The sequence below is a fragment of the Rhodococcus sp. NPDC057529 genome (assembly GCF_042802055.1).
Lineage (GTDB): Bacteria > Actinomycetota > Actinomycetes > Mycobacteriales > Mycobacteriaceae > Rhodococcus_F.
Genome location: NZ_JBHVEY010000012.1, coordinates 1 through 57,671, shown reverse-complemented (window position 1 = coordinate 57,671; position 57,671 = coordinate 1). Strand labels below are relative to the sequence as shown.

Below are 57,671 nucleotides of genomic sequence, written 5' to 3'. Positions count from 1 at the left end.
AGCACCTTCACCGTGGCCTCGCCGTCGATCATCGCGGCGACGATCTCACCGGAATGGGCCTCGTCCTGGCGGCGCACCACGACGACGTCGCCGTCGCAGATCGCGGCGTCGATCATCGACTCGCCGCGCACCCGTAGCCCGAACACCGTGCCGGAGCCGACGAGTTCACGAGGGAGCGTCAGCATCTCGTCGGCGTGCTCCTCCGCGAGGATCGGCGCGCCGGCGGCGATATCGCCGACCACCGGCACCGTCACGTTGTTGTCGGACGAGCGTCCCTGCTTCGAATCGGACAGGAACGGGCGCACGTCCAATTGCCGAGCCATGGCCGCGCCCCGCTGGAGAAAACCCTTCTCCTCGAGACTCTTCAGGTGCTTGGACACCGACGACGTCGACCGCAGGCCCACCGCATCCCCGATCTGCCGGGTGCTCGGCGAGCAGCCGTGTGCCGCCACCCAGTCCCGGATCGTGGCCAGAATCAGCTGCTGGCGCGATGGCAGGGTGGAGGCGTCGAGGCCACCGAACATGTCGAGATCGTCGTAATCGGTCACCCGGAGAATCGTAGGGGGTGCCGACAGACCCTTCGGCAGGGTGTAGGCGTGCGACCAGCGTTACTCGCCGCGCTTCTGCTCGATGCTCCACGCCGCGATCTGCGCACGGGAGTTGAAGCCCAGTTTGGACAGGATGTGTTCCACATGCCCCTGCGCGGTGCGTTGCGAGATGACCAGCCTGGCCGCGATCGCCTTGTTCGTCAGGCCTTCGGCGACGAGTTCGGCGACCTCGTGCTCGCGGCGGGTGAGACTGGTGGACCCCGGCGCGGCCGAGCTGTCGGAAGGTCCCGCCTCCTCGAGCGCATACGCCGCGGCATCGTCGAACCGCGTTCCGAGGCCCTGGCGGAACTCCGCCTCGAACCCGCGGTCACCGATCGCTTTCCTCGCCTCCTGCTCGAACCGGACGTGCTCGAGGTGTGCGTTCGGGAAAATCGTGCTCTGACTCCCCACCGTGCGGGCAAGGGCCTCGGTGGCTCCCATCAACCTGGCCGCGCGTCGCGGCGCCCCGTCGTCCACCGCGATCCACGACAGAAGTTCCAGGCACCCCATCGCACTGATGCGGTCGTCCACCAGCCGCGCGAGCTGCAACCCCCGCGTCACCAGATCCTTCGCACGGGGCCCCTCGCCCCGCCGCCACGCCCCCATCGCCGCACCCCACAGCGACCACCCCCGGTACACGGATTCGCCCCGCGACTCGGTGACCGCCAGGATCTCCCGCTGACACTCCTCACTCCGAGCACGGTCTCCGGCGGCGTCACCGGCCAGCGCGAGCCCGAGCAGCGACCACATCAGATACAGCGGGTTGCCGTCCTCCCGGAACACCGGGAGCGAGGATTCGAAATACTCGCACGCTGCCGCGGACTGGCCGGTGAACAGGGCATGCCAACCCGCGGCATCGGCCATCAGCGCCCCGCCGAGACGATCACCGAGCTCCTCCGCCATCGCGGCCCCACGCTCGGCATACAGCGCCGACGCGTCCGGATCGCCGTTGAGCCCGGACAGCGCGCTGAGCACGTACAACGCCTTGATCCGCTCCACATCGGCCGTGCCGCCCCGAACCGCCAGAAGCTGCGCGAGCCACCGCATGCCTTCCCGCAGCCGGCCCCGCACCCGCCAATACGGGTACAACGCCGTCGCCATCCGCAGCCCCGCACCCGCCTCGGTCGGTCCGGTCAGGCAGAACTGCAGCGCCGCACGGACATTCGGCAGTTCCGCGTCCAGACGCACCAGCCAGCCCACCTGCCGCGAGCTGATCCATTCGGCCTCCGCCCGCAGCACCAGGTGTTCGTACCAGTCCCGGTGCCGTCGCAGCAGCGATGCGAACTCCCCGGTCTCCTGCAACCGTTCCGTACCGTAATCACGCAACGTCTCGAGCAGCCGGTACCGCACCGCTCCACCGGCCTCTTCCCGAATAAGAATCGATTTGTCGATCAACGACCCCACCACATCGACCACCTGGTCCGCCGCCGAGGTGTGGGCGCAGATGCCTTCGACGGCGTCGAGCGCGAAACTGCCGAAGAAGACCGCCAGCCGGCCCCACAACTCCCGCTCGGCGGGCGAGCACAACTCGTGACTCCAGTCGATACACCAGGCCAGGGTCTGCTGCCGGACCGGCGCGCCACGACTGCCCGTGGTCAGCAGACCGTACCGGTCCGTCAGCCGGCGCAGGATCTGATCCTCCGACATCGCTCGCAGCCGGACCGCCGCCAGTTCGATCGCGAGGGGCAGACCGTCCAGGCGACGGCAGATCCTCGCCACCACATCCTCGTTGCTCTCGGTGATGGCGAAGCCCGGGACCGCCATCGCCGCGCGTTCGGCGAACAGGTTCATCGACTCGTAGTGGTCGAAATCGCCACCGGCCCGGGCCTCGCGGTGGGGGTCCGGCATGGTCAGGGGTGGCACCCGAAACACCGCTTCTCCCCCGATGCCGAGAGGTTCCCGGCTGGTCGCGAGCACCCGAAGTTCCGGGCACGCGCGGAGGAGTGGGCGGGCCAGGTCGGCGGCCGGTTCGACGAGATGCTCACAGTTGTCCAGCACGAGCAGCAGCTTCCGCGGTTCGAGATACTCGGCGAGCAGTGCCTCGGGTGCGGCGCTCGCCCCCTCGCGCAGCCCCAACGCCGACAGCGCCGCGTCGACGACCGCACCCGGTTCGTACACCTCGCCCAACTCGACCAGCCACACACCGTCCTCGAACGCGCGCGAAGAATCGGCGGCGACGCGGAGCGCGAGCCTGGTCTTCCCGACACCCCCGATGCCGGTCAACGTCACGAGCCTCGACACCGACAGCAGACGGCGAACCTCGCCGACCTCACGGCGACGGCCGACGAAACTCGTCAGCTCGTGCGGAAGGTTTCCCGCATTCGTCCTGTCACCGGGAGCCATGAAGCCGTCACTTTCATCTCACGCGCGCCTCCGACCAAGGTACCTCCACAAAATCCGGTTTCGCAGCGGCGCGATGGGTCGCGGCCCGCCGACATCACTGAAAGTAGGACGCATAGTCGCTGAACGGAACCTGACCGGTGGGGCTCGCCCGGACGGCGTCGGCAACCGCCGCAGGAATGGGAGCCCAGTAGGCGGGCATCGCGGCCGCCAGAGAAGGCTGCAAGATGTAGAGCAGCGCGAAGTTCACTATCCACAGCGGCGGCGCCATCGACATGCCGACCTCCGCGCTCACACCGCCCTTGGTGTTGGTCACCAGTTGAGCCGCACCTGAAATCTGTTGCGCTGCAAAGCCATAGGCCGCTTGCACGGTGTACGCCGACTCGTACAGCGCTATCAGGGTGTGTGTCGCACCGTTGTTCCTCAGCCAGGTGCCGACGAAACCGCCGGGAGCGATCAACGAGTTCACCTGCCGCGTCGGCGCGTCCGCGTTGGCCGGACTTTCCAGCAGTCCACCGGGGTTCACGTAGAGCCCGTAGCTGGCCAGAACCGACGGCGTGGTGCGGCCGTCGACGTCGGAATAGAGGGGGCGGTCGTTCGTGTTGGTGAGGATCCGGGCGCACGCATCGATCACCTCGGCGGCGTCGCTGCTGCCGCCGACTCCGCCGCCGGTGATGAGGTCGCGATACTGCTGCTCGGACAGCGCGTCGGACCGGTCGAGCCCGATCCGACCGGCGATCTCGTCCGCCACCTGCTGACCGAGCGGCGCGTTGAGCTGACCCGCGCCGGTCACCTGCGTCGGCGCCAGGTGCTCGTAGCCGGGTGCCCCGGAAAAGGGAACCGCGAACCCGGTGTCCACGGCCGGGTCACCGCCTGCCGTCCGGGCCGTTGCCAGGGAGAGAAGGCACACCCCCACCAGTGCCAGTACCGAGAACATCCGGCGGTGGGGGGTTGCTCCGCGTCGATGTTCCGCCGAACCTGTGCCGCGCATACGTCAACCTCCCAGAACTCCATCCGGCGAGATAACTCATGATCAGTCAAACGTCGCGGCTGACGCCGTGTCAAGACGCGAGTCACCCGCCGCGGTGCCGGGCGGCTCAGTCCGGGATCAGGACCGCGGGTCCCAGCCATTGGCACACGAGCAGTGCGAGTTCGACGTCCAGGCGATCTCCGGAGAAGTCCTTGCCCCGAACTTCGGCTGCCCGCTTCACGCGGTACTTCACCGAGTTGTGGTGCAGATCAAGCTCTTTCCCTGCAGCGACGTTGCTCAGGTTGTGGGCGAGATAGACCCGCAGGGTCTCGCGCAACCTGGCCGAGTTCTCGTTGTCGGCGGCGAGTCCGTGCAGAACACCGCGCACCCAGGCGCGGGCGGCCCCCAGATCCTCGATCAGCAGGGCAACCGTCGGTACTCCGGGTTCGTCGTATGCGGTCACGAGCGGTGCGCTCTGCCCCGCCGCAATGGCCACGGCTCGCGCACGTTGTGCTTGACCGTGGGACTGCCGGAAACCGTCGATTCCTCCGGCCGCGGCACCGAGCGCCACGACCAGCCCGGGATGCCGCCGCTCGAGGAAGTCGCACATGTCCTCCCGCGCCCGCTCGACGCGGGATCGTGAGCCGAGTGGAATCCACACCCAGCCGGTCACTCGGTCAGCGGCCACGAACAGCGGGTCGGCTACCGCGCCCACTTGGCTCGCGAAATCGTGTGCAGCAGATTCGATTCGGGACAGCATGTCGCCCGAGTCGGAGTCCGAGCTCCAGAAGATCGCGGCCAGGTGACTCTGCTGCAGCACATAACCCAGGGCGGCGCCTGCATCGGGAGGTGCGTTGCCCGCCAGAATCTCCTGAACACGCACGGCCCGGACGCTGCTCCGATGAGCGAGCCACCGTTCCCTTTCGCGCTCGTATACGGCCACGACCTGCTGTGACACTCTGTCGATGTAGACCGACATCACCGTGATGATGCGTTCGAGCACCGGCATGCTGAGTTCCGGCTGCACCGACGCTGCACGCAACTCTTCGAAGACCAGTCCGAGCAGATTGGTTTGCCCCAGCCGGTATGCGCGAACCAGCGCGTTGACGGGGACACCGTGCTGGGCGAGCCTTCTCGCGTACTCCACGGCCGCGGCCGGCGCGTCCAGATCCTGGGGAGCGATGTTGTGCTGCAGGGTGTGGAAGATGGTGTCGAGGTTGCCCTCCACGCTCGCTCCCAGCAGATCGAACAACTGTCGATCTGCCCGCAGATCCGGGATCTCCGCGTAGAGCACGCCGGTGATGTCGGCGGTCAGAGACACCAGCCGCTGGTTGAGCGAACGCGCGATCCCGGCAACGAGCAGTGACACTTGTTCCTCGTTCGATGCCATAGAAAGACAATAACTATCTTCGGCACCGATGGACGACGAATCCCCCAACGCTCATCTCAGGCGTTTCCTACCTGGATATTTGCGAATCGGGGACCCTTTTTCCCCGACGCCCGCCTTCGCCACGATTTGTCTCCTCCGGACAAATAGGCGAGCATTCTTGATTCCTCCGGGACGTCGTCACAGGTGCAGGAGTTCCCTATCGTGGAGTCGTTCGGTCACCCCCACTCCTCACAGGCCGTCACAGACGAAGGAATTCAACCTTGAACGACCCCAACAGCTTCCGAGGAACAACCACGGTCATGTCCGGAGGGAGCCGCGGCATCGGCCTCGCGATCGCGCGCGCACTCGCCGAACGGGGCGGGAACCTCGTCCTGCTGGCGAAGACCGACACCCCCGATCCCCGACTGCCGGGAACCATCCACACCGCGGTCGCCGAGTTGACCGAACTCGGCGGACACGCCCTGCCCGCGGTGGGAGACGTCCGCAATGACGACGACATCGCGCGGGCCGTCGATCTCGCCGTCGACCGCTTCGGCGGCATCGACATCGTGATCAACAACGCGAGCGTGCTCGACCTGTCACCGACCGAAGACCTCACACTCAAACGTTTCGATCTGATGCAGCAGGTCAACGTTCGGGGGACCTTCGCGTTGACTCGCGCCTGCCTGCCGTATCTTCAGAAGTCCGCCAACCCGCACGTGATGACGTTGTCACCGCCCCTGAACCTGTCACAGCAGTGGCTGGGCGCGCACCCGGGCTACATGCTGGCCAAGTACGGAATGACGTTGGCAGCGTTGGGCATCGCAGCCGAATACCGGAACACGAACCTGTCCAGTAACTGCCTGTGGCCGCAGACCACGATCGCCACCGCGGCAGTCGGCAATCTGCTCGGCGGCCGGCAGAGCCTGCACCACTCGCGGTCACCCGAGATCATGGCCGACGCGGCCATCGAACTCCTCAGCCGCCCGGCCGGCACCGACAACGGCAGGACCCTCCTCGACGTCGAGGTCCTCGCCGAGGCCGGGGTATCCGACTTCGCGAACTACGGCGGTGAGCACCCACTGACCGTCGACATCTTCGTCGATGGACCGGATCTCGCACACCACTTGTGAGACCGACACACAGCCGAGGCATGTTACTTAGCAAAAAGAGCTAGCACTCACGCGGCATGAGTGCTAATTTCTTGGTGGGGTCTACGTCACAGACCGAGCCCGCAGACCCGATGCGCCAACCGTACGAAGGAGGATCATGACCGCCGCCGTCCCTCACTGCCCCCGTGCCGACAACTGCATGTCTTCCTCCCTCGACACCAACGAGACAGGGCAACAACACGGTTCACGGTTGGCCGCCGTCTCGATCGCATTGGGGGCCGTCTCCGTTGCGTCCTTCTGGGTGGTCGGACTCGGCTTCGTCCTGGGAATAGCCGCGGTCGTCTGCGGCGCTTTCGCAACGTCGCGGTCCGCGGATGCCGACGACGAGGCAGCATCGTTGCGGGCGCTGTTGGGCGTCGTCGCCGGGGCAGCGGGCATCACCGTCTCCGCGATCGCCCTCTTCCCCATGCTGGCGCAATCGTGAACACGATCGCCAGGATCGGTGGGCGCTACCGCAGTTGGTCGCGGCGCCGGGTCAGGTAGGCAGTCTCCGCGGTGTTGCCCGCCAGAACGATGGCTTTGTCGTAGGCGGCGCGTGACTGCTCACCACGACCCAGCCGGCGGAGCAGGTCGGCGCGGGTGGCGTGGTAGGCGTGATAGCCGGCCAACGTGTCCTCGAGACGGTCGACGGTTGCCAATGCCACCTCCGGGCCGTCGAGTTCGGCGACCGCGACGGCCCGGTTGAGGGCGATGATCGGCGAGGGGTCGATGCGGACCAGTTGGTCGTAGAGGGCGAGGATCTGCGACCAGTCGGTGTCGCGCATGTCGCGGGCCGAGGTGTGGACGGCGTTGATCGCGGCGAGGATCTGGTAGCGGCCCGGAGCCACCCCGGCGGCGGCAGCGGCCAGGCGCTCGCGCACCAGCCGGTGCCCCTCGGCGATCAGTGCCGCGTCCCAGGCCCCGCGGTCCTGCTCGTCGAGAGCGACCAGTTCGCCGCTCGCCGACACCCGGGCGGTGCGACGGCCCTCGGTGAGGAGCATCAGCGCCAGCAACCCGGCCACCTCCCCATCGTCGGGGAGCAGGTCCCGGATCAGGCGGGTGAGCCGGATCGCCTCGGCGGTCAGGTCGTCACGGATCGGATCGGTGTCGGGGCCGGTGGTCAGGTAGCCCTCGTTGAACACGAGGAACAGCACAGCGAGGACACCGGACACCCGTGCGGGGAGATCGTCGGCGGACGGCACTCGATAGGGGATGCGCGCCGCCTTGATCTTGTCCTTCGCTCGGGTGATCCGCCGCCCCATCGCACTCTCGGTCACCAGGAACGCGCGGGCGATTTCGGGCACGGTCAGACCGCCGACCAGGCGCAACGTCAGCGCCGCGCGGGTTTCCATCGCCAGCGCCGGGTGACAGCAGGTGAAGATCAGCCGGAGCCGGTCGTCGTCGATGGCGCCGAGCGGCTCCGGCGGGTCGTCGTCGTGCACCACCTGAGCCTCCCTGTGCTTGTCGTCGCGCTTGTTCTCGCGTCGGATCCGGTCGATGGCCTTGTGGTTGGCGGTGGTGGTGAGCCAGGCGCCGGGGTTGGGGGGTACACCGTCGGCCGGCCACCGCTCGACGGCGATCGCGAACGCCTCGGCGGCCGCGTCCTCGGCGATGTCGAGGTCGCCGAACCGCCTGGTCAGGGCGGCGACTACCCGGGCCCACTCCTCGTGGTGAGCCCGGGTGATCGCCTCGCGGGCGTCGCTCAGTGAAACGGCCGCACCTCGATCTTGCGATCGCAGATCTTCGACGCCTCGGTGGCGAGCGCGAGCGCCACATCCAGATCGGGGGCCTCCCACACCCAGACGCCGGCAAGGTACTCCTTCGACTCCACGAACGGCCCGTCGCTGAATACCGGTCGCTCACCCCGGTTGTCGATGACCGTGGCCGTGGCGGTGTCTGCGAGCCCGGGACGTCACGCCGTCGCGTACCGGGGGCGGCCGGCCGGCCGGAAGACCTGGATCGTCACGCCCTTCGAGTCGACTCGCGACTCCACCAGCTCGAGTGCAAGGTCCGGTCCGGCCTGCGGGAACAACCGCGCGCCCTGGCCGAGGACCACGGGCACGACGATCAGCGTCATCTCGTCGACCAGATCGTTCTGCAGCAACCACCGGGTCAGGGCGCCGCTGCCGTGCACCTGCAGCTCACCGCCCGGTGTGGCCTTCAGGTCCGCGATGGTGGTGGCGAGGTCGTCGGACAGGACGGTGGTACCCGACCACTCGGGATCGGCGAGCGTGGTCGAAGCCACGTACTTGGGCTGTGCGTTCAATGCCCGCATGACGGGCTCCCAGCCGGGGACGTCCTGCTCCGTCAAGGACCCCCAGGAGCCGGCGAACAGCTCGTAGGTCCGGCGACCGAGCAGGAACGCGTCGGCGCGCTGGTAGGTCTGGTTGATGAACGCGTGGGTCTCGTTGTCGCCCTTGCCCCTGGCCCATCCGCCGCGCTCGAATCCGTTTCTGCGGTCCTCGTCCGACGCGCCGCCGTTGCCCTGCATCACTCCGTCGAGGGTGACCTGGGTCATGGTGGTGAGCTTCATGGTCGCGGTTCCTTTACCTCGGCGCCGCCCCTCGTGGGCGGCCTCACCTCGTCCACGAACGCCACCACCCCGATCGGACACCGCGGCCCCGGAATTTTTCGAAGAATTCTTCCGACACCGGCGCTTCGGGCGCAGGCGTCATCAGCGACCGGGCATTCCGGCGGGACGGCTCAGCGGCGTGGTCTCCGGACGACTTCGGCGTTGCGCTGGGGGAAGGGTTCGCAGTTGTTGTACCTGCGTTCGAGAACGGCGAGGTAGTGGGCGACGGCTTCGTCGACGAGGGCGGACCAACTGTGGGGGGCGCCGGCGATGTGGCCGAGGGCGGCGACGGCGTCCTTACCGTGCTCGACCCTGGCGGTCTCGATGGAGACGGATACCTGCTTCTTGCCTGCGGGGGCCCGTTTCGCGGTCATCTTGTCTTCGCCGAGGGCTCCTACCTGTGCAACGTCCACGCACTGTTCGACGAGGTTCGGCAGCCGCCGCTTACGGCGTTCGAGGGGGTTGCTCGCGGGTGCGGGCTCACGTGTCACGCCAACCAGAAGCTCCTTTCGACGTGTACGCGAGTACGTCCCGTCCGGGTGGGCGCCTGCGCGGGCCTGTTCGCGGCGTTCGAGGGGGTTGCTCGCGAGTCCGGGCTTGCGTGTCGCGGTCATCAGGGCATCCTTTCGACGAGTTCTCGGGCGGCGTCGCGATAGGCGCGTGATGCGGAGGAGGACGGTGCCCACCTGACGACGGGTTCTTCGGCGCTGTAGCTCTCACTGACACGGACGGACTTCGGGATGATGGTGCGCATCGTCTGATCGGGGTAGGTCTCACGGAGCGCGGCGAGGACCTGCTGGTCGATGACCTGGCCGAGTTCGACGCGGCCACACAGAATGTGATTGAGCCGCGCGGTGGGATTGAGTAGCTCGACCTGCTGGGTGATGTAGTTCTCGATGCGCATGAGCGCTTCGAGTTCCATCGCTCCGGTCATGACAGCGGCGAGCACCTCGGTGCAGGCGACGAGTGCGCTGATGGTCAGGTGGTCGAAGTCTCCAGGGCAGTCGAGGAGATTGAAGTCGACATCGGGGGCGTTCGCGAGGGCCTTGCGGAGGATGCCGTGCGCACCGGGCTTCTTGAGGAAGTAGGGTCCGACGGAATCGAGTTCCTTGGTGGCAGGAATGAGGTGAATACCGGACGCGGTGATGGTGGTCGCTTCCTCGATGCTCGCCACCAGCATGAGTACCGACAGGACATCGTTGTCGACCGCTTCCGGCGTGGCACCGAGCCAGGTGGTGGCGTTGCACTGCGGGTCGAGGTCGACGACACGGACGGTGTAGCCGGCTTCGACGAGGGCCTGGGCGAGGTTGACCGCGCTCGTGGTCTTGGTCGAGCCGCCCTTGTGGTTGACCACTGCGATGGTGCGGGTCATGGTGTCCCTTCGGTTAAACATACTGAGGTATCTCAAGATACTTAACTTCGGCGCGACACGCGGACGAGCCGCCGATCTCAGCCGTGTTGCCGGGGACCCGGTCTACGCACCGAATGGTTCGGGCCGGGTGCCGCGGCTGATCATCGCCGGCGCCGCCGGTCCGGCGACGTCCTCAACGACCTCGGGTGAGGGATTCGGATGCGTCGAGCAGTGTGTCGAAGACGAGCATGTGACCGGCGAAATGGGTGATCGCGTAGTCGAGGTGCGCCTCGGGTATGGCGAGTTGCGGTGTCACTCCGCAGGCCCAGAACACCGAGACCGTGTGCTCGCCGACGCCGGGGTAGACCCCGAAGTCGGGTCGAGAGACGTCGGCGATTCCCAGTGCCGAGGGATCGCCGACGTGCACGGGGACGCCGTGGCCGGTCGGATACCGTCCGGTGACCTCGGTTGCCGTGTCGACCAGCGACGTGGGCACGGGGCGCATGCTGACGGCGAGGGGTCCGGCGAAGATCCCGGCAGGCACGGTCCCGCGATCGGTGACGTACACCGGGGGTGCGGCATGGCTGACGGGGATCCCGGCTCGGCGGAGCGGGGCGTCGAAGGTGTGGCTGCATCCGAGAGCGAAGGCGACCGCGTCGTCGCGCCAGTGTTCGGTGAGGTCGGTGGGTTCGGCCACCAGGGTGTTGCGTTCCCAGACCCGGTAGCGCGGGAGCATCGTGCGCACGTCGACCGTGCAGTGGTCGTAGGTCATCCGCGGGTCGCCGGGATTCGTCCTGGCGAGCAGCGGACACACCTCGGGGTTGCGGCGGCAGTACTCCGCGAAGTCGTCGGCGGCGGCGGACGGCACGACGACGAGGTTGGCCTGCTGGTAGTCGTCGAGGATCCCGGCGGTCGGTGCGGTCCACTGCCCCGCCGCGACCAATCGGCGCAGATCCTCCGGGTGCGTCGGCGACGGCCGCGTCATTGCAGTGTCTCCTTGGCTGATTCGCGCACGGTGTGCAGGGTGATCAGGGCGAGCACCACCGCGCCCATCAGCAGGAACCCGGGGGCCAGGAGGTTGTCGGTGCGGGAGATGAGATAGGTGGCCAGGTATGGCGTGAGCCCACCGCCGATGATGGTGCCGATGTTGAAGGCGATCGACAGGCCGGTGTACCGCACGCGGGTGGGGAACTGTTCGGCATACGTCGGGTAGGTCACCGATTGCACGATCGGCATCGGCAGCGCGAGCACCACCATGGCACCCACGGCGAGGGCGAAGCTGCCCTGATCCATCACGACCATGGCCGGCAGGACCAGGATCGCGTAGCCGAGGAAACCGATCGTGATGACCTTCTTGCGGCCGACCCGGTCGGACAGTCCCCCGAAGAACGGCATCAGGATCGCGACGAAGAAACTGATGGCGCCCATGATCCAGAAGGTGTTCGACTTCGGGTACCCGAGGTAGGTGGTCAGGTAGATGTTCATGAAGATCAGGCCGACCCAGTATCCGGTGTTGGATCCGATCGACAGGAAGATGACCTTGAAGACCGCCGCGGTGTGCTCGGTGAGCACCTCCATGAGCGGAGACTTCGCGGGCGCGTGCTGCTGGGTTTCGGCGACGAACGCGTGCGAGTCCTCGAGTTTGCTGCGAGCGATCAACGTGATCGCGATCAGCGGCAGGGCCAGCAGAAATGGTATACGCCAACCGAAGTCGCGGAGTTGATCGTCGGTCAGTGCCGTGGTGGTGATGCCGGCCACGACGGCGGCCGTACCACCGCCGAGGGCGACACCGACCGGGGTGAAGGCGCCGAAGAATCCGCGGCGGCCGGCGGGTGCGGATTCGGACAGATACGTCGCCGACCCGGTGACCTCGCCGCCGGCGAAGAAGCCTTGGGCCAACCGCACGAGCAGCAGCGCGATGGGGGCGGCGATACCGATCGATCCGGCGGTGGGAAGCAGCCCGACGGCGGCGGTCGCCGTTCCCATGCCCACGATGGTCGCGATGAGCACCGGCTTGCGTCCGATCCGGTCGCCGAGGCGGCCCAGGACGATTCCGCCCAGGGGGCGCATGACGAAGGCGCTGCCGAAGACCGCCAACGTGGCCAGGAGCGACGCGGTCGGGTTGTCGTTGGGGAAGAAGAGGGGGCCGATGATGACGGCGAGGTAGCCGTACACGCCGAACTCGTAATACTCGACGGCGGTACCGGCCGCGGCCGCAACGGCGGCGCGGCGGGGTTGCATGGGAGGCGGGGCGGGCAGGTGATCGCCCGTGTGGGGCACGGAGGCAGGTACGGTGGTCATGGCGAACTCCAACGAAGAAGTGGCGGAGGTGCTGCGAGGAGATCCCGATCTCGGGGTCGGAAAACGTGGCACCGCGGCGCTGGGGTGCCCGAGTGGTCATCGGCAGGATGGCAGTCCTGCCGATGACCTGTGTCCGCGGACTAGACGGCGAACAGTTGGTTCAGGTCGGCGAAAGCCTTGAATTCCATTGCGTTTCCGGCGGGGTCGAGGAAGAACATCGTCCACTGTTCGCCCGGCTCGCCCTCGAATCGCACGTAGGGTTCGATCACGAACTCCGTCCCGATGGACGTGAGTTTCTCTGCGAGAACTTTGAACTCGTCGACCGGCAGAACCAGCCCGAAGTGAGGAACGGGAACATTGTGTCCGTCGACCGGGTTCGTCCCGGCCACCCCGTCGCGGGGCGTCGCGCTGGGACCGTCGCCGACCTGATGGGTGACAACCTGGTGTCCGCCGAAATTCCAGTCGATCCACTTGGTGTCGGACCGTCCTTCGGTGAATCCGAGTACACCGCCGTAGAAGTTGCGGGCGGCGTCGATGTCGTCGACGGGAATGGCGAGGTGGAAAGGAACAAGGTTCGTCAGTTGGGCGGTCATGCTTTTCCTCTTCTGTGATTCGTGCAATCGGAGATGGACGGGACGTGCGGGGTTCGGGTCAGTCGTCTCCCCTCGGGAGCGCTGCGAGTCGGATCCGGGTGCCCGGTGCTGCCTGCGCCACGAGGTCGACGTCCCGTTCGATCACCACCCCGATCACCGGGTAGCCCCCGGTCACCGGATGGTCGGCGAGGAACACGATCGGTTCCCCGGACGGTGGGATCTGGATCGCCCCGAGAGCCATGCCTTCGCTCGGCAGATCCACCGAACCGACGGTCAGCGGCGGTCCGGTCAGGCGGGCGCCGACGCGGTCGCAGTCCGCACTCACCGTCCACGTCGTGGCGGTCAGCGCGGCCCGATCCTGTGGCGCGAACAGGCCGTCCCGGGGACCCCACCGGAATCGCACCTCTGCCGACCCGGCCGGAAGCCGGGGCGCAGTCAGCTCGAGCGGAATGTCGTGGGGTACCGGATGACCCGCCCCGAGCGCAAAGGTCGTGCCGGACCGGACCTGCGCCGGACCGACCCCGGACAGGCAATCGGTGGCGGCGGAACCGAAGACCCGATCGGTGTCGATTCCCCCTTCGACCGCGACGTAAGTGCGCAGACCCGTGACGGGACGGCCCAGTGCGAGAATCTGACCGGCCCGCAGCAGGATTCGCCGTCCCTCCGCCGGCGCCCGGCCGTCGACACGGATCTCGACGGTGGCACCGGTGATCGCCACGTACCGGTCGGCGGAGACGGCGATCGCGAGCCCGCCAAAGGTGTTCTCGAGCGCGGCGGCGCCGTCCGCGTTGCCGACGAGGCGGTTCGCCAACGTCAGGCCGGCTCGGTCGGCGGCGCCGGACGCGGTGACCCCGAGGTGCGCGAAGCCGGGCCTGCCCAGATCCTGGAGCGTCGTGCTCAGCCCGGCGTCGATCACCGACACCTGCGCGCGCACCGTGGTGCCGGACGGTAGCCGGACGGGCCGGGTCAGGGTCGAGGTCATCTACTCCACCGCCTCGAAGACAACCCGGTCACCCACGGACAGCCGGCTGGGATTCGCCGCGTCGATGTCCCACAGGACCTCCGACGTCGAGCCGATCAGGTGCCAGCCACCCGGTGTGCCGCCGGGATAGACGACGGTCTGCGTCCCGGCGATGGCGACGAGTCCGGCACCGACGCGTCGGCGCGGCGACGTGCGGCGAGGCAACTCGAGCGCGTCGGGCAGGCCGTCGATGTAGGCGAAACCGGGGGCGAAACCGAAGAATCCCACGCGATGCTCGGCGGAGGTGTGTGCAGCGACAACCGCCGCCGTGGTCAGGTCCAGTCTCCGTGCCACCTCCTCGAGGTCCTCGCCGTCGTAGCGCACCGGGATGACCACCGGTTCGCGTTCGAGGAATGCCGCCGACGCGTCTGCGCCTGCAGTGTCCACGAGGTGACGAACACGGTCGGCGAGCAGCCGCATGTCGGATGAGGTGTTGGCGCGGAACATGATCGAACGCGCGGCAGGGACGACGTCTTCCAGCAGAGCCGACCAGCTCTGGGCACGCGCCGCGGCCACGACACCGGCGATCCGATCGGGTGCGACGTCGAGGATCCAGGCACGATCGCCCGCGCGGAGGAGGTTGCCGGATTCAGTCATGCCGTCCACCCCCGATCCCGGCCAGGTCTACGTCGTTGCGCCCGAGCAGTTCCCGGGTCTGCCGGGCGATGTCGACCGCACCGGGGGTGTCGCTGTGCACGCACATCGCGATCGCCGCCGCGCCGTCCGGCAGCACCGTGGCCGTCCCGCCGTCCACCGCGTCGACCGACCCGGTCACGACCATGTGGACGGCCCGCTTCGCGGCCGCGGACGGGTCGACGACCAGTGCGTCCGGGTGCGAACGCGGCACCAGCAGCCCCTCGTCCGTGTACGACCGATCGATGAACACCTCCGCCTGAGGGGTCAGTCCGGCGGCGAGGGCCGTGTGCCACAGCACCGTGTCGTACTGGCAGAGCACGGGCAGGTCCGGGTCGACCAGCCCGATCGCTTCGGCGATGGCGTGCGCCTGGCCCGGATGCCGTGCGGCCGTGTTGTACAACGCCCCGTGCGCCTTGACGTAGGACACGACCGTCCCGGCGATCCGCGCGAAGGCCTGCAGGGCGCCGATCTGATACACGATGTCGTTGACGAGCGTCGGGGTGGGCACGTCGATGAATCGGCGACCGAAGCCGGCCAAGTCGCGGTACGACACCTGCGCGCCCACCGAAACCCCACGGGCGGCGGCCATCTCACAGGTGCGGCGCAGGATGTCGGGATCACCGGCGTGGAAGCCGCAGGCGATGTTCGCGGCGGTGACCTGATCCATCAGTGGCGCCTCGTCACCGACACCCCAGACGCCGAACCCCTCACCGATGTCGGTGTTGATCGAGACCGTTCGAGTGCCCATCAGCTGCGCTCGGCCCAGTACGTGCGCATGTCCTCGGCCGAGTTCTCCCAGGCGCGGTGCAGACCGGTCTGCCCACCGTCGATGTGCAGGATGATCTGCCGGGCCAACTCCTCGGAATTGCCGTCGGCGAGCGCCTGAACCATCGCCTTGTGCTCGTCCTGGACCCGGTCGTACGCACATGTCCCGTGCACGTAGAACCGGGAGTAGGGCTCGAGCCGGTGATACATCTGGGCGATGATTTCGTAGCGCATCGGCAGGCGCGAGAGCCGGTACATGTCGAGATGGAACGCCAGGTTGGTCCGCGACCACGCGCCGGCGCCGGTGTCGGCCACCTGATCCATCTGCTCGGCCATCGCCTCGAAGCGGCTGATGTCGCGCCGCGAGACTCGCTCGGTGACGTGCTCGGCGAAACTCGGCTCGACCAGGCGGCGCAGGTCGTAGATCTCGTCGATCTCGTCGAGGTCGAGCGCGGTGACGAACGTGCCGCGGCCGGGGACCGTGCGCAGCAGGCCCTCCCCCGCGAGGGTCCGCATGGCTTCGCGCAGCGGAATCCGCGACACCCCGAACCGGTCGGCGAGTTCCTCCTGCACCAAGCGGTGGCCAGGGGGATAGATGCCCTCGACGATGGAGGTTCGGAGCCGGGACGTCAGGTCCCCTTCCGGAGACCCGAACTCGTGTGACGTAGGCGACATATTCACTGTATACAGTGGATCCGGTAGTCCTGTCCAGCCCAATCCGCCCTGGGAGTGGATGTTTTACAGGACCGAAGCACCACGAAACACAGTGATAACCGGATTTGATCCGCGCACTGACGAGGGTCTGCCGGTACACGGGGCTCGTCGGATCAGCGGTCGAACTCTGTCAGGGGGCGCTGGCGCAGCTTGCCCATCAGGTCGTCGATCGAGTCACTGCCCGTCAGGATGCCCAGCAATTCGTGTTCGATCCGATCTGCCTCCACGCAGATCTTCACCACATCGAGAAACGCGCCGGACGGCACGATGCAGATCCCGTCGTCGTCGGCGACGACGACGTCACCGGGGTGCACCAGATTCCCCGCGAGCCGAACCGGTTCGCCGATCGATTCGGTGACGAACCGGAAGCGTGCCGCCCGGGGTACCCGGGCGCTCGACCAGACGGGCAGTCCGCTGTCGGCGATGGACACCGAATCTCGCACCGCCCCTCCCACGATGCATCCGGCGAGGCCCGCGAGTTGCGCCCACCGGGCGGAGATGGCGCCCATCACGGCGGCGTCGGCGGGATCTGGGCAGTCGAACACCGCCACATCTCCCTCCTGCGCGGTCGCGTACAGGTCACGGTCCCCCAGGCGGGCGCCGACGTTCGCGTCTCGGTTTCCGGCCACGTCGCCGGGCAGGCGCCGGTAGCGCAGGGTCACGGCCGGTCCGCAGATCCGCTGCCCGCGTCGCAGCGGGGGCAGAATGTCGGCGCCGATGACCGCACCGCCGCCGAGGTGGTCGAGGGCGTCGGCGACCGCCGAGGACACGTCCGCGACCGCGGACAGGGCGCCGAGCAGGGCTCGACGATCGGCGTCGACGGATGGGCCGGGTAGTGCCGCATGGTGCATGTGATGTCCGTTCGTTCGGTGAGGTGGATGCATTTCTCGTCCGTGTCGAGGGTCTTTGGTATTGGTTTTTGCGAGGATGTTTCTGTTGTGGTCAGCGATCGCTAGCATCTGGTGGCCACACCCGAGCGCTGGAGAGGGTCACCGATGTCGGCGAATTTGGACAAGCTGGATCTCGATTTGTTGAAGCTGATCGTCGAGGAACCCAAGGCCGGGGTCCGGGAGTACGCCCGGCGCCTCAACGTTGCCCGGGGCACCGTGCAGTCGCGGCTCGACAAGTTCTCCCGAGACGGAGTCATCACCAGCTACCGCCCGCAGATGCAACCGACCGCCCTGGGATACTCGATCCTGGCGTTCGTGCATCTCGACATCGCCCAGGCGATGATGAACGCCACCTGTGAGCATCTCGCCACCATCCCCGAGGTCCTCGAGGTCAATTCCGTTGCCGGTCAAGGCGACCTGCTGTGCCGGGTGGTGGCCATCGATCACGAGGACTTCGAGCGCGTGTTGCAGGAGATGATCGCGACCGAAGGGGTGCTGCGCACGAAGTCCGAACTGGTGCTCAGTCGCCGCATCGCCCCGCGCATCGTGCCGTTGCTGGAAAAGAAGCGGGCCGAGACACCCTGAGGCGGTCTCGGCCCGCGGCGTGATCGTCAGAGTACGAGTTGCGTGGTGGCCGGCAGCGCGGCGCGCCGCCGATGTTCGTAGCCGGCGATCGTCTCCGCGTGGGTCAAGGTCAGGTCGATGTGATCGAGTCCTTCGAGCAGCCGCCAGCGGGTGTTGTCGTCGAGTTCGAACGGCGCGATGATCGCGCCGGCGCGCACCTGCCGTTCGACCAGGTCGATGGTGATCTGCCGCCCGGGCTCGGCTTCGAGCACCGACCAGATCTGTTCGACGGTCTCGGTGGGCAGGGTCACGGTGAGCAGACCATTGGTGAGGGCGTTGCCGCGGAAGATGTCCCCGAACCGGGGTGCGATCACCGCCCGGAAGCCGTAGTTCTGCAGCGCCCAAACCGCGTACTCCCTGGACGAGCCTGTACCGAAATCCCGGCCGGCGACCAGGATCGTCGATCCGGCGTAGGCGGGGTCGTTGAGGACGAAGTCGGGTTCTTCACGCCAGTCGTGAAAGAGTTTGTCGGAGAACCCGGTCCGGGAACTGTGTGTGAGGAAGCGGACGGGGATGATCTGGTCGGTGTCGACGTCGGTGCGGCGCAGCGGGGCGGCGACGCCGGTGTGCACTGTGAACGGTTGCACGAGGTCCTCGATTCGCGATCGGTGGGGGAGTCAGTTCAGGTCGGCGGGCGCGGCGAGGTGGCCGGCCACCGCGGTCGCGGCTGCCACGGCGGGGGAGACGATGTGGGTGCGCGAGCCCTTGCCCTGGCGGCCCTCGAAGTTGCGGTTGTTCGTCGACGCGGCACGTTGGCCGGGTGTGAGGCGGTCCTCGTTCAGCGCGGCGCACATCGAGCACCCGGCGAACCGCAGTCCCGCGCCTGCGGCCTCGAACACCTCGTTCAGCCCTTCGTCTATCGCCTGCTGACGCACCTTCATCGACCCGGGCACGATCATCAACTCGACACCGGGGGCGACCGTGCGGCCGTCGAGGACACGCGCCACTTCCCGCAGATCCTCGATTCGGCTGTTGGTGCACGATCCAATGAAGACGACATCGACCGGGAGGCCGCGGACCGGGCGTCCGGGCGTGATGTCCATGTACGCCTGGGCGCGCTCGACGGCGGCCCGCTCGACCGGGTCGGTGAACTGGTCCGGGTGCGGAACCGGATCCCCCAACGGCGCACTCTGCGCGGGTGTGGTGCCCCAGGACACGAACGGGGTCAGCGTGGAGGCGTCGATGACGACTTCCTTGTCGAAGACGGCGTCGTCATCGGTGAACAGGGTGCGCCAGTACGCCACCTCCGCATCCCACGCGTCCCCGGTGGGGGCGGCCGGGCGGCCGCGCAGATACTCGAATGTCTTCTCGTCCGGGGCGATCATTCCGGCGCGCGAGCCGGCTTCGACGGACATGTTGCACACCGTCATCCGGCCCTCCATGGACAACTCTTCGATTGCCCGGCCCCGGTATTCGATGACGTGCCCCTGCCCACCTGCGGTCCCGACGCGGGCGATGATCGCCAGGATCAGATCCTTCGCCGTCACCCCGGGTGGCAGGGATCCGTTCACGGTGACGGCCATGTTCTTCAGCCGCCCCATCGGCAGCGTCTGCGTCGCCAGTACGTGCTCGACCTGACTGGTGCCGATCCCGAACGCCAATGCCCCGAATGCCCCCTGGGTGGCGGTATGCGAGTCGCAGCACACGATGGTCGAACCCGGGTGCGACAGGCCCAGCTCCGGGCCGATGACGTGCACGATGCCCTGATGTTCCTCGCCGAGGCGGAACAGCTCGATTCCGAACTCGGCGCAGTTCTTGCGCATCAGCGAGACCTGCTCGCGGGCCGCCGGATCGGTGATCTCCTTGTCCACCGCCACCGTGGGGGTGTTGTGGTCCTCGGTGCCCAGCGTCAGGTCGGGTCGGCGCACGGTGCGACCGCTGGCCCGGAGACCGTCGAATGCCTGCGGGGTGTTCACCTCGTGCAGCAGATGCATGTCGATGTAGAGCAGGTCCGGTTCACCTTCCTCTCGGCGAACTATGTGTGCGTCCCAAACCTTTTCGGCCAGTGTCTTACCCATGTGTTTCTTTCTCCTCGTCGAATACGTGTGTGCCGAGTGGCGGCCGACCGTCGAAATCAGCCGTAGAAGTAGGCCAGGAAACCGGATGCCGACAGCAGCACCAGGCCGCCACCGAGCCGCGAGGTGATCTGCGCGAACGGCAGCAGGTGCATGCGCCGGGTGGTGCCGAGGGTGGCGATGTCACCCGATCCGCCGAGGTCGGTCATACACAACCCGGCCGTGATCGAGGACTCGACGAAGTACAGCTTCAGCAGCCACCCGACGAATCCGGCGGTCAGTGCGGTGATCAGCACCGTGGCCACCGTGAATGCCAGATACGCAGGCCGGGAGGCAAGTTCGGCGATCTGTTCGATGTCGATGAGGGACACGCCGATACCGACCAGCGCGGCCGGCACCCACAGCTTGACCACGAACTGGTACCACTCGGTGGTCGACTCCTCGACCTCCTGCGGCAGCACACCCGACAACTTGATCGCGGCCGTGAGCAGGATGACCCAGGCGTACAGGTGCACCGCGGGCACAGCAGCCTGCAGCATCGCCCCGACGAGGTAGATCGCCCCGGTCATCAGCAGACCGGTACCGAGGCCGCTGATCGTCAGCGGCCGCTTCTCGGTCACCGCGGCGACCTGATCGGCGGTGGCCTTGATCCGGAGCATCTCACCGTGCCCGTTGAACCCGACGAACAACTTGGTGCGGCGGCGTGTGAGGTTCGCGTACACCGATGCCAGCACGATGCACAGTAGGTTCGCGCAGATGATCGGCGGCACGATTCCGGACATGTACTGCTGGGCGTCGCCGCCGATGGTGTCGGCGTACATCTGCGACAGCGGGATCGCGCCGCCGGAGATGCCACCGGCCATGATCGGGATGGTGACATCGAGGACGGCGTTCCTGAATCCGAAACCGGTGACCGCCGCGAGAGCGCCGATGATGCTGACCACCACGGCGAACGCGACCACGATCACCACACAGAATCGGCCACCGGCCTTGATCAGGAACCGGCGATCCATGCCGAGGATGCTGCCGGCGATGATCGACGCCACGAGGATCTCGACGAAACCGTATCCGGTGAACCAATCCTTGACGATCGCGGTGAAACTGTCCGGGACCAGACCGAAGTACACCGACAGAGCCGGCACGAACACGCACAGCAGCGGGCCGCCGCCGATCGCGGACAGCGCCGGTGTGCGGTCTCCGATCCAGAACAGGCCGCAGCCGATGATCATGGCGATGGCCAGACCACCGAAGATGTTCTCCGGGAGTGTTCCGGTGTAGACGGCACCCAGACCTACCGTGACCAGAACGAGGTACCAAGGCCAGGGAATGGACAGTATCTTCGCTCGTTCCGAGGGCACCGGGCGCGCATCTGCCGACTGCGCGCCGTGCACCGCGTCTTTGATCTTCACGTTCGCCTCCTGCGCGTCGGCTGGGCTGTGCGCCGACCACGATAAGTTCAATGGGAGTGACTCACGTCACTGGCCACAAACCGTAGCCAAACGATTACCGGGATAGCGAACGCCAGCAGAAAATACGTGCCAATGGTCCTGTCATGAGTGGATTACTTCGGCCAGTCTGGACACTTGGCCCGGTTTCGGGCCTGTGGAACGGCACCCTGGTGCCGACCTTGTCGCACAACTACGCCGTCAACGACCAGGTTGTCGGCGCCGAGCACGGGGCAGGTGAACACCTCCTGGGTACCTGCGCTGACGATGTCCACGACCCTGTCCCAGAACACGTCGCTTGTGGCGAGGCCCCTGAGGCCGTCGTCGTCGAGAAACTCGGCGACCTTGGCGAGTCGCGATCGACTTACGGAGTGCTTCCACAGGGTCGATCCGCAGAATTTGATATTCATCGCTGCCGCGAATGCACGAAGTGAGATGCCGTTCGACGCTAAGATCTCGCGAACTCTGAACCAGATCTCTAACGGAATAGTATCGACGTTCACGTTGGGAGCCAACGACAGAAGCTCAGCCAGCACCCTTCGCGCAGCTTCCCCCCTCGCGCCATGCACACCCGCCACGGAGAGAAACTGCGTCTGATTCTGGGAGCCGGCGATGGTCAGATGCCAGCAATCCCGGTAGCCCTTCTTACGGACCCGTTTGATCCGGCCGTGAACGCCGATCCGCAGCAAGAGTATCGCAACATCGTCGACCAGGCGACGGCTCGTCGAGCCGTAATACACGCGGCCCTGATTTCCCTTCTCGTCCCACCGAACTGAGCCGTCCGTAGCCCACAGGTGTCTCAGAAATAGAGCAACCTGATCGTTCCCAGCATCGAATATCACTTTGGGAACGAACTTCTCATAGCTGCGCAACCCGAACAGTCCAAGTTCATCAAGCCAGGCCGCAATGGGATTGCGCTCGCCGTGCCCGAGCCTGTAGGGCGCCGGCAATCGGAGCGTGATGCAGCGCGCAGCAGCGTACTCGTCACGAATCGCGGTGACACCGAAATGGGTGGCCGCCGTTGCCACAGCCGCGAGATTCTCTTCATCGATCGACGCGTAGCGGATCGGCTGGCGCTTAACGCAGGATCCGTCCCCGATCATGTGCGCCAGCAGAATGATTTCAGCATCGGCAAGTCGTGTCCCATGAATCGACTCGGGGATGTATCGCGGAATGGCAAGTCGTTGACCGATCTCCAATTCTCTCAGCGGAATCCAGCCTGTCACAGTTCTGAACTCCTGATCGCGCGACAATTCGATCTGACGACCCGACGCGAGATACACCCGGAAAACGTCGACCATTCCAACAGGAACAACCTTGCCCAGGGGACTGGCGATCATTCGTAGATCTTCACCCAGTGACCACACGCATCGCGGTTCAGCCGAACACGCGATTTCACCCATTTCGGCAGGCGCTCCAGTGTCTGCGCGCAATACGCGTGCTGACGAAGGTATGCCTGAAGCCAACCTCGAAGAGGTTAGACAATCCAGATTGGCTTCGGATGCGCCGCCTGCAGTCGATCCCGTTTCCCCACCCATGACCACTCCCCCTGTTGCCGGTTCCTCCCCCCGAGCAAGTGTATCTATAATTGTTGTGGCGCAACGTGTTTTGGTAGATCGAGCGGTAGATCGACATCGATAATCATCTATTACCCATGGCTACAATATCTTTCGTGAGTCACCGGCCACGTGCCAAAGTGCTCACCCTCAGCCACAATCACCGCGGCGGCACCACCTCCAGAGGAATGGTGCCGCCGCTCGAACTACCGCTTCCGCTATGAGCTTTCAGCGGCGAGATCCACCGAATACACGACGACGCCCGGGGGAGCAGCCACTGCTCTCCCGGGCGTCGCGAACCTACGGTGTCGCCGGTCAGCCCACGGGCATCGCATCAGCGGCGTCGACCGCGGGGTAGATCGGGTACTCCACACCGGACAGGTACTGGACAGTGCGCACCACCTGGCACGAGTATCCGAACTCGTTGTCATACCAGACGTAGAGGATGGCGGTGTCGCCGTCGACGATCGTCGCATTCGCGTCGACGATGCACGCGGCCCGCGAACCGATGAAGTCACTGGACACTGCATCGGTTGCAGCGGTGTAGTCGAGGTTCCGGCTCAGCGCTCCGGTCAGCGACTCCTGGCTGAGGTGCTCGAGCACCTCCTCCCGAGTGGTCTCACGACCCAACTGAAGGTGGAGGATGGCGACGGACACGTCCGGAGTGGGAACGCGGATCGAGTTACCGGTGATCTTGGCCTTCAGCCCGGGGAGCGCCTTGGCCACCGCCGACGCGGCGCCGGTCTCGGTGAGCACGAGGTTGAACGGCGCCGAACGACCACGACGGTCGGCCTTGTGGTAGTTGTCCAAGAGGTTCTGGTCGTTGGTGAACGAGTGCACGGTCTCGACGTGGCCACGCGACACACCGAACTCGTCGTCCATGGTCTTCAGCGGCGGGACGATGGCATTGGTGGTGCAGGACGCGCACGACACGATCTGCTCGTTCGGATCGAGGTCGCGGTGATTGACGCCGTGCACGATGTTCGGGACGTCGCCCTTGCCGGGCGCGGTGAGCACCACCTTCGCGACACCGGGGCGGAGGTGCTTCGACAGTCCGTCGCGGTCGCGCCAGATCCCGGTGTTGTCGATCAGGATGGCGTTGTCGATGCCGTGCTCGGTGTAGTCGAGGCTCTCCGGGTCGTTGCTGTAAATGAACTTGATGACGTTGCCGTTGGCGATCAGCGTGTTGTTGTCGGTGTCGACCTTGATCGTGCCGTTGAACTGCCCGTGGACGGAGTCACGGCGCAGCAACGATGCACGCTTGGTCAGATCGTCGCTGCCACCCTTGCGGACCACCACGGCACGCAGGTTCAGCCCGTTGCCCGAGCCGGCCTTCTCGATGAGCAGTCGAGCGACGAGGCGACCGATACGCCCGAATCCGTACAGGACCACGTCCTGCGGCTGCGCGGGGCTCGTCTCGGCGCCGCCGACCAGGTCGGCGAGGCTCCGCGCAACGAACTCCGGGACGGATGCTCCGTCACCGTTGGCGCGATAGGCCATCACCAGCAAGCCGAGGTCGATCTTCGAGGGCCGCAGATCGAGGTGGGTGAGCGCTTCGAGGAAGGGGAACGTCTCCTCGACCGACAGCTCGTCGCCGCTGATCTGCCGGGCGAAACGATGGGTTCGCAGAATACTGATGACCGACTTGTTCACCAGGGAGCGACTGTGAAGCAAAATGGTCACCGCGTGTCTGCGGTGCAGGCCGCCGATGATCGGGATCATTGCCTCCGCGAGAGCTTCCTCGGAGTTCCACTGGGCCAGTTCCACTGTGCTCACTGCGCTTGTCTGCCTTCCCGGCTCATGTGGTGTGTCCTTGCGTCGGATGCCGGCAAGCGCAACCGCCCCACCAGCGGTGACCTGGATCACTCGATCCGGTTTCGCGACTCGCGGACACCGGCGCGCCCGACGCACACATCATATGGAAGCGTGTCGTCGGGCCGACAGGCCGGTCGCCGAAACGTCCGGTGGGACGAGAAGCCGGCCATCTCGCAGGTCCGACAACCGACGCTGCTGCTGCCTAACCTCTCGCCATGTCCACGAACTTGGACAGGTGAAGCTGATGCGCCACGGTAATTGTCGCTGTCGGACCGTTACGGTGCTTGCCGAGGATGAGGTCGGCCTCGCCGCCGCGGGGGTCGTCGCGTTCGGTCGCATCGGGGCGGTAAAGCAGGATCACCATGTCGGCATCCTGTTCCAGCGATCCCGATTCGCGCAGGTCAGCGACCTGCGGGCGCTTATCTTGCCGCTGTTCTGGACCACGGTTCAGCTGGCAGATCGCGACCACGGGAACTTCGAGTTCCTTCGCCAAGAGCTTGAGGCTACGGGAGAATTCGGAGACTTCCTGCTGACGCGACTCGACCTTCTTACCCGAGCTCATCAGCTGCAGGTAGTCGATGACGATCAGTTTGATGTCGTGCTTCTGCTTGAGCCGCCGCGCTTTGGCGCGGATCTCCATCATGGTCAGGTTGGGGGAGTCGTCGATGAACAGCGGCGCCTCACTGATCTCACTCATACGGCGAGCGAGTTTCGTCCAGTCGTCGTCGGTCATCTTGCCGGAGCGCATGTCGCCGAGTTTGATCTTCGCCTCCGCCGACAGCAGACGCATGACGATCTCGGTCTTGCTCATCTCGAGCGAGAACATGACGCTGGCCATGCCGTGCTTCACCGAGCAGGAACGCAGGAAGTCCATGCCGAGGGTGGAGTTGTGGGTGGGCACCATCGAGCGACCTGCAAGGTACAGGTGGTCGGCGTTGTCGACCTCGACGCACCGCACCGGGACACTGTCGATCGGACGTACCGCGACGATGCGGCGCGAGCCACTCACCTCGCCGCGAAGTTCCTTGTGCCGGATGGCCTTCCGATGAAGCTGGAACACCTCGTCGTCGGCGTGGAACGTGACCCCGCCGTCGACCGGACGGCAGTCGTATCCGAGACTGACGACGAGTTCGGCGAGATCCTCCGACAGCGGGGGATTCCCGGTCTGGAACCGCACCGCGCCGTCCTCGGCGACCGATCCTGCCGCATCGAGCAGGCCGGCCAGCAACTCGCGACGCTCCGATTCCGCACCACGCAGTAGCTCAACCGGGATTCGCTTGCCCCCGGCAGTGAGCGAAGCCCCCAGAGCGTACGGGTCGACGTGCACGGTCGACGTCGGCAACTGCAGTGCGCGGGTATGCGCGACCTCGTGCCCGAGCTCGATCGATCCGGCGATCTGAGCCGTGGTGCGCACGGCGTCTCGTCCGTCGACGCCCGTCAACCACTGATGCTGCTCGTCGGCGACGAGTACGGTGCCGTCGGAGAATTCCACCTCGTAGCAGGGCCGGCCGACCATGACGTCGGTGGCGGCGACGACGCGGGTGGGTTTGCCGTCGGCGTCGATGAGGTGGTCGCCGACCTGGACGTCGCCCATGGTGGTCCAGCCGGTGGGCGTGGCGAGGGGAGTGTCGAGGGCGAGCGCCTTACCCACACCGGGTCGTGCCGCAACGATGATCATCTGCCCGGGGTGGAGGCCGTTGGTGATCTCGTCGAGTTCGACGAAGCCGGTGGGCACGCCGAGGGAGATGCCGCCGCGGCTGGCGATGGAGTCGATCTCGTCCATCGTGGGCTGCAGGAGCTCTTCGAGGGGGACGAAGTCTTCGGTGGTGCGGCGTTCGGTGACCTCGAAGATCTCGGCCTGCGCGCGGTCGACGACCTCGGCGACGTCCTGGCCGTCGGCGCCGGTGTAGCCGTACTGCACGATGCGGGTGCCTGCGTCGACGAGGCGGCGCAGGATGGCCTTCTCCGCCACGATCTCGGCGTAGTAGCCGGCGTTGGCGGCGGTGGGCACCGTCTGGGTGAGCGTCACCAGGTAGGGCGCACCACCGATGCGGCGGAGTTCGCCGCGACGATCGAGTTCCGCGGACACCGTCACCGGGTCGGCCGGCTCACCGCGGCTGTAGAGGTCCAGGATCACGTCGTACACCGACTGATGCGCGGGACGGTAGAAGTCGCCGGGTCGGAGCACCTCGAGCACGTCCGCGATGGCGTCCTTGCTGAGGAGCATGCCGCCGAGCACCGACTGCTCCGCCGCCATGTCCTGAGGGGGCTGCCGACCGAACTCCTCACCGGGCTCCGCGTCGGGCGGACCCGGGTATTCGGAATGGCCCCGATCGTCTACTACAGCCACTCGACCGACCTTCCCCATCACTGTTGCGCCGCCCCGGGAAAAGCTTCCCGGAGTTGGTGCTACGAACTCTTTGTACTCGCCCCCACCGACAACCTTCGCAGGCTCTTCGCGGCGGCCGGTGTCGTGATCGCGAGACACGCCGGGACGACGTTAGGGATTAGCTACCCGGTGTTCAAACCAGCCTGTGTACACAGTTGGGGACAAATTGTGTAAACCGCTGGGTACGTTTGTTAACCCCATGGGGATAACCTGAGGATAAGTGCATCTCACAATCCCAAGCACCCAGTTCAGAGCCGTTTTTTGGATTCTCACAACTGTGGATGAAAACCCGTTCGGCGTGTCTTTCGCGTTGACGACTCGGGCGTGTTGAGTTGATCGCCCCTGCGTGGCAATATGATTCACCTCACAGATCTCCGGCGCGGGCGGCTAACTTCCAGGCACACCTGGAAGCCGCCCCTCTGCATGCTTCACACCCGCGAAAACGGTCCGGAGAAGGCGGCGGAGAGCCGGAATCGACAAGCGCAGGCCCCCCGCACGCCGAGGCGTCCGGGGGGCCTGTGTGTGAACGGGGTCGACTAGGCGCCGACGACGTTCAGGTGGAACTTCGCAACCACGTCGGGGTGCAGGTTCACGACGATGGCGTGCTTGCCGGTCGCCTTGATGTGAGCCTTCGGCAGCTCCAGGCTGCGCTTGTCGACGACGGGTCCGCCGGCAGCCTTGATGGCAGCGGCGACGTCGGCGGCGGTAACCGAACCGAAGAGCTTGCCCGAGTCACCGGCGGTCTTGACCGTCAGCGAGATGTTCTCGAGGCCCTCGATGGCGTCCTTGAGCTCCTTGGCGTGGTCGAGTCCGCGCACGGCGCGAGCTTCCTGCGCACGACGGATGCCCTCGACCTGCTTCTCGGCGCCACGGGTGGCGACGATGGCCAGGCCGCGGGGCAGCAGGTAGTTGCGGCCGTAGCCGTCCTTGACCTCGACGGTGTCGCCAGGCGCACCGAGGTTGTCCACGTCAGCGGTGAGGATGAGCTTCATGTCTTTCCTCCCTTTCCTTAGCGAGCCACGGTGGCGTAAGGCAGCAACGCCACCTCACGTGAGTTCTTGACGGCAATGGCAACGTCGCGCTGGTGCTGGACGCAGTTGCCGGTGACACGGCGCGCACGGATCTTGCCGCGGTCGCTGACGTACTTACGCAGCAGCGTCGTGTCCTTGTAGTTGATCTGCGTGTTCTTCTCTTTGCAGAAGATGCAGATCTTCTTCTTCATTACCTTGTCGCGCAAGGGCGGCTTCGGCATTTGTTTGCTCTTTTCTGGATGTTCCGATCAGGTACGGATCAGAACGGGGGTTCGTCGCTCCCACCACCAGAGCCTCCGAAGGAGCCGGACGCCTGCGGCGCGCTGCCCCACGGATCATCTCCGCCGGTGTTGGATTGCGGACGTCCGCCGCCCGATCCGCCGGAGGAACCGAAGCCTCCACCGCCGCCGCCACCACGGTTGGCCTTGTTGACCTTGGCCGTGGCGTACCTCAGCGAGGGGCCGATCTCGTCGACCTCGAGCTCGACGACAGTGCGCTTTTCACCTTCACGAGTTTCGTAGGAGCGCTGCTTGAGCCGGCCGCTCACGATCACTCGCGAGCCACGGGTCAAACTCTCCGCGACGTTCTCGGCTGCCTCGCGCCAGATGTTGCAACGCAGAAACAGTGCTTCGCCGTCTTTCCATTCATTGGTCTGACGGTCGAAGGTGCGGGGCGTGGACGCGACCGTGAAGTTCGCGACCGCGGCACCCGCGGGGGTGAATCGAAGCTCCGGATCAGCCGTCAAGTTTCCGATGACGGTGATGACGGTGTCGCCTGCCATATGGTTCCTCCTGCAGAATGTGGAGTTCGGTTGGGCACGAGCCTAGGGCTGGTGACCGACAGAAATCACTTGTTGTGGCGCAGAACCTTCGTACGCAGCACCGACTCGTTCAGACCGAGCTGACGATCGAGCTCCGCGACGGTGGCGGGCGTAGCGCTGATGTCGATCACCGCGTAGATGCCTTCGCTGTGCTTCAGGATCTCGTAGGCGAGACGACGCTTACCCCAGACATCGACCTTGTCGATCTTGCCGCCGTCCTGGCGAACAACATTGAGGAACGTATCCAGCGAAGGAGCAACAGTGCGCTCGTCCAGGCTGGGGTCAAGGATGACCATCAATTCGTAATGACGCATAAGACCTCATCACCTCCTATGGACTAGTGAAAACGGCCACGGACTGTCCGTGGCAGGAGGGTCGTTGCGTCAGCAACCTTTGCAGGGTACACGACGAGCCCCTGACCAGCGAAATCAGCCCTGCCGGTGTGATCGGGGGTACGGATGGGTACGCCGACACGATGGCAGCAGACGAGAAGTTCCACCGCGGCGACAAGGTGGAGTGGAAGACCCACGGCACCACCACGTCCGGTGAGGTGGAGGAGAAGATCACCGAGGACACCGAGGCGGCGGGCCGCACCGTGCGGGCCTCCGAGGACGACCCGCAGTACCGCGTCGTCAGCGACAAGAGCGGGAAGGACGCCGTCCACAAACCCGACGTCCTGCGACGCACGAGCGACTGACCGCCCCGGTGCGCGGCGTTTCCGCTTCACACGCCGGGGCCCGCGCACCCTAGTGTGGATTCATGCATATCGGAGCTCGGCAGCGGTCGCCGATCACGGCGGTCGTCGTCGGGTTGGCGGGCCTCGCCATGCTCGCCGGCTACCTGCAGAAGGCGCGGTGCGCCGGGGCGCCGTTCGACGGCGTCGGCCGCAGCCTGATCTTCGACCGCCTCAAGGACACGCAGGTCTGCTACTCCGACATCCAGTTCCTGTGGCTCGGCCGCGACGTCAACCTGCACGTCTTCCCGTACGTCACCGGGGGGATCAACGCCGACGGAGTCCTCACCGGTGGCACCGTCGAATACCCGGTGCTGAGTGGTGTGCTGATGTGGCTCGGCGGCATCGGTTCGCGCACCGACGCCGACTTCCTGCTGCACTCGGCGCTGATCCTCGCCCCGTTCGGCCTGCTCACGGCCTGGATGCTGGGGCGGCTGGCGGGCTGGTGGGCGCTGCTGTGGTCGGCGACGCCGCCGCTGGTGCTGTACGCGTTCCACAACTGGGAACTGCCGGTCGTCGCGACGTCGGTGGCCGCGATCTTCGTGATGACACTCGAACGCATCCCGCTCCGCACCCGCGCTGTCCTCGCGGCGGTGCTCCTCGCCGTCGGGTTCTGCCTGAAGCTGTATCCGGGTGCGTTCGTGCTGCCGCTGATCGCGTACGTCCTCACGAACGGCACCCCGGAACGCCGCTACGACGTGCGCGGCGCGGTGCTGGTCGCGGTCGCCGCGATCACCACCGTGGTGGCGGTGAACCTGCCGTTCGCCCTCATCTCCTACCGCGGATGGCGGGCGTCGTTCACGTTCCAGGAGAACCGTCAGGCCGATCTCACCACCAACTCCATCTGGTACTGGGGGCTGCGCCCGCTGTTCGGACCGGTCGCCGACGACGTCCCGCTGCCCGCGTACGACCAGACGGTCAGCCTGCTGTCCCCGCTCCTCGTGTGCACCGCGTTCGCGATCGCCCTGCGGCTCGGCTGGTCGCGGTTCCACCGCGACGGCGTGTACCCGTGGATCGCCGTCAGCGCCGCCATGCTGTGCGGATTCCTGCTGCTGCACAAGGTGCATTCGCCGCAGTACACGCTGTGGCTGATCCCGTTCTTCGTGCTGCTGCGCGTCCCGTGGGGGCTCGTCGCCGCGTACCTCGTGGCCGACCTGTCGATGGGGATCGGCGTCTTCAAGTACTTCGGCGCCCTCGCCGCCCAGACGGACGCGTCGACGTTCGAGGTGCTGGTGAAGTTCGGGGTGTGGGGTCGGGCGGGACTGCTGGTGGTGCTGTTCTTCGTGTTCCTGCGCGCGACTCTCCGGCATCCGCCCGTCCGCGGGCGCACCGGTCCGGGGTCCGGCCGGCGGCCGATGCTGAAATCTCCCGAGCCGGCGCGATGAGCGAATCCTGGTACGCGCATCCCACTCTCACCGGACGGCACGTACGCCTCGAACCGCTGGGCGAGCACCACGTCGACGGACTGCTGGACGCGGTCGACGACCCCCGCATCTTCCACTGGACGTCCGTCGCCATCGCCGACCGGGACGACGCCGCGGCGTTCGTCCGCGGCGCCGACGAGGATCCGACCCGGTTGGCGTACGCGCAGATCGACGTTCACACCGAGCGGGTCGTCGGTTCGACGTCGCTGTATCTGATCGACCCGAAGAACCGCAGTCTCGCGATCGGGCACACCTGGTTGTCGCGTTCCGCACAAGGAACGCTGATCAATCCGGACTCGAAACTGCTGTTGCTGCGCCGGGCGTTCGAGGACCTCGGCGCCGTCCGCGTCGAATGGCACACCGACGAGCGCAACGCCCACTCCCGCGGCGCCATCGCCAAGCTGGGGGCCGAGTTCGAGGGCATCCTGCGCAAGCACCGGCGCCGCCGCGACGGATCGTGGCGCAACACCGCCCTGTTCTCGATGGTCGACGAGGAATGGCCGCGCGTCTGCCCCCGACTCGAGGCGCGAGTCGAGGGCTGACGCGACCGGGTCACGTCACAGGACGGGCGCGGTGGCCGTCACCCGCTTCACGAACTCGACGACGGCCGAACGCATTTCGCTGCTGCGCGGAATGGCACCGGACATCCAGAACGCGCCGTGGAGGAGTCCGTCGAAGCGGATCGCCTCCGTGTCGACGCCCGCCTGCCGCAGCGCCTCGGCGTACGCCTCGGCCTCGTCGCGGGCCACCTCGTTCTCGGTGGTGAGCACGAGCGCGGGCGGAAGCCCTTCGAGGCTCGCGGCGTGGCTCGGGACGGCGTACGGATGGGTCGCGTCCTCGGGCGAGCGCAGGTAGTTGCTCCAGAACCAGTCGAGGTCGCCGGCGCCGATCACGTATCCCTGAGCGAACTCCCGCCGGGAGGGGAACTCCGCGTTCGGGTCGATCACCGGATAGATCAGCACCTGACCCCGCAGCCGCGGTCCGCCCTCGTCGCGGGCCCGCAGGGCGGTGACCGCGGCCAGGTTGCCGCCGGCGCTGTCACCCATGACGACGACGTTGCCGGGGTCTCCGCCGTAGGTCCCGACGTTGGCCGTCACCCACTGCAGGGCGGCCGCCGCGTCGTCGGCGGCGGCCGGGAACCGGTGTTCCGGTGCGCGGCGGTACGTCGCGGCGACGACGATCGCGCCTGTGCCGTTCGCGACCGCGCGTGCGGGTTCGTCGACGACGTCGAGGTCGCCGGCGACGAATCCGCCGCCGTGGAAGTACAGGACCACCGGGTGCGGCGCCGGCCCCTCGGGCACGTAGACCCGCAGTGGGATCTGCACTCCGCCGCTCTCGTAGTTCGCGTCCACCGCGCGGGCGACGGGTTCGGGCGGCGCCTGCAGTCCGGTGAACGTCGCCACCACCGCCCGCACCTCGTCCACGGTGCTGTGCTCGAAAGCCTTCAGCCCCTGCGCCTGTAGTCCGGCGATCAGGTCGGCTGCGTGTGAATCGAGTGCCATGTCGGTCTCCTCTGTCGTCGGGATGGTTGTCAGGACACTGTGGAAGCCCGGCGGACACGCTGCCCGGCAGCGGAGGCGGTACGGGCCCCCGCCCGGGTGAGCGCGAAGCCGGAGTAACCGCCCGCGACGACGTCCTCGCAGGTGGCCCGGTAGGTGGGGGCGCCGCCGAGATAGACCATGCAGGCGCGGGGCTTGCCGGGGATGTTCGCGCCCATGTACCAGGAGTTCGTCCCCGGCAGCAGGGTCTGGTTCGCGATGTCGTTGGTCAGTGCGCCCCAATCGCGTTCGGCCTGCGCCGTGGGCTCGATGACGTCGAGGCCGCGGCGGTCCAGGTAGTCGATCGCATCGGTGGCGAAGTCGACGTGGTCCTCGATGGCGAGTGGCATGTTGTAGAGCACCGACGGCGACTGCGGTCCGGTGATGACGAACAGGTTCGGGAATTCGTTGACCATGATGCCGAGGTACGTCCTGGGTCCGTGCTCCCACTTCTCGGCCAGCGGCAGACCGCCCCGACCGCGGATGTCCATCGCCATCAGCGGGCCGGTCATGGCGTCGAATCCGGTTGCGAGCACGATGGTGTCGACGTCGTACACGCGGTCGCCGACCCGGACTCCCGTCGACGTGATCTCGTCGATCGGGGTGGATTTCACGTCGACGACGCTCACCGAGTCGCGGTTGAACGCCTCGTAGTAGTTGGTCTCGAGCGGTGGCCGCTTGGTGCCGTACGCGTAACCCGTCGGGGCCAGCGTCGCCGCTTTCGCCGGGTCCTGGACCCGCTCGTGGATCCGCTCCCGGATGTAGTCGGCGATGGTGTCGTTGGCCGCCTTGTCGAACAGGATGTCCTGATAGGAGTCGATGAACAACCGGAACCCGCCGGCGTTCCAGCGTTCGTCGAACGTGCGGCGACGCTCGTCGGCGTCGACGGCGAGCGCGGACGGCTGCACCTGATCGAACGGGACGCCGAGGAAGTGGTTGCGGGCCGCGGTCCGCACCGCGGCGTAGTTGCCCTTGATGCCCGCCACCTCGTCCGGGTCGATCGGACCGTTGCCGAGGGGGGTCGCGAAGTTGGGGGTGCGCTGGAAGACGACCAGTTCGGCGGCGTCCTCGGCGATGAACGGGATGGCCTGGATCGCGCTGGCCCCGGTCCCGATCACGGCGACCCGCCTGCCGGTGAAGTCGGCGCCTTCGCGCGGCCAGTTGCCGGTGAGCAGCACCTCCCCGCGGAAGTTCTCGATGCCGCCGAACTCCGGCGTCTTCGGCACCGACAGGTTGCCCGCCCCGGAGATGAAGTACCGGCTGCGGACGACGGCGCCGTCGTCGGTGCGGACCGTCCACACCGAGTCCTCGTCGTCCCAGTGCACGCCGATCACCCGGGTGCCGAACGTGATGTCCTTGCGCAGGTCGAAGCGGTCGGCGACGTGTTCGAGGTAGCGGAGGATCTCCGGTTGCCCGGCGAACTTCTCACTCCACTGCCAGTCCTGCTGCAGGTCCTCGTCGAACGAGTACGAGTAGTGGACGCTCTCGATGTCGCAGCGGGCGCCGGGGTACCGATTCCAGAACCAGGTGCCGCCCACGTCCGAGCCTGCCTCGAACACCCGCGTCGACAGCTTCATCGTGTCGCGCAGCTTGCGGAGCGCGTAGAGGCCGGCGAACCCGGCACCCACGACGACGACATCGACGTCGGCGGAAGAATTGGTCTTTGACATGGCGGTGAGCTCCTCGTGAACGGTGGGTTCCGGCTGGAGTCGAGCAGGCAACCGGGGTATGCCAACGACGATGACCCACGTCACATCACCCCCACACGGGGTGAAACACCCCCTTGATTACCTGTGTTGTCCGTCACAGCAGGTGGAGGTAGGTTCGTGCCACACCTGGCCGACCGGACACGGGAGACATCCACTGACTCGCTCGAGAGAACTCACCAGGTCGATGACCAGCTTCATCGGCCGGCGCCGCGAGATCGAGGAAGCCCGCGCCCGCCTGCAGCAGTCCCGCCTCGTGTCGCTGCTCGGTGCGGGCGGTGTGGGCAAGACACGACTGGCCGAGGAACTCGCGGTCCGCTCCGCGCGTGCCTTCCGCGACTCCGTCCGGTGGATCGACCTCGCCCCGGTCCGCGACCCCGGCGCGCTGCCTTCCGCCGCCGCGGCCGCTCTCGGCGTCACCGATCAGTCCAGCCGCGCGGTGATGGACAAGGTGACCGACCACCTGCAGTCGCGGCACCTGCTGATCGTCCTCGACAACTGCGAGCATCTGCTGTCCGCCGCCGGCGAATTCGCCGGCACCGTCCTGGCCGCCGCGCCGGAGGTCCGGGTGCTCACCACGAGTCGCGAACCGCTCGGGATCGCCGGTGAATTCACGTACGTGCTTCCGCCGCTGAGCACCCCGGGTGACGTCGAGGACTACCGCGCCGCGGACATCGCCCCGTTCGAATCGGTGTCGCTGCTCGTCGAGCGGGCGCAGGGCGTCGTCGCCGACTTCCGCCTCACCGATGCGAACGCGCCCGCCGTCGCCCAGTTGTGCAACCAGCTCGACGGGATTCCGCTCGCCATCGAACTCGCCGCCGCCCGGCTGCGGTCGCTGTCCGCGTCGCAACTCGTCGAACGTCTCGACCAGCGATTCGCACTCCTCACCGGCGGCGACCGTGCGGCGATGCCCCGCCAGCAGACGCTGCGCGCCCTCATCGACTGGAGTTACGAACTGTGCTCCGACACCGAGCGGCGACTGTGGTCGCGCCTCGCCGTGTTCCCCGGCAGCTTCGATCTCGAAGCCGCGGAAGCGATCACCGGGTTCGGTGAGCTGTCGGACTGGCCGGTCATCGACGTCCTCGACCGGCTGGTCGGAAAATGCCTTGTCACCGTGGACCGTTCGACCGAGAGGCTCCGCTATTCGCAGCTGATGACGGTCCGCGAGTACGGGCACGAGCTTCTCGACCTCGGCGGGGAACGCGACGAGCTGTACCGGCGACATCTCGAGCACTATTCGGAACGCGCCCGCCGGTCGTCGCTCGACTGGTGCGGGCCAGGACAATCCGAGACACTCGCGGAACTGCGGATCGACCACCCCAACCTCGTCGCCGCCCTGGATTGGGCCCTGCAGGACGACTCGCAGCGAGCCGCGGCCGCCGAACTGGCCGTCGCCCTGCGGTATCACTGGATCGCCGGCGGCAACCTGTCCGACGGGCGGATCCGGCTCGAACGGATCCTGCAGCGGCTCACCGAACCGACCCGGGAGCGGGGCGACGTGCTGTGGGTGACCGCGTGGACCGCGCTGATCCAGGGCGACCGCGACGCCGCGCGGGAACACCTCGACGAATGCATCGCGATCGCGACGGCGCTCGGCGACGAGCGACTGCGCGCGCACGCCGATCACTGGGCGGGGATCCACGCGGTGTTCTCCGGCCGCCCCGCCGACGCGATCGTGTTGTTCCGCGACGCGATCGTCGTGCACCGCGCCGTCGGCGACACGGCCTCGGCTCTGACGGCGTCATTCGAACTGGGCATGGCGCAGACCTACGACGGCCGCCTCGACGACGCGCTGGAGACGTGCCGCGACGTGATCGCGGTGGCGGACCGGCACGGCGAGAAGTGGAACAAGGCGTACGCCCTCTGGGTTTCGAGCGTCGCCTACTTCCACCTGGGCCGTGCCGACGACGCCGTCGACGCCGCCCGCCAGGCGCTGCGGATCCAACGCGACTTCAAGGACAAGATCTGCACGGCCCTGTCGATCGAGGTGCTGTCCTGGGTGGCGACGTCGAGCGGCGACGCGAACGCGGCGGCGACACTGTGCGGCGCCGCGAAGGGGGTGTGGCATCGGCTCGGCACGTCCGTCTCGGCGTTCGGCCCGCAGATCACCGACGACTCGCAGTCGTCCGAGCGGGACGCCGCCCGCATGGTGGGGCCCGGCGCATTCGCCCAACTCGCAACGCCCGCGGTCCGGCTCACCATCGAGCAGGCGGTCGATCTCGCGCTCGGCACCCGGACCGAGGACGCGGCGGCGCCCGTCGCCGAGGCGTCGCCGCTGACGAAACGGGAACAGGAGATCGCCGAACTGCTCGCGCAGGGGCTCAGTAATCGGCAGATAGCCGAGGGGCTGGTGATCTCGCGGCGCACCGTCGACGGGCACGTCGAGCACATCTTCGACAAGCTGGCCGTCAGCTCCCGCACCCAGGTGGCGGCGTGGGTCGCGGCCCGCGCACATCCGCCCGCCGTGGAGACCGGCCGGTAGCCGGACCGTAACCGCCGGCCACGCGAAAGGTACTGCACAGTCGGGGATCTCGACGGTCTATACTCCACGTCGTCGCCCACGGTGCGTGGGCACCACCACGGGGAGGCAACGCATGACGTCGCAGCAGCAGGACACCGGGGCGGACTACCGCGGGCCGCTGGCACCGCCGCCGGCCAGCAGTCTGCCGCTCGCCGTTCTTGCGATTGTCGCGTTCGTGCCGTTCGGCATCGTCGCTCTTCTGCGTGCGCTCACCGTCCACCGGCTGTGGGAGCGCGGCGAGTACGACCTGTCGGTGCGCGCCGCCGCCGACGCCCGCCAGTGGTCGATCCGCGCGATCGCCCTCGGCGTCTCGATCGCCGTGTTCGCGGTCGGGGCGGCGCTGGTGTTGTCCAAGCCCTAGCCTGGCGAAACACCGTGCGCGGGAGCCGCTTCTACCGGTGGCCGCGGGCACAGCCAGGCAGGCAGCCACCGCGGCTGCGCATCGGGCGCCTGGTTGAGCACCCCGCCCGCCGGATCGTCGATGAAGCCGTACCGCACGAGGTCCTCGCCGGGCCGGTAGATCTGGCGGAGGATCAGGGCGCAGATGACCACGACCGCGACGTCGCGGACCACCACCGCGGCGGTGAACCACTGCTCGGGGAGCCCCTTGTCGGCCACGCCGAGGTAGTAGAACATGCGCGGCACCCACACGAGTGCGTCGATCGTCATCCACGCCAGCAGGATCCGCCGGTGCGGGAACGCGAGCACGGCCAGCGGTACGAGCCACAGCGAATACTGCGGGCTCCACACCTTGTTGGTGAGGAGGAAACCCGCGACCAGCAGGAAGCACAGTTGGGTGAGCCGCGGCCGTCTCGGCGCCGTCAGCGCGACGTACCCGATCCCGACGCACACGAGCGCGAACAGCAGGAACGACACCGCATTGAGCACGGTGGGCGCCTGACCGGCCGCCAGGATGCCGTCGAATCCTTTCCAGCCCGTGAACGAGGAGATGACGTTGTAGACGGAGTCGGGGTCGGCGCCGCGTTCGGAATTGAGCCGGAAGAACTCGGCCCAGCCGCGCGGGAACAGCACGGCGATCGGCAGATTCACCGCGATCCACGCTCCGACCCCGGTCAGTGCCGTCACCGACCAGTCCCGCACCCGGCCCGTGCGCAGGCACAGCACCAGCAGGGGTCCGAGGAGCAGCAGCGGATACAGCTTGGCGGCACCACCGAGACCGAGCAGGATCCCGGCGAGCACCGGCCGTTTCCGTGACCACGCAAGCAGCCCGCCCGCGGCGAAAGCCGTTGCGAGGGGATCGAAATTCGTGAACGCGTGCACGATCACGAGTGGGGACGCGGCGATCAGCGCGGCGTCCCAGATCCGGCGTCCGGCCAGCAGCGCACTCGCCCAGACGGTGACCAGCCAGGCCAGCGCCAGACCGAGTGCGACGACGTTGAAATAGATCGCGACCTGCAAGGCACCGGGCAACCAGTGCACCGCATCCCACGACTTCGCGATCGTCATCGCGCCGTACTGGTAGAGCCCGGAGATCACCGGGTATTCCATGTAGCGGCGCTGGATCTGGCCGTTGCCTGCGGTCTCTTCCCACCACTTCTTGTACGGGAACGCGCCCTCGTTCAACCGTTCCGCCCCGTACAGCGGCACCGTGTCCGAGTAACACATCGCGACGTACTGCCTGCTGCCGCTCCAGTCGAGCCCGAGCGCACCGTTCTCACCGACGGGAGCCTGCTGGATGCACGGTGCCTTCGCGAACCAGCCGAGCGCGAGAAACACGATCGCCAGCAACAGGATGGCGCGCATCGGCGTGAAGAACCGACTGCGTCCGACGACCGCGTGCCGTCCGACCGGACCGCCGATCACGCCGGACAGATCGGCGGTCAGCGGGTCGGTGCGGCCCGGAAGGTCCCGCCAATCCGCGGAACGCCGATCCTTCGCCAGCGGCGCGGGCGAGACGAAATCCGTCTCGCCCGCGTCTCGGACGGCGTACGCGTCACGGTTGTCGGCCACTCCGCGAGGCTACCGGTCGCCGTTAACGGGTCGGAACCTGCTGCTGGCCGTTGCCGTTACCGGCGTTCGGCGGCGTCGTCGTCTCCGGTTCCGCCGGGACGGCCGGGGCCGGGGTGGTCTGCCGCGGTGCCAGTCCCGGGATCGGGATGGTGATGCCGGGCAGGATCTCCACCGGCGACGGCGTCACGACCACCGGCGGCACGAGTTCCGTCGGCAACTGGAACGTGCTCGACGGCGGTGCCGACGTCTTGGTCGGTGCGGGCGCCGAATACGCCGGGACACCCGACTGACCACCGATCGCACCCGGCTTCGGGAACTTCTCGACGTCGGTGCCCTCGAGGGCGCCGTCCATCGTGTCCTTCCAGATGTCGGACGGCAGACCGGAACCGTAGATCATGGCGCCGCCGCTGTTCTCCAGCGCCTGACCGTCGGTGGTGCCGACCCACACCGCCGTGGACAGCGACGGGGTGTACCCGACCATCCAGGCGTCCTTGTTCTTCCCGGTGTCACCGAGCTGTGCGGTACCGGTCTTCGCGGCCGACGGGCGTCCGCCTGCCAGATTGTGTCCACGCGAGTACCCGGCGATCGGCTCCATCGCCGACGTCACGTTGTCGGCGACGTCCTTGTCGATGCGGTCCTCACCGGTGTCGCCGCCGCGGTCGAGCAGCACCGTGCCGTCCGCGCTGACGACCTTCTGCACGAAGTGCGGCGCGTGGTAGGTGCCCGACGCGGCGAGCGTGGCGTACGACGACGCCATGTCCAGGACCCGCGACTGGTACTGGCCGAGCACGATGCCGTTGTTCGGCCCGCTGCCGTCCGGCTCGGTCAGCGACGGCCCGACACCGGGGATCTCCTTCGGGATGCCCGCCTTGTGGGCCATGTCGGCAATCGCCTGCGGTCCACCGTCGAGTTCGAGTTCCTGACGGTAGAAGCTGGTGTTCAGCGACCGCTTCAGCGCCTCGGCGATGGTGCAGGTGCCGCAACCCTCGCCCTCGACGTTGCTGATGGTGATGCCGTTGACCGTCAGCTCCGAGCTGTCGTACATCTGCGACAGCGGGATGCCCTGGTCGAGGGCCGCGGCGAGACCGAACACCTTGAACGACGAACCGGTCTGCAGGCCGGCGTTCGCGAAGTCGTAGCCGCCTCCGTCCTCGCCGCCGTAGTACGCCCGCACCGCGCCGGTCTTCGGGTCGACCGACACGACACCGGTGCGCAGGTTCTCGGGCTCACCCTCCATGTTCGAGCGGACCGAATCCACGGCCGCCGCCTGGGCGACCGGGTCGATGGTGGTGGTGATCTCGAGGCCCTCGGTGTTGAGCAGCTGCTCGCTGATCCCCGCCTCGCCCAGCTCCCGCAGGACCTGGTTCTTGATCAGGCCCTCCGGTCCGGAATCCTGGTTGCCGTTGTCGACCTGAGCGATCGGCACGTACGGCGGGTACTGCATCACCGACCGCGCCGACTGCTGCAGCGTTCCCGCCGACACCATGCCGTCGAGCACGTAGTTCCAGCGCGCCTGCGCGCCCTCCGGGTTGGTCTCCGGGTCGAGCAGCGACGGCAGCTGGATCGACGACGCCAGCACCGCGCTCTCCTCGACCGTCAACTGGTCGACGGGCTTGTTGAAGTACGCCTTCGACGCGGCCGCGATGCCGTACGCACCACGCCCGAAGTAGATGGTGTTCAGGTACGCGGCGAGGATGTCGTCCTTGGACCACTCACGGGCCATCTTCGACGAGATGACGAGTTCCTTCATCTTTCGCGTCAGCGAACGCTCGGAACCGACCATCGTCTTCTTCACGTACTGCTGCGTGATGGTCGAGCCACCGCCGGCGCTGTCCTTGCCCAGCACGTTGTCGCGGGCGGCACGCGCGAAACCGCCGATCGAGAAGCCGGGGTTCGAGTAGAAGTCCCGGTCCTCGGCCGCGAGCACCGCGTCGCGGGTGTGCTTCGGGATCTGGTCGAGCGTCACCTCGGTGCGGTTGCCCTCCGGCGGCACCACCTTGCTCAGCACCGACGTGCCGTCCGACGCGTAGATCGTGGCGACCTGGTTGGTCTTGAGGTCGCCGGGACGCGGAACGTCCTGGACGACGTAGGCCGCCATGAACAGCAGGATCGGGATGATCAGACCCAGCGCGACACACGCGTACGCCGTCCGGCGCACGATCTTCCAGCGCGACTTCTTCACAGCCGTCTTCTTTCCACCCTTCGGCGGTTCGCCACCGCGGCCGCCACCGGTCTTGCGACCGTTCGACGGCGGCGGTCCGGGCGGGCGCCCACCGGGGCCCGACTGGTTACGCGCCACCGGGGGCGCACCCGCGGGACGTCCGGGCGGGGGACCGGGACGGCGCGGCGGGGGACCGGGCGGCCTGCCCCCACCCTGCGGCGGCGGGCCGGGACGACGCGGCGGCGGGCCGGGGGGCCGGCCACCACCCTGCGGGGGCGGAGGCGGCATCCGTCGCGGTTGGGGGCCGCCCGATCGGCCCGGCGGGGGACCACCCGCAGGCTGTCCGCCGCGGGGTGGTGGACCTCCGGGGCGTCCCTGTGGCGGGGGGCCACTCGGTCGTCTCGGTCCGTTCGGTCGATCACCCGGGGCGTTGCTGCGGGGGGAACTCACGTACAAATCTCCAGTGGTTGTGGACCGGCTTCAGTCCTGCGTTACGTCTGTGGGCATTCTTCGGCCCGCGTCCGTGTTCGGGCGTGTCTACTCGCTCGCGGTGCGACGGCTCGGAGGCCGAGGCCGTGGCGACGACCGCCTGGGCCGTTTCGGTGCGGGCACGGTACCGAGAACATAGGACTGAACCAAATGGTTCCAGCTGCATGTCCGGCACACCTCGACCACGTGAACCGAGAACTCCTCCTGAGTGGACGCAAGACGCACCAACTCCTCGGCCGTACGAGCCGAACCCGACACCGGGCCCAACTTGTCGCCGAAGACCCAGGAAACCAGAGTCAACTGCTCCTTACGGCAGATCGGGCACACCACGTCACTGCCCTTGCCGTGGAACTTTGCGGCACGAAGCAGGTAGGGGCTGGCGTCGCAGACCTCCTTGACACCCGTCCTGCCCGAGTAGACCTCGGCCAGGAGAGACCGGCGCTGAAGCGCATAGTCCACCACCTGCCGCTGTATCCGCACGGAGACCAGAGTACGTGCGTCGCGTTCGGAGAGAAGGGGTCGGTCGAGTGACGCTGGTCAAACACGGTTACCGCACTACGATGCCGATGTGGCCTCAGGACCGTCCTCGCACACTCGCGCACGTGACCTCGACCGGGTCAACGCGTGCAGCCGACTCGACGCCGCGTACGCCGACGGCCAGCTCGGCGCCGCCGAGTACCACGACCGGTCCGCCCAGGCCCTGTCCGCGAAGACCCTGGCCGAGCTGAACCTGCTGATCAACGACCTGCAGCTGCCCTCGGCGGTCACGGAACAGGCACCCGTCCGGACCCCGGGATCACCCCGCCGCGCGCTGCAGATCGCGGTCGCGTGCGGGGCGGTGATCGCGGTCGGCGCGATCGGTCTCGCGCTCACCGGGCAGGACCGCCCGGACCCCGTCGTCACACCGGTCCCGGCGCAGGTCGAGAAGCCCCTGGTCCAGCCGGAGGTCGCGGTGCCCGCCGTCGAGCCGATCATCGTAGGAGCGGCGCAGCCCCTCACCCAGGACGGGATCCGCGCCCTCTTCGAGCAGTACCGGCAGAAGTTCGGCGACCTCACCGTCCACGAACTGGGGTTGTACGACCAGTACGCGATCCTGTCTCGGACGGCGCTCGACGCCCCCGACAAGGTCGACCGGTACGACTTCCGCGGCGGATTCAAGGCGTCGGGCATCCGCACGCAGCGCCTCCCCGGAACCGGCGAGGTCGACCTCGCCCAGGTCGACGTCCCCGCACTCGTCGCGCTCATCGCCGACGCACCGCGGCTGGTCGGCGTCCCGGACGGCAGCATCGGGCACGTCCTCCTCGCCGACGGCGGCAAGGGACCCGCCATCAACGTGTACGTCTACGACAAGGCCCGGACCGGCGGCGGCTACCTGCGAGCGACCCTCGGCGGCGACGTGTGGCAGGTGAATCCCGCGAACTAGCTCTAAGATCCTCGGGTGGCCAGCCGATACCCGCCGAACACGCGGGCACGTGACGTCGATCGAGCCAACACGTCCGCACTGCTCGACGCCGCGTTCGGCGACGGCCAGATCACCAAGGCCGAGCACCGCGCGATGTCCGAACTCGCCTCGGAGGCCCGCACCCTGGCCGACCTGGACGTTCTGGTCGGTGACCTGCAGCGGCCCGCCGACGCTCCGCCGGACGCCCGGCCCCCGCGCGACACCGCCAGGCCCTGGTTTCCGCTCGCCGTCGCCGCGGTCGCCGTCGTGGCGGCGGTCGGCGCCTTCACCCTCGCCGACGGCGACGACGCAGAGGCCACCGTGACGCCCGTCGCGCAACAGATCGATTTCGATGCCGTCGAACCGCTGGTCGTCGAGACCCCGAACCCCGTGTCCCCCGAGGGCATGACGGTGTTCCTCGACCGGTACCGCGCCAAGTTCGGCGACCTGATCGTCGACGACCTCACCCTCTACGAGGGCGGCCACGCCAGCCTCGAACGCGCACTCCCACTCGAACCGAACCGGATGGTGAGCTACGACTACCGCGGCGGGTTCACCCCCTCCGGAACCCCGACCACCCGGAAGGTCGACACCCCCGTGTTCGACCTGACGACGCTGAACCTGGACAGGATCGGCGGAACGGTCGCGGGCGCTCCGGTGAGCCTGAACGTCCCCGACGGAAAAGTCAGTCACATCTCGTTCCAGACCGACAGCGCCGGCCCCACCGTGTCGATCTACGTGAACAACGAGTTCAGCGAGAGCGGATACATGGAACTCACCCCGTCCGGTGAACCTCTGAGCGTCCGCCCCTTCGGCCGATAGGACGCAGATGCCCAGGACCACACTCGCCGGTATCCGCGCCCGCGACTCCGACCGCGCCGACGCGTGCGGGCTGCTCGACGCCGCCCTCGCCGACGGTCAACTGTCCGCCTCGGAACACGCCGCCCGCACCTCCACGGCGATGCGGGCGAAGACGTTCGACGAACTCGAACGCCTGATCGGGGATCTGCAGATCCCCAGCCGCCTCGCGGCCAGCCCCGTCGTGTCGCCGCGCCGCCGCCGATCGCCCCGGCGATGGGTGTACGCGGCGATCGTCGTTGTCGCCGCGGCCGCCGTCGGCGGCATCGCCGGAGCCATCGCGAACAGCGACCTCGGCCCGTCGAAATCGGTGCCGAATCTGACCACCGGCGCGGGCCTGCACTTCTTCCTCGAGGAGTACCGCGCCGAGTACGGCGACACCGTCGCCGACGACGTCGGCCTCTACCCGGAACACGCCGTCGTCGACCGGCCTGCGTCCGGCAACGCGAGGCAGTCCGATTCCTACCTCTACGACGGCGAGTTCGACGACTGGGGCAGTTCCTCCAGCCGCGCCGCCGACGAAAGGTCCTTCGACCTCGGCACCGTCGACCAGGTCGCGATCGCCGGACTGCTCGCCGGGGCACCCGAAACCCTGCGCGTCCCCGACGGCGCGGTAGAGATCGTGTCCTTCGGCTACGAACCCGGCTCCGACGACGGACCGCCGACCATCTCCATCCACGTGAAGAACGCCGACGGCGACAGCGGGCACATGGTCGTCGGATTCGACGGCGAGCCGTTCGACATCTACCCGTACGAGGACTGAGCGTCCGGGCGACTGTCCCGCCCCCTCGCAACATCGTCGGCGCTTCCGCGTGCCCGGACCAGGGTCGACAACCTGTGACGGCTTGTCCCATGTATCGAGCGGGCGTATCGTCCTATATATCGGTGCGATATAGTTTTGAATCGCATCACACGGTTAGGTCGGGCGACTCAGGGGGTGGACATGCTCGAATTGGCAATTCTCGGGCTGCTCCACGAGTCACCCATGCACGGATACGAGCTACGCAAACGGTTGACGGGACTCCTGGGTGCTTTTCGCGCCTTCTCGTACGGTTCCCTCTACCCGACGCTCCGACGCATGCAGGCCGACGGTTTGATCGCCGAGGACGCAGGTCCTCCGGGGACCGTCAAGCGTCGCGCCCGCCGCGTCTACCAGCTCACGCCGATCGGCAAGGAGCGGTTCAAGGAACTGGTCGCCGACACGGGTCCGCAGAACTACACCGACGATGGATTCGGCGTTCATCTCGCCTTCTTCAGCCGCACCCCCGCCGAGGCGCGGATGCGGATTCTCGAGGGCAGACGACGCCAGGTCGAGGAGCGCCGGGAGGGGCTTCGAGACGCGATCGGCAGAGCGAGCGGCACGCTGGATCGCTACACCAAGCAGCTCCACCAGCTCGGCCTCGAATCCAGTGAGCGTGAAGTGCGCTGGCTCAACGAGCTGATCGCCGCCGAGCAATCGACAGCAACACCTAAGAAAGAAGGAGAACCCGACCATGGGTGAGAACAGCACCGCGGTGCGCGTAGCCATTGTGGGCGTGGGGAACTGTGCCTCGTCCTTGGTTCAGGGCGTGCAGTACTACAAGGACGCCGACGAGACGGCGACCGTTCCCGGCCTCATGCACGTCAAGTTCGGCAAGTACCACGTGCGCGACGTGCAGTTCGTCGCCGCGTTCGACGTCGACGCCAAGAAGGTCGGATTCGACCTGTCCGAGGCCATCTTCGCCAGCGAGAACAACACCATCAAGATCGCCGACGTCCCGCCGGCCGACGTTCCGGTGCTCCGCGGCCCCACCCTCGACGGCATCGGCAAGTACTACGCCGAGACCATCGAGATCTCCGAGGCCGAGCCCGTCGACGTCGTCAAGGCTCTGAAGGACGCCAAGGTCGACGTGCTGGTCTCGTACCTGCCCGTGGGTTCCGAGGACGCCGACAAGTTCTACGCCCAGTGCGCCATCGACGCGGGTGTCGCGTTCGTCAACGCCCTGCCCGTCTTCATCGCGTCCGACCCCGAGTGGGCCGCGAAGTTCAAGGACGCCGGCGTCCCGATCGTCGGTGACGACATCAAGTCGCAGGTCGGCGCCACCATCACCCACCGCGTGATGGCGAAGCTGTTCGAAGACCGCGGCGTGCAGCTCGACCGCACGATGCAGCTGAACGTCGGCGGCAACATGGACTTCAAGAACATGCTCGAGCGCGACCGCCTGGAGTCGAAGAAGATCTCCAAGACGCAGGCCGTGACGTCGAACCTGACCCGCGACCTCGGCCCGGGCAACGTGCACATCGGCCCGTCGGACCACGTCGGCTGGCTCGACGACCGCAAGTGGGCGTACGTCCGCCTCGAGGGCCGCGCGTTCGGTGACGTTCCGCTGAACCTGGAGTACAAGCTCGAGGTCTGGGACTCCCCGAACTCGGCAGGCATCATCATCGACGCCGTCCGCGCAGCCAAGATCGCCAAGGACCGCGGCATCGGCGGACCCGTCTACCCGGCGTCCGCGTACCTGATGAAGTCCCCGCCGGTCCAGATGGCGGACGACAAGGCTCGCGCCGAGCTCGAGGCGTTCATCATCGACGCGGAGTAATCCAGCTTTACCGAGCACATAGGTCGCTCAGCTCCCGGGCACATAGGTCGCTCAGCTCCCGGCGAATGCACCTTTCGTCGTCTTCACGGCGACGAAAGGTGCATTCGCCTTTGTGTTCGACTTCTTGTCAGACCCTCCCTCTACGGTGACACCCAGGATTCATCGAGGGAGGCGTGATGTCCGACAACACTTTCGATCGCGAGATCGACGACGCCTGGACCGAGCTCCAGGACCGTCTGACCGGCTACGTGCACGCGATGGAGGACGACGACGAACTGGTGCTGCAGTCGCAGTACGACAGCGTCGACGAGGGCCTCGTCGAGACCGCCGCGTGTGTGCGGTTCTTCGCCTGGGCCGGCGACAAGGTGCGGTGCGAGGTACCGTCCAACCGCTTCCTGCACCCGGCGCGGGCACTCACCGCGGAGGAGCACGATCGGCTGATCGAACTCGGCTGGAACCGCCCCGACCTGTGCGAGCACGCCGATCAGGGCAACGGTTCCGCGTCGTACTACCTCGACGCCGACCGGGAGGACGCCCACCTGCTGGCGTCGATGACCGTCGCCGTGTTCCGGGAGATCTGGGACCTTCTGCACCCCTCGTTCCTGAAGGCGATCACCGGCGGCCGGGACGAGACCGCCGAGTTCGGTACCGCCGACGTCCCCGCTCAGCTGCGCGACGGCACCGGATTGCGCGACCGTGTCGACGCCGCGGTCGAGGCCATGCTCGAACAGGAGCCGGGCAAGGACGCGGACGGCGACATCCTCGTGTGGGTCGGCGACCTCCCCACGTATGTGCGGGTCATCGAGGAGGACGCCCGGGTCGAGGTGTTCGCGCGCGTGGTCCACACGATCAGCGACCGCACGCGCACGGCGGAGGCGCTCGCCGACCTCAACCGCCAGTGGCCCGACATCAAGTTCCTGCTCATCGTCGACAACGTGGTCGCCGTCATGCGCGTCGACGGATCACCGTTCGTCGCCGATCACCTGGTGTCGGTGTTCCGGATGTTCGAGCATTTCGTGGACACCGTCGACGACGCGTTCGCCGAAAGGCTTGGCGGCAAACTCAATTCCACACCCGACGCCACCGCCGCGTCCGCCGAACACGAATGCGCGGACGAGTTCCCCGCCGCCCTCGTGACCCTGATCCACCTCGACTCCGAGAGCGGCCTCGACCCCGACGACGTCGCGGAAATCTGCGGACGCGACCGCGACACCATCCTCGAATTCCTCCGCCTGTGCTCCGAGCAGGAGATCGAGTGGCGTCACAACGCCGAACTCGCCCGCGAGGAGGAACCCGAAGAGGCCGACATGTGCGAGGACGAGGCGAGGGCGTGGGCGAAGACGAAGGAAAGCCTCCGCGCCGCGCTGCGAGTTGTGGTGCTGCCGCACCGAACTCCGCCGCGAGGCGGGTTCCAGAACCTCGGCTAACCCGGCAACGGGATGATGACGCCCGGCAGGATTTCGATCTGGGTCGGCGCCGGGACGGGTGCAGGCACCGGCGGAACAGGCGGCACCGGGACGGCCGCCGGGGGCGGAACCTCGACGGGTGCGGGTGTGGGCGCGCCGGGTGGCGGGACGGCCCCGCTGGTACCGGGAGTCGTTCCGTCGCCACCGGTTTGACCGCTCCACGTCGGCACGCCGGCCTGACCGCCGATCGGGTCTGGCCACGGGAAGTCTTCCCAATCGGTGTCGTCGAGTGCGCCGTCCATCGTGTCCTTCCAGATGTCCGACGGCAGACCCGAACCGTAGATCAGCCCGCCCCAGCTGTTGTTGATGGCGGTGGCGTCGGCCTTACCGATCCACACCGCCGTCGACAGCGACGGCGTGTAGCCGACCATCCAGGCGTCCTTGTTCTCACCGGTGTCGCCGAGTTGCGCCGTGCCGGTCTTCGCCGCGGACGGGCGTCCCCCCGCCAGCGCGTGGCCCCGCGAGTACGAGGCGATCGGCATCAGTGCCTGGCTGATGTTGTCGGCGACGGCCGCGTCGAGTCGCTGCTCGCCGGGGCTGGGCGCCCGGTCGAGGAGCACGACACCGTCGGCGGTCACCACGCGCTGCACGAAATACGGCTGGTGATACACCCCGGATGCCGCGAGCGTCGCATACGCGGACGCCATGTCGATCGGTCGCGACAGGTACTGGCCGAGGACGATGCCGCCCTCCGGTTCGCCGCCGTTCTCACTGAGCGTCTTGCCCTGCACCCCGGGAATGAAGTCCGGGATGCCCGCCTTGTGGGCGGCGTCGGCGATGGCCTGCGGGCCGTTGTCCATCGACATCATCAACCGGTAGAAGCTCGTGTTCAGCGACCGCTTCGTCGCCTCCGCGATGGTGCACGTGCCGCAGGATTCGCCCTCGACGTTGCCGATCTGCACACTGCCGACGGTCAGCGGAGCACTGCTGAACCGGGCCGACAGGGGGATGCCCTGATCGAGAGCGGCGGCCAGGCCGAAGACCTTGAACGACGACCCCGTCTGCAGCGGCGCCTGCGCGTAGTCGAAGCCGGCGCCGTCCTCGCCGCCGTAATACGCGCGCACACCGCCGGTGCGCGGGTCGATGGACACGACCGCGGTCCGCAGCGCCGGATCCTCACCCTCCAGGTTGTCGTGGACGGCGTCGATCGCGGACTGCTGCGCCTTCGGATCGATCGTGGTGGTGATCTGCAGGCCCTCCGTGTTGAGGGTCTGCTCGGAGATCCCCGCATCCGACAACTCGCGCAGCACCTGGTTGCGGATCAGGCCGTCGGGGCCGGGCGCGGAGTTGGCGTCGGTGGGCCGGTTGGACGGCGCCGTGACCGGGAACTCCGCGGCACCGCGATCCTGCTGACTCAGCACACCCATCGAGACCATGCCGTCGAGCACGTAGTTCCACCGCGCCTGCAACTGGTCGAGATTCGCTTCCGGGTCTAGGTACGACGGACTCTGGATCACCGAGGCGAGCACCGCGCCTTCGGCGACGGTGAGGTCGGCGACCGGCTTGTCGAAGTACGCGCGCGACGCCGCCTCGATGCCGTACGCGCCGCGACCGAAGTAGATGGTGTTGAGGTAGGCGGCGAGGATCTCGTCCTTGGACCACTCGCGGGCCATCTTGGTGGAGATCACGAGTTCCCGCATCTTGCGGTACACGTTGCGGTCCGCGCCGACCAGCACGTTCTTGACGTACTGCTGCGTGATCGTCGACCCGCCACCCGCGCTTTCCTTGCCGAGGACGTTGTCGCGGGCGGCGCGCATGAAACCGGTGACAGAGAACCCGGGGTTGGAGTAGAAGTTGCGGTCCTCCGCCGACAGGACGGCATCGCGGACGTGCTGGGGGATGGCGTCGAGCGCGATCTCGGTGCGGTTACCCTCCGGCGGGATCACCTTGGTCAGCTCGGTGGTGCCGTCGGCGGCGAAGACGGTCGCCACCTGGTTGGTCTTCATGTCCGACGGCCGCGGGACCTCGGCGCGAATGTAACTGACCAGGAAGACGACGAGCGGGATGACCAGCAGCAACGCGATCACGACCAGGCTCACCCGGCGGACCGTACGCCAGCGGGTGCGCTTCTTCTTCCCGTCCGGTGGTGGGGTGGTCGTCTCGGCCGAACCGTCGTCTGCGGGCGGTGTGTCTCCCGGATCGGAGGCACGATTGTCCGTCGCGTCGTTGCCAGAACTCACTTACACACTCCCGGTCAGTTATCCGGTCACGGAGGATCGTCGCACCCACCCGTACGTATGTTATGTGAACGACCCTGGACGTGGCGTGCGGCGCGCTATCGCCCAGCAACTATCCGTACCGACCGGACTGTTTCAGCGCACCCGCTTCCGGGCGGTGATCGCCAGCCCCGACAGCACCAAACACCCGAGCAACACCAGCGCGGGAGTGACACCGGGGTCGCCGCGGAACACCTCGACGACCGCGGCGACGAACGCCATCACCGTGAAGAACCCGAGGATCCCGATCAGAACCTCGAGCCGCTGCCGCTTCGCCACCGGATGCATCCCGCGCTCCGTCACATTCCCTCGCTCCGCTCGACCGTCAACTCTTCACGCCGCCGGCCGTCAGGCCCGACACGATGCGCCGCTGGAACAGCAGCACCATGATCACCAGCGGAATGGTGACGATCGTGCCCGCCGCCATGATCGCCGCATACGGCACGACGTGCGGGTCGTTGCCGGAGAACCGGGCGATCGCGACCGTGACGGGTTCGGTGGCGTCGCTGGAGAGCTGGCTGGCCAGCAGGTACTCGTTGACGGTCGCGATGAACGCGAGGATAGCTGTGGTGAACAGGGCCGGCGCCGCGAGCGGCAGCATCACCAGCCGGAACGCCTGACCGCGGCTGGCGCCGTCGATGCGGGCCGCCTCCTCGAGTTCCCAGGGAAGTTCCTTGAAGAACGACGTCAGCGTGTAGATGGTGAGCGGCAGGACGAACGAGATGTTCGGGATGATCATCGCCTGGTACGTGCCGATCCAGCCGATGTTCGTGAACAGCTGGAACAGCGGGGTGACCAGGGCGACGACGGGGAACATCGACGCCCCGAGCACGATGCCGACCACCACGTACTTGAACCGGAACTCGATGCGGGCCAGCGCGTAGGCGGTGAAGATGCCGACGGCCAGGGCAATGACCGTGGTGATTCCGCCGATGATCATGCTGTTGACGACGGCGCGGGTGAAGTTGTTGCCGCTGCTCGTCGACAGTGCGTTCTGGAAGTTCTCGAGCGTGACGTGTGTGGGCCACGGGGTGGTGTCGAACGTGTAGTCCGGGTCGCGGAACGCCGTCACCATCATCCAGTAGAACGGCGCGAGCCCCCAGACCAGGATGATCGCGACACCGATGTAGATGCGGGAGTTCTTGAACGCGAGCCGCGTCGGACGGTTGCGGGCGGGGGGTTTGCTCGGGAGTTCGAGTTCCGGGGCGCGGTGGGTCACGGCTTCGGCCCCTTTCGCTGGGCTTCCTGAGTTTCGACGGCGTTGGCGCCGAGGAACTTCACGAGCACGAATGCCACCGCGAAGATCAGGAGGAACGTGATGGTCGAGAGTGCGGACGCGCTGTTGAACCCTTGCCGCACCTGGTCGACGACGAGGATCGACACCGTCGTGGTGGCCGGGTTGCCGCCGGTCAGGATGGCGGGCAGGTCGTACATGCGCAGGGCGTCCATCGTGCGGAACAGGATCGCGACCATCAGCGCCGGCTTCACCAGCGGGAGCGTGATCTGCCGGAACCGCTGCCAGGCGGAGGCGCCGTCGACGCGCGCCGCCTCGTACACGTCCTGCGGGATCATCTGCAGGCCGGCGAGGATCAGCAGGGCCATGAACGGGGTGGTCTTCCAGACGTCCGAGATGATCACCGCGAACCGGGCCGGCCAGGCGTCCGACGTCCACAGGATCTCGGTGCCGAGGAGGCGGTTGGCGATGCCGTCGTAGGCGAAGATGAAGTACCAGAGTTTGGCGGTGACCGCGGTCGGGATGGCCCACGGGATCAGGACCGCGGCGCGCAGCAGGGCGCGGCCCTTGAACGTCTTGCCCATGATGATCGCCATCCACAGGCCGATCGCGACCTCGAGAGTCACCGTGACGACCGTGAAGAACGCGGTGTTCCCGACGGCCGACCAGAACTGGGAACCGAGCGTGCCGGGCGGGCACGCCATCGCCACCCCGCTCGGGGACGTGCACTGCTGCAGAATCCAGTGCGTGTAATTGGTGAGTCCGGCCCAGCCGCCCTCGACGAACATGCCGGTCGACGGATCGAGTCCCGCGTCCTTCTGGAACGACATCACCACTGCCCGGACCACCGGGTAGCCGATGACGACGGCCAGCACGACGAGCGTCGGGACGATCAACATCCACGCGCGACGACCGCTCAGCCCGGAGCTTCGCGTGTTCACGCTCTTCTCACGCGAACCGCGGCCGGGGTCGGAACCCCCGGCCGCGGTGCGGGCCGGCGCTCCACTGGTGGTCCCAGTCGGAACGGCCATGTTCACTCCTGTGCTCTACGAGCCTGCGGACTGGATACCGGACTGCATGTCCGTGATCGCCTGATCCACCGACTTCTCACCCTTGATGGCAGCGTAGGCGTTGTCCTGCACGGCCTTCGACACCGCCGGGTAGAACGGCGTGACCGGGCGGGGGACGGCGTTCTCGATCGACACCTTCAGCGTCGGCATGAACGGGAACGCCGCGATGATCTCCGGGTCGTCGTACAGTGCGGCGCGGACCGGCGGCAGCGAGCCCATGGCGATGATCCGCTGCGCCTGCTCACCCTGCAGGAAGGTCAGGAAGTCGCGGGCCGTCGCCTTGTTCTCGGAGTACGCGCTGATGGCCGCGTTGTAGCCGCCGAGCGTCGAGGCGCCGATGCCGTCCTTGCCGGGCAGCGGGGCGACCGCGTACTTGCCCTTGACCGCGGACGAATCCTTGTCGGCGGTGCCGTACACGTACGGCCAGTTGCGCAGGAACAGCGACTTGCCGTCCTCGAACGCCTTCTGGCTCTCGGGCTCCTTGAACGTGGTGTCCTGCGCCGGGATGTCGCCGTTCTTGAAGTTGTCGACCAGCACCTGCAGACCGGCGCGGGCCTCGGGGCTGTCGACCGTGGGGGTCTTGCCGTCTTCACCGACGAACGAGCCGCCGTAGGCGTTGATGACCTCGGCGGTGTTCACCGTCAGGCCCTCGTACGGTGCGAACTGACCGGCGTAGCAGTCGATGTTGTTGGTCTTCGCGACCTCACACGCGGCGGCCAGCTCGGTCCACGTCTTCGGTGCGGCGGGCAGCAGGTCGCTGCGGTAGTACAGCAGGCCGCCGTTGGTGTTCTTCGGCGCCGCGTACTGGGTGCCGTTGTAGGTGGCGCTGTCGACCGTGGCGGGGAGGATTCCGGTGTTGTCCACCGCGAACTCGCCGGTCAGCGGCTGCAGCCAGCCCTTCGCCGCGAACTCCGCGGTCCAGGGGACGTCGAGTGCGACGACGTCGTAGTCGGACTGCTTGGCCTGCAGGTGCTGGACCAGGTCGTCGTGCGCCTGATCGGCGTCGTTCGACTGCTCCTTGAACGTCACCTGCTCGTCCGGGTGCTCGGCGTTCCATGCGTCGATGATCTGGCGGACGACACCGGTCTCGGTGGTGTCCTTGCCCTCGACGTACGTGATGGGTCCGCGACCGTCGAGGTTCTCCGACGTGGAATCGCTGCCGCTGTCGCTCGAGCAAGCGGTGAGCGTGACCAGCGAGGCGGCGGTGGCAAACACCGCGGCGCGCCGGACCGCTCTCGAAATCTGAACCATGGAGTCTCCCCGTGGGTAAAGGTGGATGAACCCCGCCACGGTGCGACGAGATTTCGCGGCACCGCTGCGGCGTCGGAACATACTGTGGCATGGAACACCGTCGAAGTCCGGCATTACCCCCGACCTGAATCGGTCAGGAGACGCCGCGATCAGCTGAGCCGGTAGCCCTCGGACGCCGAGAACAGGTGCACCTGCGACGGGTCGACGTGCAGTTTCACCAGGTCACCCTTGCGGGGCGGGTTCCGCCAGTCGGCCCGGGCCACCAACTGCTGCGTCTCCCCGTTGACGGTGCTGCGGCCGTAGATGTAGGCGTCGGATCCGAGTTCCTCCACCACCGCCACCTCCATCGGGATGCCGGTGGTCGACAGTTCCAGGTGCTCCGGGCGGATCCCGACGACCACCTGACGCTCGTCCGTGTCGGAACGCAGCTGCCGGGGCAGCGGGATGGTCGCGTCGCCGAGCAGCACCCCGTCCGGAGTGATCGGCAGCGTGAAGAGGTTCATCGACGGCGACCCCATGAAACCGGCGACGAACACGTTCGCCGGCCGGTTGTAGAGGTCGCGCGGCGACGCGCACTGCTGCAGCACCCCGTCCTTCAGCACGGCCACCCGATCACCCATGGTCATGGCCTCGACCTGGTCGTGCGTCACGTACACCATCGTCGTCTCGAGGCGCCGCTGCAGCTGCGCGATCTGGGTGCGCGTCTGCACCCGGAGCTTGGCGTCGAGGTTGGACAGCGGCTCGTCCATCAGGAACACCTGCGGCTGCCGGACGATGGCGCGGCCCATCGCGACGCGCTGCCGCTGACCGCCGGACAGCGCCTTCGGCTTGCGGTCCAGGTACGGCTCGAGGTCGAGGAGTTTCGCCGTCTCCTCGACGCGTGTGCGGATGTCGTCCTTCGCGGCGCCGGCGAGCTTGAGCGCGAAACCCATGTTCTCGGCCACCGACATGTGCGGGTACAGCGCATAGTTCTGGAACACCATCGCGATGTCGCGTTCCTTGGGTTCCTGCGTGGTGACGTCGCGGTCACCGATGAGGATCCGCCCGCTGTGGACGTCCTCGAGCCCGGCCAGCATCCGCAGCGACGTCGACTTGCCGCAGCCGGACGGGCCGACGAGGACCAGGAACTCGCCGTCCTCGATCTTCAGGTCGAGCGTGTCGACGGCCGGCTTGTCCGAGCCGGGGAACAGGCAGGTGGCACCGTCATAGGTCACTGTGGCCATGAACGTCGAAGTCCCTTCTACCCGGCGCCGCGCTCAGGTGCGTGAGAATGTACCTGTTGACACACTTTCTCACTCACCTGTGGGTTGGTCCGGTACGAATTCCCCTCGGTCCGAATCATGTTGGTCGCATTTCATGTACAGGTTTCTCCACAGCTGGGGATGAACGCCGTCATGAAACGGGGGCGTGGCGGCTGCGCCGCCCGTGCGCGGTTGAGGAGTGTCAGGACTCGTCAACCGCGCACGGGCGATAGCCTGCCCTGGTGAGTTCCGACAAGATGCTGACCCGCATCGGCGGGCTCCTCCGACAGGCGGAATCCACCGACAACCCGCACGAGGGCGAGGCCTTCATGGCGGCGGCCCAGCGGCTCGCCACCGCCTCCTCGATCGACCTCGCGGTGGCGCGCGCCCACGCGGCGGGCCGGGAGAAGCGGGCGACGCCCACGCAACGGCTGATCACGATCGGTGAACCCGGCAAGAAGGGTCTGCGCACGTACGCGCAGCTGTTCCTGGTGATCGCCGCCGCCAACGACGTACAGTGCGACATCGCCCAGACGTCGGCCGTCATCTACGCGTACGGGTTCGCCGGCGACATCGACGTCTGCGAGGCCCTGTACGCGAGCCTGCTGATCCAGATGGTCCGGGCGTCGGACGCCTACATCAAGTCCGGCGAGTACCGCGACGAGACGACGGTCCGGACGCGGGTCGAGACGCGTGGACGCCGCCGGGTCGCGACGCGGGTGCGACGCCCCGTCGCCGGCGTCACCGCCCGGTTGAACTTTCAGCTGGCCTACGCCGCGCGGATCGGGCAGCGCCTCGCCGACGCCAAGAAGGAGGCCGAGGAGCAGGCGGTGTCGGTGCCGGAGTCGTCGGCGGAGACGGCGCTGGTCCTGCGCGACAAGCAGCTCGAACTGAAGGACTACTACTCGGAGAACTCGCAGGCCCGCGGCACGTGGCGCGGCGGCCGGGCGTCCGCCGGACATTCGTCGAGTGCACAGCGGGCGGGGGATCGCGCCGCCCGGACCGCCCGGTTGAGCAACTTCCCCGAACTGCCTGTCGCGCGCAGGCAGATCCCGTCGTGAAGCGGCCCCGCGACACTCAGCGCACCGCCGTGTACGACGCGGAGGCGTTGGTGCGCACCATGTTCGACCGCGCCGACGAACGCGGGCTGAGGGTCGTCGACGTCCTGGGGTCGCAGGTGACGCTGCCGGTGGAACGCAAGTTCGCGTCCATCGATTCGGTGCAGGACTACGTCGACCGGGTGCTCGCCCTGAACTGGGTGCGATCCACGTGGACGCGGGCGGCCACCCCGATCCACGTCCGGGCGAGGTCGGGCAACAAGGCCGCGCACTACGAAAGCGATTGCGCGACAATCGCGGTACCCGAGCACCGGAACGGCAGCGCCTGGGCGTTCCGCGAACTGGTGGTGCTGCACGAGATCGCCCACCACCTCGACCCGTCCGATCCCGATTACCCGACGGTCGCGCCGCACGGACCGGAATACGTGGACCGCTACCTCACCCTGGTCGGGGAGATCATCGGCCCCGAGGCGGCGTTCGTCCTGCGGACCATGCTCCTCGCAGGCGGGGTGCGGCTGAACTGACGCCCGGACGCCGCTTCCTCGTCCGTGCCGGAGACGATCGGCGGCAGATGCCGGAAGTACACGGCGTCGACGACGGCGACCAGCAACGCGATCGCGGCGGCGACCCACCCGACGACGTGGACGCTGGAGGTGAAGGCCTCGCGGGCGGAGTCGAGCAGCGCGGCGCCGCCTGGACCGAGTTGCGCCGCCGAATTCGCGGCGCCGGCAAGGCTTTCACGCGCCCCGTCCGCCAGCTCACCGGGAACGTCCGGGGCGATGGCCAGCTGGGTGCGGTACACGAGCGCGCCGAGACTGCCCACGACGGCGAGCCCGATGGCGTATCCGAACTCGGCACTCGTCTCGGACATCGCGGCCGCCGAACCGGCTTTCGCGCTGGGCACCGAGCCGACGACGATCCCGGTGCCGAGCGTGACGAGCGGCCCGCATCCGAGGTTCACGCCCGCCAGTCCGGCGATGATCGCGACCAGCCCGCCGTCCGCGTCGGCGTGCGTGTAGAGGAAGCATCCCGCCGCGGCGACGACCATGCCGCCGGAGATCGCGAACGCCGGCCGGACGCGTTGCGCGAGTAGCGGAGCCCCACCGAAACTCACGATCGCCGCGAGCGCCGCCGGCAGCATCGCGAAGCCCGCCTGCAGCGGTGTGAGACCGGCGACGAGTTGCAGGAACTGGGCGGTGAAGAACATCAGCGATCCGATGACGGTCACGAGCATCATGCTGATCACGACGGTCGTGAACGCACGGTTGCGGAAGAGCGTCAGATCGACGAGCGGGTCGTCGAGGCGCCTCTGCCTGCGCACGAAGACCCACCCGAACGCGACACCGACGACCACTGCGAGAGCGGAGGTCGTGGCCCAGCCGTGACTGGCGAACTCCTTAAGCCCGAACACCGCGGGCAGGATCGCGGCGAGCGACAGGGCGACGCTGGTCAGGTCGACGCGACCTGCCGCCCGGTCGCGTTCCTCGGGCAGCAGAATCGGGCCGAGGACGAGCAGCAGGACCATCGCCGGCACACCGAGGAGGAACACCGAACCCCACCAGAAGTGCTCGAGCATGAAACCGCCGACGACGGGTCCGGCGGCGGCGCCGCCCATGAATCCGATCATCCACAGTCCGATCGCCACCGACCGCTGCCGGGCGTCGCGGAACATCGTGCTGATCAGGCCGAGCGTCGACGGTGCCAGGGTCGCCCCGGCGATGCCGAGCAGGGCGCGTGCGGCGATGAGCATCTCCGGACT

The 57,671-nt window shown here is 67.4% G+C and carries 55 protein-coding genes (1 of these 55 running past the window's edge); 16 read left to right on the top strand and 39 right to left on the bottom strand.

All coding sequences use genetic code 11. The features are described from left to right. The 4 genes from lexA to ACFU5V_RS23765 all read right to left on the bottom strand — a co-directional run. Positions 1–548 carry the 5' portion of a transcriptional repressor LexA gene (gene lexA / locus ACFU5V_RS23780; RefSeq protein ID WP_378702405.1) on the bottom strand. 115 nt of this gene lie to the left of the window's left edge, so 548 of the gene's 663 nt are visible here — the first part of the coding sequence; the start codon lies at positions 546–548; the stop codon falls past the left edge of the window. 60 nt (positions 549–608) lie between these two features. Then, positions 609–2,930, bottom strand: a complete 2,322-nt coding sequence (locus ACFU5V_RS23775; protein WP_378702403.1) for an ATP-binding protein — start codon at positions 2,928–2,930, stop codon at positions 609–611. Positions 2,931–3,024: 94 nt separating this feature from the next. Continuing rightward, positions 3,025–3,918, bottom strand: a complete 894-nt coding sequence (locus ACFU5V_RS23770) for a hypothetical protein (RefSeq protein ID WP_378702401.1) — start codon at positions 3,916–3,918, stop codon at positions 3,025–3,027. Positions 3,919–4,024: 106 nt separating this feature from the next. After that, on the bottom strand, positions 4,025–5,287 hold the full coding sequence (locus ACFU5V_RS23765; protein ID WP_378702399.1) for a PucR family transcriptional regulator: 1,263 nt from the start codon (positions 5,285–5,287) through the stop codon (positions 4,025–4,027). 260 nt (positions 5,288–5,547) lie between these two features. On the opposite strand from ACFU5V_RS23765, the gene ACFU5V_RS23760 reads away from it, so the two are divergent. Continuing rightward, positions 5,548–6,399 carry an SDR family oxidoreductase gene (locus tag ACFU5V_RS23760; RefSeq protein ID WP_378702397.1) on the top strand — a complete coding sequence of 284 codons (852 nt, stop codon included), beginning with the start codon at positions 5,548–5,550 and terminating at the stop codon, positions 6,397–6,399. A 136-nt stretch (positions 6,400–6,535) separates the two neighbouring features. Then, positions 6,536–6,862 carry a hypothetical protein gene (locus ACFU5V_RS23755; RefSeq protein ID WP_378702395.1) on the top strand — a complete coding sequence of 109 codons (327 nt, stop codon included), beginning with the start codon at positions 6,536–6,538 and terminating at the stop codon, positions 6,860–6,862. Between the two features lie 25 nt (positions 6,863–6,887). Here ACFU5V_RS23755 and ACFU5V_RS23750 read toward each other — a convergent pair whose 3' ends face one another. The 13 genes from ACFU5V_RS23750 to ACFU5V_RS23690 all read right to left on the bottom strand — a co-directional run bounded on the left by ACFU5V_RS23750 (position 6,888) and on the right by ACFU5V_RS23690 (position 17,221). Further along, positions 6,888–8,123, bottom strand: coding sequence for an RNA polymerase sigma factor (locus ACFU5V_RS23750; RefSeq protein ID WP_378702698.1), 1,236 nt, complete (start codon positions 8,121–8,123; stop codon positions 6,888–6,890). Then, complete coding sequence (locus ACFU5V_RS23745) at positions 8,120–8,215, bottom strand: hypothetical protein (RefSeq protein WP_378702696.1); 96 nt, start codon at positions 8,213–8,215, stop codon at positions 8,120–8,122. The genes ACFU5V_RS23750 and ACFU5V_RS23745 overlap by 4 nt, the downstream gene beginning before the upstream one ends. A gap of 114 nt (positions 8,216–8,329) precedes the next feature. After that, a complete protein-coding gene (locus ACFU5V_RS23740; RefSeq protein WP_378702393.1) occupies positions 8,330–8,950 on the bottom strand; it encodes a dihydrofolate reductase family protein in 621 nt (206 codons plus the stop codon). Between the two features lie 170 nt (positions 8,951–9,120). After that, positions 9,121–9,603: a hypothetical protein gene (locus tag ACFU5V_RS23735; RefSeq protein WP_378702391.1), complete on the bottom strand. Its 483-nt coding sequence runs from the start codon at positions 9,601–9,603 to the stop codon at positions 9,121–9,123. Further along, positions 9,603–10,361: a ParA family protein gene (locus ACFU5V_RS23730; RefSeq protein ID WP_378702389.1), complete on the bottom strand. Its 759-nt coding sequence runs from the start codon at positions 10,359–10,361 to the stop codon at positions 9,603–9,605. The genes ACFU5V_RS23735 and ACFU5V_RS23730 overlap by 1 nt, the downstream gene beginning before the upstream one ends. A gap of 172 nt (positions 10,362–10,533) precedes the next feature. After that, entirely contained in the window at positions 10,534–11,325 is a 792-nt protein-coding gene (locus ACFU5V_RS23725; RefSeq protein WP_378702387.1) for a D-glutamate cyclase family protein, read from the bottom strand. Further along, a complete protein-coding gene (locus ACFU5V_RS23720; protein WP_378702385.1) occupies positions 11,322–12,641 on the bottom strand; it encodes an MFS transporter in 1,320 nt (439 codons plus the stop codon). Before ACFU5V_RS23720 ends, ACFU5V_RS23725 begins: the two co-directional genes overlap by 4 nt. A gap of 140 nt (positions 12,642–12,781) precedes the next feature. Beyond that, positions 12,782–13,234 (bottom strand): VOC family protein, encoded by a 453-nt coding sequence (locus tag ACFU5V_RS23715; protein ID WP_276136963.1) that lies wholly within the window; start codon positions 13,232–13,234, stop codon positions 12,782–12,784. Between the two features lie 58 nt (positions 13,235–13,292). Beyond that, positions 13,293–14,216, bottom strand: a complete 924-nt coding sequence (locus ACFU5V_RS23710) for a biotin-dependent carboxyltransferase family protein (protein ID WP_378702383.1) — start codon at positions 14,214–14,216, stop codon at positions 13,293–13,295. Then, entirely contained in the window at positions 14,217–14,852 is a 636-nt protein-coding gene (locus ACFU5V_RS23705; protein ID WP_378702381.1) for an allophanate hydrolase subunit 1, read from the bottom strand. Continuing rightward, a complete protein-coding gene (locus ACFU5V_RS23700) occupies positions 14,845–15,639 on the bottom strand; it encodes a LamB/YcsF family protein (protein WP_378431481.1) in 795 nt (264 codons plus the stop codon). Before ACFU5V_RS23700 ends, ACFU5V_RS23705 begins: the two co-directional genes overlap by 8 nt. Further along, positions 15,639–16,331 carry a GntR family transcriptional regulator gene (locus ACFU5V_RS23695; protein WP_276136959.1) on the bottom strand — a complete coding sequence of 231 codons (693 nt, stop codon included), beginning with the start codon at positions 16,329–16,331 and terminating at the stop codon, positions 15,639–15,641. Before ACFU5V_RS23695 ends, ACFU5V_RS23700 begins: the two co-directional genes overlap by 1 nt. A gap of 152 nt (positions 16,332–16,483) precedes the next feature. Continuing rightward, positions 16,484–17,221 (bottom strand): RraA family protein, encoded by a 738-nt coding sequence (locus ACFU5V_RS23690; RefSeq protein ID WP_378431482.1) that lies wholly within the window; start codon positions 17,219–17,221, stop codon positions 16,484–16,486. 144 nt (positions 17,222–17,365) lie between these two features. Between ACFU5V_RS23690 and ACFU5V_RS23685 the strand changes: the two genes are divergently transcribed. Next, positions 17,366–17,845, top strand: a complete 480-nt coding sequence (locus tag ACFU5V_RS23685) for an Lrp/AsnC family transcriptional regulator (protein WP_378702379.1) — start codon at positions 17,366–17,368, stop codon at positions 17,843–17,845. A gap of 26 nt (positions 17,846–17,871) precedes the next feature. Here ACFU5V_RS23685 and leuD read toward each other — a convergent pair whose 3' ends face one another. The 10 genes from leuD to rpsF form a co-directional block, all read right to left on the bottom strand. Then, on the bottom strand, positions 17,872–18,471 hold the full coding sequence (leuD, locus tag ACFU5V_RS23680) for a 3-isopropylmalate dehydratase small subunit (protein WP_378431484.1): 600 nt from the start codon (positions 18,469–18,471) through the stop codon (positions 17,872–17,874). A gap of 30 nt (positions 18,472–18,501) precedes the next feature. Continuing rightward, positions 18,502–19,902 (bottom strand): 3-isopropylmalate dehydratase large subunit, encoded by a 1,401-nt coding sequence (leuC, locus tag ACFU5V_RS23675; RefSeq protein ID WP_378702378.1) that lies wholly within the window; start codon positions 19,900–19,902, stop codon positions 18,502–18,504. 56 nt (positions 19,903–19,958) lie between these two features. After that, a complete protein-coding gene (locus ACFU5V_RS23670; protein ID WP_378702376.1) occupies positions 19,959–21,308 on the bottom strand; it encodes a 2-hydroxycarboxylate transporter family protein in 1,350 nt (449 codons plus the stop codon). Between the two features lie 152 nt (positions 21,309–21,460). Beyond that, positions 21,461–22,684 (bottom strand): LAGLIDADG family homing endonuclease, encoded by a 1,224-nt coding sequence (locus ACFU5V_RS23665; protein WP_378702374.1) that lies wholly within the window; start codon positions 22,682–22,684, stop codon positions 21,461–21,463. Between the two features lie 531 nt (positions 22,685–23,215). Next, positions 23,216–24,676 (bottom strand): glyceraldehyde-3-phosphate dehydrogenase, encoded by a 1,461-nt coding sequence (locus ACFU5V_RS23660; RefSeq protein ID WP_378431489.1) that lies wholly within the window; start codon positions 24,674–24,676, stop codon positions 23,216–23,218. A gap of 241 nt (positions 24,677–24,917) precedes the next feature. Beyond that, on the bottom strand, positions 24,918–27,065 hold the full coding sequence (dnaB, locus tag ACFU5V_RS23655) for a replicative DNA helicase (RefSeq protein ID WP_378702372.1): 2,148 nt from the start codon (positions 27,063–27,065) through the stop codon (positions 24,918–24,920). Positions 27,066–27,640: 575 nt separating this feature from the next. Further along, entirely contained in the window at positions 27,641–28,096 is a 456-nt protein-coding gene (rplI, locus tag ACFU5V_RS23650) for a 50S ribosomal protein L9 (RefSeq protein WP_378431493.1), read from the bottom strand. 17 nt (positions 28,097–28,113) lie between these two features. Further along, a complete protein-coding gene (gene rpsR / locus ACFU5V_RS23645) occupies positions 28,114–28,356 on the bottom strand; it encodes a 30S ribosomal protein S18 (protein WP_005249686.1) in 243 nt (80 codons plus the stop codon). Between the two features lie 38 nt (positions 28,357–28,394). Continuing rightward, complete coding sequence (locus ACFU5V_RS23640; RefSeq protein ID WP_012690423.1) at positions 28,395–28,916, bottom strand: single-stranded DNA-binding protein; 522 nt, start codon at positions 28,914–28,916, stop codon at positions 28,395–28,397. 65 nt (positions 28,917–28,981) lie between these two features. After that, positions 28,982–29,269: a 30S ribosomal protein S6 gene (rpsF, locus tag ACFU5V_RS23635; protein ID WP_005249677.1), complete on the bottom strand. Its 288-nt coding sequence runs from the start codon at positions 29,267–29,269 to the stop codon at positions 28,982–28,984. 161 nt (positions 29,270–29,430) lie between these two features. On the opposite strand from rpsF, the gene ACFU5V_RS23630 reads away from it, so the two are divergent. The 3 genes from ACFU5V_RS23630 (at position 29,431) to ACFU5V_RS23620 (ending at position 31,654) form a co-directional block, all read left to right on the top strand. Continuing rightward, entirely contained in the window at positions 29,431–29,652 is a 222-nt protein-coding gene (locus ACFU5V_RS23630) for a DUF2945 domain-containing protein (protein ID WP_378702367.1), read from the top strand. A 62-nt stretch (positions 29,653–29,714) separates the two neighbouring features. Continuing rightward, positions 29,715–31,073, top strand: coding sequence for a glycosyltransferase family 87 protein (locus ACFU5V_RS23625; protein WP_378702365.1), 1,359 nt, complete (start codon positions 29,715–29,717; stop codon positions 31,071–31,073). Continuing rightward, the gene (locus ACFU5V_RS23620; RefSeq protein WP_378702363.1) at positions 31,070–31,654 is read left to right on the top strand and encodes a GNAT family N-acetyltransferase; all 585 of its coding nucleotides are present in this window, start codon (positions 31,070–31,072) and stop codon (positions 31,652–31,654) included. Before ACFU5V_RS23625 ends, ACFU5V_RS23620 begins: the two co-directional genes overlap by 4 nt. Before the next feature lie 15 nt (positions 31,655–31,669). Here ACFU5V_RS23620 and ACFU5V_RS23615 read toward each other — a convergent pair whose 3' ends face one another. Next, complete coding sequence (locus ACFU5V_RS23615) at positions 31,670–32,614, bottom strand: alpha/beta hydrolase (protein ID WP_378702361.1); 945 nt, start codon at positions 32,612–32,614, stop codon at positions 31,670–31,672. A gap of 29 nt (positions 32,615–32,643) precedes the next feature. Next, positions 32,644–34,320, bottom strand: a complete 1,677-nt coding sequence (locus ACFU5V_RS23610) for a flavin-containing monooxygenase (protein ID WP_378702359.1) — start codon at positions 34,318–34,320, stop codon at positions 32,644–32,646. Positions 34,321–34,543: 223 nt separating this feature from the next. Here ACFU5V_RS23610 and ACFU5V_RS23605 point away from each other — a divergent pair, with 223 nt between their 5' ends. Both ACFU5V_RS23605 and ACFU5V_RS23600 read left to right on the top strand, forming a co-directional pair. Beyond that, the gene (locus tag ACFU5V_RS23605; RefSeq protein ID WP_378702357.1) at positions 34,544–36,838 is read left to right on the top strand and encodes an ATP-binding protein; all 2,295 of its coding nucleotides are present in this window, start codon (positions 34,544–34,546) and stop codon (positions 36,836–36,838) included. Positions 36,839–36,950: 112 nt separating this feature from the next. Next, positions 36,951–37,238: a CD225/dispanin family protein gene (locus ACFU5V_RS23600; RefSeq protein ID WP_276136924.1), complete on the top strand. Its 288-nt coding sequence runs from the start codon at positions 36,951–36,953 to the stop codon at positions 37,236–37,238. On the opposite strand, the gene ACFU5V_RS23595 is transcribed toward ACFU5V_RS23600, so the two are convergent. The 3 genes from ACFU5V_RS23595 to ACFU5V_RS23585 form a co-directional block, all read right to left on the bottom strand. Beyond that, a complete protein-coding gene (locus tag ACFU5V_RS23595; RefSeq protein ID WP_378702355.1) occupies positions 37,235–38,848 on the bottom strand; it encodes a glycosyltransferase family 87 protein in 1,614 nt (537 codons plus the stop codon). The two genes, ACFU5V_RS23600 and ACFU5V_RS23595, sit on opposite strands and share 4 nt — an antisense overlap. Before the next feature lie 22 nt (positions 38,849–38,870). Next, positions 38,871–41,147 carry a transglycosylase domain-containing protein gene (locus ACFU5V_RS23590; protein ID WP_378702353.1) on the bottom strand — a complete coding sequence of 759 codons (2,277 nt, stop codon included), beginning with the start codon at positions 41,145–41,147 and terminating at the stop codon, positions 38,871–38,873. A 399-nt stretch (positions 41,148–41,546) separates the two neighbouring features. Next, positions 41,547–41,978: a DUF5318 domain-containing protein gene (locus ACFU5V_RS23585; RefSeq protein WP_072947293.1), complete on the bottom strand. Its 432-nt coding sequence runs from the start codon at positions 41,976–41,978 to the stop codon at positions 41,547–41,549. 88 nt (positions 41,979–42,066) lie between these two features. Here ACFU5V_RS23585 and ACFU5V_RS23580 point away from each other — a divergent pair, with 88 nt between their 5' ends. The 6 genes from ACFU5V_RS23580 to ACFU5V_RS23555 all read left to right on the top strand — a co-directional run bounded on the left by ACFU5V_RS23580 (position 42,067) and on the right by ACFU5V_RS23555 (position 47,803). Next, entirely contained in the window at positions 42,067–42,921 is an 855-nt protein-coding gene (locus tag ACFU5V_RS23580) for a DUF1707 domain-containing protein (protein WP_378702351.1), read from the top strand. Positions 42,922–42,936: 15 nt separating this feature from the next. Then, the gene (locus tag ACFU5V_RS23575) at positions 42,937–43,761 is read left to right on the top strand and encodes a DUF1707 domain-containing protein (RefSeq protein WP_378702349.1); all 825 of its coding nucleotides are present in this window, start codon (positions 42,937–42,939) and stop codon (positions 43,759–43,761) included. A gap of 7 nt (positions 43,762–43,768) precedes the next feature. Continuing rightward, positions 43,769–44,560 (top strand): DUF1707 domain-containing protein, encoded by a 792-nt coding sequence (locus tag ACFU5V_RS23570; RefSeq protein WP_378702347.1) that lies wholly within the window; start codon positions 43,769–43,771, stop codon positions 44,558–44,560. 180 nt (positions 44,561–44,740) lie between these two features. Then, entirely contained in the window at positions 44,741–45,298 is a 558-nt protein-coding gene (locus ACFU5V_RS23565; RefSeq protein ID WP_012690437.1) for a PadR family transcriptional regulator, read from the top strand. Beyond that, complete coding sequence (locus tag ACFU5V_RS23560; RefSeq protein WP_012690438.1) at positions 45,291–46,376, top strand: inositol-3-phosphate synthase; 1,086 nt, start codon at positions 45,291–45,293, stop codon at positions 46,374–46,376. The genes ACFU5V_RS23565 and ACFU5V_RS23560 overlap by 8 nt, the downstream gene beginning before the upstream one ends. A gap of 176 nt (positions 46,377–46,552) precedes the next feature. After that, complete coding sequence (locus ACFU5V_RS23555; protein WP_378702344.1) at positions 46,553–47,803, top strand: hypothetical protein; 1,251 nt, start codon at positions 46,553–46,555, stop codon at positions 47,801–47,803. Here the strand turns inward: ACFU5V_RS23555 and ACFU5V_RS23550 are convergent. The 6 genes from ACFU5V_RS23550 to ACFU5V_RS23525 form a co-directional block, all read right to left on the bottom strand. Then, a complete protein-coding gene (locus ACFU5V_RS23550) occupies positions 47,800–50,022 on the bottom strand; it encodes a transglycosylase domain-containing protein (RefSeq protein ID WP_378702342.1) in 2,223 nt (740 codons plus the stop codon). The genes ACFU5V_RS23555 and ACFU5V_RS23550 overlap by 4 nt on opposite strands. 132 nt (positions 50,023–50,154) lie before the next feature. Continuing rightward, positions 50,155–50,346, bottom strand: a complete 192-nt coding sequence (locus ACFU5V_RS23545; RefSeq protein WP_095861518.1) for a hypothetical protein — start codon at positions 50,344–50,346, stop codon at positions 50,155–50,157. A gap of 37 nt (positions 50,347–50,383) precedes the next feature. Beyond that, a complete protein-coding gene (locus ACFU5V_RS23540) occupies positions 50,384–51,277 on the bottom strand; it encodes a carbohydrate ABC transporter permease (protein ID WP_087555589.1) in 894 nt (297 codons plus the stop codon). Beyond that, on the bottom strand, positions 51,274–52,323 hold the full coding sequence (locus ACFU5V_RS23535) for a carbohydrate ABC transporter permease (protein ID WP_378702340.1): 1,050 nt from the start codon (positions 52,321–52,323) through the stop codon (positions 51,274–51,276). Before ACFU5V_RS23535 ends, ACFU5V_RS23540 begins: the two co-directional genes overlap by 4 nt. A 15-nt stretch (positions 52,324–52,338) precedes the next feature. Beyond that, complete coding sequence (locus tag ACFU5V_RS23530; protein WP_072945193.1) at positions 52,339–53,613, bottom strand: ABC transporter substrate-binding protein; 1,275 nt, start codon at positions 53,611–53,613, stop codon at positions 52,339–52,341. A 149-nt stretch (positions 53,614–53,762) separates the two neighbouring features. Then, positions 53,763–54,836 (bottom strand): ABC transporter ATP-binding protein, encoded by a 1,074-nt coding sequence (locus tag ACFU5V_RS23525; protein WP_087555586.1) that lies wholly within the window; start codon positions 54,834–54,836, stop codon positions 53,763–53,765. 260 nt (positions 54,837–55,096) lie between these two features. Between ACFU5V_RS23525 and ACFU5V_RS23520 the strand changes: the two genes are divergently transcribed. Both ACFU5V_RS23520 and ACFU5V_RS23515 read left to right on the top strand, forming a co-directional pair. Next, positions 55,097–55,915, top strand: coding sequence for a DUF2786 domain-containing protein (locus ACFU5V_RS23520; RefSeq protein ID WP_378702338.1), 819 nt, complete (start codon positions 55,097–55,099; stop codon positions 55,913–55,915). Beyond that, positions 55,912–56,436 carry a TIGR04338 family metallohydrolase gene (locus ACFU5V_RS23515; RefSeq protein ID WP_378439088.1) on the top strand — a complete coding sequence of 175 codons (525 nt, stop codon included), beginning with the start codon at positions 55,912–55,914 and terminating at the stop codon, positions 56,434–56,436. Before ACFU5V_RS23520 ends, ACFU5V_RS23515 begins: the two co-directional genes overlap by 4 nt. Here the strand turns inward: ACFU5V_RS23515 and ACFU5V_RS23510 are convergent. Then, positions 56,346–57,671, bottom strand: a 1,326-nt coding sequence (locus tag ACFU5V_RS23510) for an MFS transporter (protein WP_378702336.1), incomplete at its 5' end; no start/stop codon positions are given. The genes ACFU5V_RS23515 and ACFU5V_RS23510 overlap by 91 nt on opposite strands.

Bases quoted from the DNA above. Each gene is read 5' to 3' on its own strand.
- ACFU5V_RS23600 (WP_276136924.1), top strand. From the start codon at position 36,951: ATGACGTCGCAGCAGCAGGACACCGGGGCGGACTACCGCGGGCCGCTG.
- rplI (WP_378431493.1), bottom strand. From the start codon at position 28,096: ATGAAGCTCATCCTCACCGCTGACGTGGACAACCTCGGTGCGCCTGGC.
- ACFU5V_RS23695 (WP_276136959.1), bottom strand. From the start codon at position 16,331: ATGTCGCCTACGTCACACGAGTTCGGGTCTCCGGAAGGGGACCTGACG.
- rpsR (WP_005249686.1), bottom strand. From the start codon at position 28,356: ATGCCGAAGCCGCCCTTGCGCGACAAGGTAATGAAGAAGAAGATCTGC.
- ACFU5V_RS23720 (WP_378702385.1), bottom strand. From the start codon at position 12,641: ATGACCACCGTACCTGCCTCCGTGCCCCACACGGGCGATCACCTGCCC.
- ACFU5V_RS23560 (WP_012690438.1), top strand. From the start codon at position 45,291: ATGGGTGAGAACAGCACCGCGGTGCGCGTAGCCATTGTGGGCGTGGGG.
- ACFU5V_RS23755 (WP_378702395.1), top strand. From the start codon at position 6,536: ATGACCGCCGCCGTCCCTCACTGCCCCCGTGCCGACAACTGCATGTCT.
- ACFU5V_RS23555 (WP_378702344.1), top strand. From the start codon at position 46,553: ATGTCCGACAACACTTTCGATCGCGAGATCGACGACGCCTGGACCGAG.
- ACFU5V_RS23640 (WP_012690423.1), bottom strand. From the start codon at position 28,916: ATGGCAGGCGACACCGTCATCACCGTCATCGGAAACTTGACGGCTGAT.
- ACFU5V_RS23525 (WP_087555586.1), bottom strand. From the start codon at position 54,836: ATGGCCACAGTGACCTATGACGGTGCCACCTGCCTGTTCCCCGGCTCG.
- ACFU5V_RS23730 (WP_378702389.1), bottom strand. From the start codon at position 10,361: ATGACCCGCACCATCGCAGTGGTCAACCACAAGGGCGGCTCGACCAAG.
- ACFU5V_RS23690 (WP_378431482.1), bottom strand. From the start codon at position 17,221: ATGCACCATGCGGCACTACCCGGCCCATCCGTCGACGCCGATCGTCGA.
- ACFU5V_RS23735 (WP_378702391.1), bottom strand. From the start codon at position 9,603: ATGACCGCGACACGCAAGCCCGGACTCGCGAGCAACCCCCTCGAACGC.
- ACFU5V_RS23775 (WP_378702403.1), bottom strand. From the start codon at position 2,930: ATGGCTCCCGGTGACAGGACGAATGCGGGAAACCTTCCGCACGAGCTG.
- ACFU5V_RS23620 (WP_378702363.1), top strand. From the start codon at position 31,070: ATGAGCGAATCCTGGTACGCGCATCCCACTCTCACCGGACGGCACGTA.
- ACFU5V_RS23545 (WP_095861518.1), bottom strand. From the start codon at position 50,346: ATGCATCCGGTGGCGAAGCGGCAGCGGCTCGAGGTTCTGATCGGGATC.
- ACFU5V_RS23535 (WP_378702340.1), bottom strand. From the start codon at position 52,323: ATGGCCGTTCCGACTGGGACCACCAGTGGAGCGCCGGCCCGCACCGCG.
- ACFU5V_RS23630 (WP_378702367.1), top strand. From the start codon at position 29,431: ATGGCAGCAGACGAGAAGTTCCACCGCGGCGACAAGGTGGAGTGGAAG.
- ACFU5V_RS23770 (WP_378702401.1), bottom strand. From the start codon at position 3,918: ATGCGCGGCACAGGTTCGGCGGAACATCGACGCGGAGCAACCCCCCAC.
- ACFU5V_RS23715 (WP_276136963.1), bottom strand. From the start codon at position 13,234: ATGACCGCCCAACTGACGAACCTTGTTCCTTTCCACCTCGCCATTCCC.
- ACFU5V_RS23685 (WP_378702379.1), top strand. From the start codon at position 17,366: ATGTCGGCGAATTTGGACAAGCTGGATCTCGATTTGTTGAAGCTGATC.
- ACFU5V_RS23605 (WP_378702357.1), top strand. From the start codon at position 34,544: ATGACCAGCTTCATCGGCCGGCGCCGCGAGATCGAGGAAGCCCGCGCC.
- ACFU5V_RS23710 (WP_378702383.1), bottom strand. From the start codon at position 14,216: ATGACCTCGACCCTGACCCGGCCCGTCCGGCTACCGTCCGGCACCACG.
- rpsF (WP_005249677.1), bottom strand. From the start codon at position 29,269: ATGCGTCATTACGAATTGATGGTCATCCTTGACCCCAGCCTGGACGAG.
- ACFU5V_RS23570 (WP_378702347.1), top strand. From the start codon at position 43,769: ATGCCCAGGACCACACTCGCCGGTATCCGCGCCCGCGACTCCGACCGC.
- ACFU5V_RS23665 (WP_378702374.1), bottom strand. From the start codon at position 22,684: ATGATCGCCAGTCCCCTGGGCAAGGTTGTTCCTGTTGGAATGGTCGAC.
- ACFU5V_RS23625 (WP_378702365.1), top strand. From the start codon at position 29,715: ATGCATATCGGAGCTCGGCAGCGGTCGCCGATCACGGCGGTCGTCGTC.
- ACFU5V_RS23530 (WP_072945193.1), bottom strand. From the start codon at position 53,613: ATGGTTCAGATTTCGAGAGCGGTCCGGCGCGCCGCGGTGTTTGCCACC.
- ACFU5V_RS23740 (WP_378702393.1), bottom strand. From the start codon at position 8,950: ATGAAGCTCACCACCATGACCCAGGTCACCCTCGACGGAGTGATGCAG.
- ACFU5V_RS23565 (WP_012690437.1), top strand. From the start codon at position 44,741: ATGCTCGAATTGGCAATTCTCGGGCTGCTCCACGAGTCACCCATGCAC.
- ACFU5V_RS23610 (WP_378702359.1), bottom strand. From the start codon at position 34,320: ATGTCAAAGACCAATTCTTCCGCCGACGTCGATGTCGTCGTCGTGGGT.
- ACFU5V_RS23765 (WP_378702399.1), bottom strand. From the start codon at position 5,287: ATGGCATCGAACGAGGAACAAGTGTCACTGCTCGTTGCCGGGATCGCG.
- ACFU5V_RS23700 (WP_378431481.1), bottom strand. From the start codon at position 15,639: ATGGGCACTCGAACGGTCTCGATCAACACCGACATCGGTGAGGGGTTC.
- ACFU5V_RS23615 (WP_378702361.1), bottom strand. From the start codon at position 32,614: ATGGCACTCGATTCACACGCAGCCGACCTGATCGCCGGACTACAGGCG.
- leuC (WP_378702378.1), bottom strand. From the start codon at position 19,902: ATGGGTAAGACACTGGCCGAAAAGGTTTGGGACGCACACATAGTTCGC.
- ACFU5V_RS23705 (WP_378702381.1), bottom strand. From the start codon at position 14,852: ATGACTGAATCCGGCAACCTCCTCCGCGCGGGCGATCGTGCCTGGATC.
- ACFU5V_RS23725 (WP_378702387.1), bottom strand. From the start codon at position 11,325: ATGACGCGGCCGTCGCCGACGCACCCGGAGGATCTGCGCCGATTGGTC.